Below are 52,405 nucleotides of genomic sequence, written 5' to 3'. Positions count from 1 at the left end.
CACGGCACTGAACAGAGCTTCGAGCTCCTTGGCATCAAAGGTCTGCGGCAGGTTGCCGACGTAGAGGCGGATGCTCATGGGGAAGGGGGAAAAAACTTTCTGCAGGCGAGGAGAAGCCTCTCGATGCGCCTTTGCATCAGAAAGTTAATCATGCCGCCGGTCAGCGCCTCCCTCTTTTTGTTGCTCATGCCCGTGTTGCTGCCACCAGCTTTGTGCCGCAGCCAGCACTTCTGCGCGGGCTTCAGCATGGGCCTCAGGCCCTGCAGCCAGGCGCCCGAAGGCGCGCTCGAGCGTCAGGTGTGCGAGCAGCCGCCCCAGCAGGCGCCCTGGGGGAATCCCCAGCTCCTGCTGCAGGCTGAGGCCATCTAGGGGCGGCGCTGGATGGAACAGGGGGTCGCTTGGCAGGCGCCAGCGCTCCAGCAGGCCTGCTGCCGACTGGGGCAGCAGCAGCAGCAGGGCGGGCAGATTGGCCTCCAATTCGCTGCATAGGGCCAGCTGTCCAGCCTCCGGCAGCCCATCCCAGCCACCCACTGAGCCCAGCTCCTGGCGCCAGTGGCGCAGGGCCCGGCAGCGTTGTTGCAGGCGCCGGCTGCTGTGCAGGCCGGCCATGGCTTCGGGGGGCAGCAGGGCGGTTAGGCGCGCAAGAGGCAGGGCCCAGGAGATTTCTTCGGCTTGCAGGCCCCGATCCTGGGCTTGATCCAAACCCAGTGTGCTTAGGGCAGCTGCACCCGTCGTAGGGGCATCGGTGGGAGTGGCATCGGCGCCCCAACTGCTTAGTAGGCCGCATTCCAGGGCCAGGGCCAGGCCCGTTTCTCCGCAGGCAGCGCTGGCCAATTTCTCCAGCTCCGCCAGCACCCGTTCGCCGGCTACCCCTGCGAGCTGGTTGGCATGGGATTCAATCCAGCGGCGGCTGGTGGGGTCTAGTTCAAAGTTCAGGCAGCAGGCCAGGCGGATGCCCCGCAGCAGGCGCAGGGGGTCGGCGAGCAGATTTGCTTCGCTCACCGCCACCAGCTGGCGGTTGCCCAGGTGGCTGAGACCGCCGGTGGGGTCCACCAGGACTGCCGCGGCGGCGCCGGCGGCGGGCAGGGGCAGGGCGATGGCGTTGATTGTGTAGTCCCGGCGCCCCAGGTCCGCTTCCAGGCTGGAACCTTCCTGGCGGGCCAGGTCGAGGCTCCAGGCCCCCAGCACCAACCGGGCGATGCTGCGCTCCGCATCCAGCACCACGCAGGTGCCGCCATGGTCCCTGGCCAGCTGCCGGGTCAGGGCTAGGGCATCTCCAGGTACCACTACGTCCAGGTCTGGCTGGCGCTCGAGGCACCCCAGCAGGCCATCGCGCACGGCGCCCCCCACCAGGGCCGTGCCAGGCGGCAGGGCTTCTCGGGGAAGGGGCCAGGGCTCGGCCAGCAAGCGCTGCCACAGCTCTTCTGCCACCTCGCCAGCGGGGCGGTGAGCCGTCACAATAGGTTTCTGGCTCAGCCTGGGCAGCATGTGCATCTGCGTGGATTGCCACTGGGTCGACCGCTGTCAGGCCTACCACGCGGTGGAGCGCCAGCACGGTGCACCCCACCTCTGCCTGGAGCCCGATCTCAGCCCGACCGAGCCCCGCATTCACGTGGAGGTTCAGGATCTTCCGGCAGGCGGGGTGGGAGTGGAGTGGGACGTGCGCGCCTGCGGCAGTTTTCAGCGGGATGTGGGCCGCTGGCAGCGTCTCTGTCCAGGCGCAGCCCTGCCGCGATGAGGACAAGCTGATGGCTGCCGTTTTGGCCTTGCACAGCTCCAGTGAGGTGCTCGGCGTAGGAGTCCGCTGGCTCGACGAACCAAGCGCTTTGGCGGGCAGCACTGTGGTGCGCGCCTTTCCCCTTGGCCGCGAGCTCTCCAATCAGCTGTTCAGCTGCATTGAACAGCTATTGCCCGCTGAGCAGTGGCCCCAGCTCAGACGCCTGGCGGTGGCCACTGGTCCAGGCGGGTTCACCGGCACCCGGCTCACGGTGGTGCTGGCCCGCACCCTGGCCCAGCAGTTGCAGTTGCCCCTCGACGGGGTGGGCAGCTTTTTGCTGGTGGCCCGGCGGCTGGGGATTTGCGAGCCAACCTGGTTGGTGCAGGAGCTGCCGCGCCGCGGCGTGGTGGCTGGGCTTTATGCCCCTGCTGGCCCAGATCGCGCCATCATCGAGTTGCAGGCGCCCCGGCTGTTTGCCCCAGATACGCCTTTGCCGCCGGGTCCCCAGCTGTCCGCCGCGCCCCTGCTGCCCAACGACGTTGAGCAATTGCTTGAGCTGAGCGTGCAGGCGGCAGATCAGGGCCTGGCAGCGCCCTGGCAGCCCGTGTTGCCCTCGTACCCCACTTCGCCGGTGGCGGGCCTCTGATGGTGTCCCAGCCCGATCCGCTGCAGCGCCCTCACCTTCGCCGCGTTCAGGGGCGCTCCCGCAAGCGGCGCTCTCGCCGGCCTCGCCCCGGCCACTGGGGGCTTTTGGCACTGCTGCTGGCTGGTGGTTTTCTTTGGCTGTCGCGCGGTTGGTGGTGGCCGGCGCCCCCGCCAGCCCAGATGATCCTGGTGCTGGGCGGCGATCTGGCGCGGGAGCGGGAGGCTGCTGCTTTGGCGGCCCGCCGGGGGTTGCCGGTGGTGGTGAGTGGCGGCAGTAATCCTGAATATGCCCAATGGTTGTTTGAGCAACGCCAGGGCTTGCCGTCCCACCAGGTGCAGCTCGACTACCGAGCTCGCGACACCCTTTCCAATTTCACCTCCCTAGTTGACGATCTGCGCCAGGCCCGCATCCGCCACGCCCTGCTGGTCACCAGCAGTGACCACATGGACCGGGCACTGCTGGTGGGAAGGATTGTGGCCGGCAGCCGCGGCATCCACCTCACTCCGGTGCCAGTTTCGTGTGGTGATAGCTGTCAGCCGGAGGGGCGGCGCAAGGTGTGGGGCGATGGACTCCGGGCTGCCTTGTGGGTGTTGAGTGGCCGAGACCTCAAGGACTGGGCGGCAGCTCGCCTGCCTGGCCGGCTGGGCCCATCTGGCGGCCATTGATCAAACCCTGGTCGAGCAGAGCATTGATCTGGGCCTGACAGGCGGCCGTGGCGATGTCGAGGTCGGCGCGACGCCGCGAGGCCGGCGCTGGAATTGGCGTGCCAATGCGGATGTGAATGGGCAGTAGCCGTGCGCCCGCTTGCCCAGGCCCCAGGGCCCGGTGGCTGTTGATGATCGCCACCGGCAGCAGGGGCACGCCGGCTCGGGCCGCCAGCAGGGCAGCGCCAGCCTGGGGATCATTGACCCGGCCATTGGCCTGGCGGGTGCCGTCGATGAATACGCCCGTGGCCCAACCCTCGAGCAGGCGGTTGGTGGCGGTGCGGATGGCCTCGCGGTCGCTGGCACCACGGGACACCGGGTAGGCGCCGCAGGCCCGGATGATGGCGCCGAGTATCGGCACCCTGAACAGCTCGGCCTTGGCCATGAAGGCCACTGGCCGGCCAAGGGCGTGGCCCAGTAGGGGGGGGTCAAGGTGGGAGCCGTGGTTTGCTACCACCACCAAAGCCCCTTGCCTTGGCACGTTGCCGTTGCCAGCGGTGCGGCCGCGAAACAACAACCGGTAAATCGGAAACACCAGCAGATAGCTGATCAGCCGGTAGGTGAGGCTGGGCCGTGGTGTGCGGATCAGGGCCGGCGGCTGGCTGGATTGGCTCATAGCGCCAGGTCGGCGGCGCTGCTGATCTGGGCGGTTTGGATGCCAGGGCAGCTGCGTTTGATTAGGCCGCTGAGCACGGCTCCAGGTCCAATCTCCACGACGATATCGATGCCCAGAGCCCCAAATTGCGCCATGGTTTCGCGCCAGCGCACGCCGGTGGTCATCTGATGCACCAGGCGGGCCTTGAGCGCGGCTGCGTTGGTTTCTGGGCTGGGATCGGTGTTGCTGAGCACGGGGATCGCCGCATCGGCGAAGGCCACCGATTCCAGCTCGGTGGCAAAGGCGGTGGCGGCTGCCGCCATGAAGGGGGAGTGGAAGGCACCGCTCACGGCCAAGGGAATCGCCCGTTTGCACTTCAAGCTGCTGCTGACGGCTGCCACCGCCTCGGGGCTTCCGGAGAGCACCACCTGGGCGTCGCTGTTGTCGTTGGCAACTACCACTCCTTCGGTGGCTGCCACCAGGTCATCCAGCTCGCTGCGCTCGAAGCCCATCACCGCCGTCATGGCGCCGCCGCCGGCAGCAGCCATCAAGGTGCTGCGGCTTTTCATCAGCTGCAGACCGGTGGCGAAGTCGAACACCCCGGCCACATGCAAGGCGACCAGTTCGCCCAGGCTGTGGCCAGCTACTAGTTGGGGCGCGCGGCCTTGGGCCTGCAGGGCTTCTGCCAGCAGGCTTTCAATCACAAATAGGGCCGGTTGGGTGTTGCGGGTGTCGTTGAGATCGCTTGGATCGCCGCCACCCCCCGTGCCCGAGCAGATCGCCAGCAGGTCACGGCCCAGCAGGGCTGAGGCTTGCTCGAAACGCTCCCGGGCTCCAGGCAGCTGCAGCACCGGCTCTGCCATGCCCACTTTCTGCGAGCCCTGGCCAGGAAACACCCAGGCAATGCACATGCCTTCACCCTCTAACTAAGTCGGCAGGAGATTAGGTCTCAGTCGGTGGGGCCCTGCCAGCGCAGGAGCGCTGCACCCCAGCTAAGGCCGGCGCCGAAGCCGCTGCTGGCCAGCAGATGGCCAGGCTGCACCCGGCCGTCCTTGACGGCTTCATCGAGCATTAATGGAATCGTGGCGGCCGAGGTGTTGCCGTAGAGAGCCAGGTTGCTAAGCACCTGGCTGTGGGCGATGGCGAAGCGGTCGGCAACGGCGTCGAGGATGCGCTGGTTGGCCTGGTGCAGCAGCAGCCAGTCGAGTTGCTCGGGGGCGGTGCCGGTGGCTTCCAGCAACTCGCTGAGGATTGCCGGCACCTCTCGCACCGCAAATTTGTAGACCTCTTGGCCGTTCATCTGGATCGGGGCAAAGCCGCCCCGCTGGGCCGTCAGCTCCCCGAGCAGGGGTGCGTGTTTATCCAGCTGGGCAAGAGTTAGGCAGCCGTTGCGGCTGCCGTCGGAGCGCATGCGGAAACCCAGTAGGCCGCCGTCGTGCGCTCCGCAAGCCTCCACCGCCACGGCGCCGGCACCATCGCCAAACAGCACGCAGGTGCTGCGGTCGTCCCAGTCGACCCAGCGACTGAGCTGGTCGGCGCCGATCACCAGAGCCCGCTTCATGGCGCCACTGCCCAAATATTGGCTGGCGGTGATCAGGGCAAACAGAAAGCCGCTGCAGGCGGCGGTGAGATCGAAGGCCACCGCGCGTTTGGCGCCTAAGGCCCCCTGCACCCGCGGCGCCGTGCCGAATAAATCGTCGGGGCTTGAGGTGGCCAGCAGGATCAGGTCGACATCGTCTGGGCTCCAGCCGGCATGGTCGAGGGCGGCCTGGGCGGCGCGGCTGGCCAGGCAGGTGAGGGATTCGCTGGGGCCGGCGATCCGGCGGGCGCCAATGCCAGTGCGGGTGCGGATCCACTCGTCATTGGTGTCAACCCTCTCGCTGAGTTGCTGATTGGTGATGCTGGCTGCTGGAACTGCGCTGCCACATCCAACCAAGACCATGCCCAGCTGGCCCATTGCTTTTAGCTCTGGTGTGTTGACTCCGCCGAACGACACCGGGAAAGGCCCACAGTTGGCTCAGTCAATCACAGGCGACTGGCGCTTCGGGGCTGCCCGCTTCGCTGAGGGCGTGGAGGTTGGCCATCACCCCGTGGCTGGCGGCGGAGTGGGCCAGGCGCAGGGCGCTGAGCACCGAGAGGGCCTTGCTGCTGCCGTGGCCGATTACGCATACCCCGTTAACCCCAAGCAGCAGGGCGCCGCCATGTTCGGCATGGTCGAGGCGTTTTTTAATGCGGCGCAGGTTGTTGATCAGGAAGGCCGAGCCCACCTTGCCGCGGCGGCCCCTGGGCAGTTCCTCTTTGATCACATCGAGCAGCACGCTGCCCACGGATTCCAGGAACTTCAACAGCACGTTGCCGGTGAAGCCGTCGCACACCACCACGTCGAACTGGCCCGAGAGGATGTCGCGCCCTTCGCAGTTGCCGGCGAAGGTGAAGCGCTCCTCTTCTGCCAGCAGGGGGTAGGTGCGCAGGCAGAGCTCGTTGCCCTTGCACTCCTCTTCGCCGATATTCACCAGGCCGATGCGGGGCTGGGCCACCTGCAACACATCGCGGCTGTAAATGTGGCCAAGCAGTGCCCACTGGTGCAGGTAGGCGGGCTTGCAATCCATGTTGGCGCCCACATCGAGCACCAGTACCTGCTGTTCGGTGTCTTTGGTTGGAAATAGGGCACCGATGGCGGGGCGATCGATGCTCTTGAGTCGGCCCAGCCGGAAGATCGCCGCAGCCATCACGGCTCCGGAGTTGCCTGCGGAGTAAACCGCCGTGGCCTCGCCCTGCTTCACCAGATCCATGGCCTTGTTGATGCTGGCGTCGCGCTTCTTGCGCACCACCGTTGCCTCTTCGTTCATGCCCACCGAGGGACCGCTGGCCACAAGTTCGATCAGGCCGCGGGCTACGGCTTCGTTGAGTTCGTCCTGGAGGCCCATCGCGGTCACCGCGGTCTGTAGCGGGGCTGTTTCGGCCACGAACCGCACCCGCAGGGGCAACAATTCCACGGCCCGCAGGCAGCCCTCCAGAATTGGGCCTGGGGCATGGTCCCCACCCATGCCATCGACCGCTACCCAGAGGCGGTCGGAGTCGTTGATCGGTGTGTCTTCGCCCGGCCCCCCCAGGCCCCGTTGCAGGCGGCGTAGGGGGTCGAACACCAGCGGCTGCAGCACCGTGTTGGCCATGTTGCCGGCCACGCTGGTGGCGGTGCCAGCGACATTGCCAGCCGTGTTAGCGGCGGAGCTGGCTGCAGAGGTGGCGCTATCTACCAGACTGGTTACCGCCGCGTTGCGGAGATACCAGATCACCAGCCGGCGGATGGCCCGGCTGGGCTTGGCGCGCTTGTCAGGTCCCTTCGGAGGCAACGGCGTCAACGATGCGTTGGAACAAATAACCGGTGCCGCGAGCTGTGAGGATCAACTCGGGGTTGGCCGGATCATCCTCCAGTTTGGAGCGCAGACGGGAAATGTGGACATCCACCACCCGGGTATCCACGTGACGCTCCGGGGTGTAGCCCCATACATCCTTGAGAATTTCACCCCGGCTGAAGGGTTCGCCGCTACGGCTTACCAGCAGCTCCAGCAGGCTGAACTCCATGCCTGTGAGGCGGATGCGCTCATCACCTCGATACACCTGACGCTTGTTGGTGTCGATGCGCAGGTCGCCCACCGTGATCACCCCAGAATTGGGAGAACCGGCGATGGACTCCTTCTCCACCCGGCGCAGCACGCAGCGGATGCGGGCTTCCAGCTCCTTGGGGCTGAAGGGCTTCACCACGTAGTCGTCGGCGCCGAGCTCCAGGCCGGTGATGCGATCTGCCACATCGCCTAGGGCGGTGAGCATCACAATTGGCACATCCGAATCCTTGCGCAGCTCCTGGCAGACGCCGTAGCCATCGAGCTTCGGCATCATCACGTCCAGCACCACCAGGTCAGGCTGAGTGGTCTTGAACAATTCCAGGGCCTCGATGCCGTCGCAGGCCGTGACCACCTGATAACCGATCATCGATAGCCGGGTCTCCAGGATCCGCCGGATGCTGGCTTCGTCGTCTACGACAAGGATTATTTCCTTGCCGTGATTGTTCCCGAGGGTGGTGGTTGGGGCGGAGGCCGTCATCACTGCAGCCGGGCTGCTACATCAGATAGCCCCCACTGAAAAGGCGGGAGGGGGCGAAATTTATTCAATGCCACCTTTCTTCATACAGCCCTCTCTCCTCAGCCCTTAGTTCGTGGCCAAGCCCAGCACTTTTTTTGTTTGCACCAGCTGTGGAGCTCAGGCCCGCCAGTTTTTTGGCAAGTGCGCCAGCTGCGGTAGCTGGAACACATTGGTGGAGCAAAAAGCTGCTCCGGCGGCCGACAGCCGGCGCCGGCGCCCGGTGGCCGAGGTTGCTGCCGCTGAAGCCGTTGTCGCTGGCCAGCCGCGACGCTCCGAGCCGATCCAAGCGGTGGGGGAGCGGGCCTTGCAGCGGCTTAGCAGCGGCTACGGAGAATTCGATCGGGTGCTGGGCGGTGGCCTGGTGCCCGGCTCCCTGGTGCTGGTGGGCGGCGACCCGGGAATTGGAAAGAGCACCCTGCTGCTGCAGAGCGCCCGCGCCATGGCGGGTCGGGCGTCGGTGCTCTACGTGAGTGCGGAGGAGTCGGCCCAGCAGGTGAAGCTGCGCTGGCGTCGCCTGGCCGAGGCCAGCTCTGGCGAACCAGAAGCTGGCGAATCCAAAGCAGGGGCTGATTTTCAGCTGCTCGCTGAAACCGATCTGGAGCTGGTGCTGCAGGAGCTGGAGGCGTTGCGGCCAGCGGTGGCGATCATTGATTCGATCCAGGCCCTCCATGACGCCGAACTGGGCAGCGCCCCTGGTTCGGTGTCCCAGGTGCGGGAATGTGCCGCCGCCCTGGCCCGCATTGCCAAGCGCCAGGACACTGCCCTGCTGCTGGTGGGCCATGTGACCAAGGAGGGCGCCCTGGCGGGCCCGAAGGTGCTCGAGCACCTGGTGGATGCGGTGCTGACCTTTGAGGGCGACCGCTTTGCCAGCCACCGGCTGCTGCGGGCGGTGAAAAACCGCTTCGGCGCCACCCATGAGCTGGGCGTTTTCGAGATGCGCGATCGGGGTCTGGCCGAGGTGACCAACCCCAGCGAGCTTTTTCTCGGCGGCGATGAACCCAGCGCCGGCACCGCCACGATCGTGGCCTGCGAGGGCACCAGACCCCTGGTGGTGGAAATGCAGGCTCTGGTGAGCACCACCAGTTACGCCAGCCCGCGCCGCAGCGCCACCGGCATCGCCGTTAATCGCCTGCACCAGATCTTGGCCGTGCTCGAAAAGCACCTGGGCCTGCCCCTGTCACGCTTTGACTGCTACCTGGCGGTGGCCGGCGGCTTGGAGGTGGAGGAGCCCGCGGCGGATCTCGGCGTGGCCGCGGCGGTGGTGGCCAGCTACCGCGACCTCACCCTGCCGCCCGGCACGGTGCTAGTGGGGGAGCTGGGCCTGGGCGGTCAGCTGCGGCCAGTGGGGCAGCTGGAGCTGCGGCTGCAGGAGGCGGCGCGGCTGGGCTTCACCCGGGCGGTGGTGCCGAGGGGCACGGGCCTGGCTAAGGCGGCCGCTGGGTTTGGTCTGCAGCTGCTGGAGGCCGGTGGCGTGGCCGAGGCGCTGGTGGCCGCCTTGGGGGTGAATCCGGCGGACGACCGGAGTTAATCCGGCTTAGAAATAAACGTCGACGCTGCCGCGGCCGCTGGTTTTGAGCCAGTTCTGGGCTTCGATGTAGTTGTTTGGTGCCAGCCGGATCGCCTTGCCCCAGAAGTCGGCTGCCTGATCGAAACAGCGGTCAGCTTCATCGGCATCGCCGCTCTCTTCGGCGATCGAGCCCAAGTGGTGGTGAATCACCGCCATGTTGTTGAGGGCCTGGGGCATCTTGCTGTTGAGATCAAGGGCCTGGCCGTAGAAGTCAAGCGCTTTGGCGTGGTCACCGTTTGAGGCAAACACCAAGGCCATGTTGTAGAGGATGAAAGCCTTGTCGTTGGGGTCGTCCTCGAGGGTTAGCGCCTCCTCGTAGTTCTCAAGGGCTTCTGCGTATTCGCCGTCGGCCTGGGCGCTCATGCCGTCGCGGTAATAGGCGAAGGCCTCCTTGGCGCGACGGTTGGTGGGCAGCACCTTGAGGATCAAGTCGGCCATCACCGTGAAGCTCTTATCGATGAAGTTGTCGTTGCGCTGACTGCGGGGCACGGGCTAATGCGGCGGACTTCTTGGGCCCATCCTGGCGGATGTCCCTAGCCTGGGCCGACTCTTCTCCCTGCTTGGCCTTGCACTCGCTCCAGGAGCCGCCTCTGCTGGAGCCCCTCCTGCTGGAGATCGAGGGGATGAAGTGCGGCGGCTGTGTGCGGGCTGTGGAGCAGCGCCTGCTGGATCAGCCCGGGGTGCGCCAGGCCAGCGTCAACCTCTTAACCCGCACTGCCTGGGTCGATCTCGCCTCTGCTGAAGCGGATCAAGGGAACCTGCTTGAGGCCTTGGCAGAGCTGGGTTTCCAGGCACGACTGCGCTCTAGTGAAGTCGAGTTGTCGAGTCGTCGGGAGCGCTTGCGGGCGCGCAGCTGGTGGCAACAGTGGCGCCAGCTGGTGGTTGCCCTGGTGCTGCTGCTGGTGTCCGTGCTCGGTCATCTGCCCGGGGCGGGGCTTGGTGCCCTCTGGATTCACGCCTTGGTTGCCACTGCAGCCTTGGCCGGGCCCGGGCGGCCGATTTTGGTGCGGGGAATCCAGGGAGCTCTGGCCGGCTTGCCCAGCATGGACACCCTGGTCGGGCTAGGGGTATTCAGTGCCTATGGGGCCAGCTTGGTGGCCTTCCTTTGGCCCCACACCGGCTGGCCTTGCTTTTTCAATGAGCCGGTGATGCTGCTTGGCTTTGTGCTGCTGGGCCGCTTCTTGGAGGAACGGGCCCGCTTTCGCACCGGCCGTGCCCTCGAGCAGCTCGCTGAGCTCCAACCTGACACCGCCCTGCTTCTGCTTGGCGATGGACCGCCGCGTCCGGTGCGGGTTGGCGGCCTGCGCCCCGGTGACCGCGTTCGGTTGCTGCCCGGAGACCGGGTGCCAGTTGATGGCGTGGTGCTGGAGGGCTGCTCGGCGGTGGATGTTTCAGGCCTTACCGGCGAACCGCTGCCCCTGCAGGCCGCTGCCGGCAGCGAGCTCGCCGCCGGCAGCCTCAATCTGGAGGCGCCCCTAGTGCTGGAGGTGAGTCGCCGTGGGGCCGATAGCGCCATTGCCCGGATCATCCATTTGGTCGAGCGGGCCCAGGCCCGCAAGGCGCCCATTCAGGCCCTAGTCGACCGGATCGCCGGGCGTTTCACCCTGGTGGTGCTGGCTCTAGCGGTGGCGACGCTGCTTTTTTGGTGGTTGTTAGGCACCGATATCTGGCCCCAGGTGCTCAACTCCCCCAATGTGGCCGGTCATGCCGGGGGGCACGCCGGCCATGGGGTGCTTGGTACCAGCGCCGAAACCCCCTTTGCCCTGGCCCTGCAATTAGCAATTGCGGTGTTGGTGGTGGCCTGCCCCTGCGCCCTGGGCCTAGCTACCCCCACCGCCATCACGGTGGGCACGGGTAGGGCTGCCCGGGAGGGTTTGCTGTTTCGCGGTGGTGATGCGATTGAAACCGCTGCCCGGCTCCAGGCTGTGCTGTTCGATAAAACCGGCACTCTCACCCTGGGGCGTGCCTTGGTGGCGGCGGTGGAGCCCCTCGCTGATCTTGATGCCGATCGGCTGCTGCAACTGGCTGCCAGTCTTGAAACGGGCAGTCGCCATCCCCTGGGCCAGGCCTTGCTGCAGGAAGCCCAACGCCGTGATCTGGTGCTGTTTGAGCTGGGTGATTCCCACACCACAGCGGGTGAAGGCGTGGCGGGCTTGGTTGCGGGCAGGCGTTTGCGGGTTGGACGGCTGGCCTGGGTGGAGCCGGCGCCCTCAGCCGCATTGCTGGCCCGCCAGGCTCTGCTCGAGTGTCACGGGGCCAGTGTTCTGGCTTTGGCCGACGACCAGCTGGGCCTGCTCGGATTATTAGCAATCAATGATCAGCCCCGCCCGGACGCGGCGGCGGTGCTGGCAGCCCTGCGGGGCATGGATCTGGATCTTGGCCTGCTCAGTGGCGATCGGCGTGAGCCGGTGCAGCAGCTGGGCAGCCGGTTGGGTCTGCTTGAGGCCGAGCTGGCCTGGGAACTGCGGCCCGAGCAGAAGCTGGAGTGCATCCTGCAGCATCCGGCCTACGGAGCCCTGGCGATGGTGGGTGATGGCATCAACGACGCCCCTGCCCTGGCTGCGGCAGACCTTGGCATCGCCGTTGGCACGGGCACCCAGATCGCCCAGGACAGCGCCGATTTGGTGGTGATGGGCGAGCAGCTCGACGGCATTGTGCGGGCCCTGCTGCTGGCCCGCCGCACCATGGCCAAGGTGCGTCAAAACCTGGCTTGGGCCTTTGGTTACAACCTGATCGTGCTGCCGCTGGCGGCCGGCGTGTTGCTGCCTGGCTTTGGGGTATTGCTCACCCCGCCGCTGGCGGCCCTGCTGATGGCCCTTAGCTCGATCACGGTGGTGGCAAATGCCCTGTTGCTGCAGGACGGGAGGGATCATGCCAGCTGATTTCCAGGTGGCAGCGCCGGCCGCAGTTCCCCGGGGCAGGTTCGTGGTGCTTGAGGGCATCGATGGCTGCGGCAAGAGCACCCAGATCGAGGCACTGCGCCGCTGGTTGCCCACCAGTGGCTTGCTGGCAACCGGCGCCGAGCTGCTGGTGACCCGGGAGCCGGGGGGCACTGCCCTAGGGGCTGCGCTGCGCCAGCTGCTGCTGCACCCCCCGGGTGAGGCGGCGCCGGAGCCAATGGCCGAGCTGCTGCTCTACGCCGCCGACCGGGCCCAGCATGTGGAGCAGTGCATTCGGCCGGCTCTGGCGGCCGGCCATTGGGTGCTGAGCGATCGCTACAGCGGCTCTACGGCGGCCTATCAGGGCTATGGCCGCGGCCTCGACCTGGCCCGTATCGCCCAGCTGGAGCAGCTGGCCACAGGAGGCCTGGCCCCCGATCTCACCCTGTGGCTGGAGTTGCCCCTGGCCGAATCCCTGCGTCGCCGCGGTGAGCGCACTGCCGACCGCATCGAGGCCAGCGGTGAGGCTTTTCTGCACCGGGTTATCGATGGTTTTGCGGCCCTGGCCGCAGGGCGGGGCTGGCGGCGGGTTGATGCCACTGGGGCACCGGAGCAGGTGGCGGCAGCCTGCTGCGGTTTGCTGGCCGAGCTTGCGACTGGTTCGCCCCCATGACGGCCCTGTTTGACGACCTGCTTGGTCAGACCAGGGCCGTAGCCCTGCTCGAAGCCTCCTTGGTTAAGGGGCGGCTGGCGCCGGCCTATCTGTTTGCCGGCCCTGATGGCGTCGGGCGGCGGTTGGCGGCGTTGCGCTTTTTGGAGGGTGTGCTGGCAGGGCTTCAGGGCGATGCCGGTATCCGCAGGCGTCTCCAGGAGGGAAACCACCCGGATCTGCTCTGGGTCGAGCCCACCTATCAGGACAAAGGCCAGTTGGTGCCGGCTTCCAAGGCCGAGGAGCTGGGCTTGGCGCGGCGGGCTGCACCCCAGCTGCGGCTTGAGCAGATTCGCGACGTTTCGCGCTTTTTATCCCGTCGGGCCGTGGAAGCCAGGGGTTGTGTGGTGGTGCTGGAGGACGCCGAGGCGATGGCCGAGGGGGCAGCTAATGCCTTGCTCAAAACCCTGGAGGAGCCCGGTGAGGGCCTGCTGATCCTGATCGCGGCGACGCCAGAGCAGCTGCTCACCACGATTCGCTCCCGCTGCCAGCAGATCCCCTTCACCCGGCTCAGCTCCGAGCAGCTGACGGTGGTGCTGGAGCGCTGCGGTGAGCCCGCCCCAACGGCTGATCCACCTGAACTGCTGGAGCTGGCTGCAGGTTCGCCGGGGGCCCTGCTGCGTTGCCGCCAGGCCTGGGCAGCCCTGCCTGAGGGGCTGGCGGCAAGGTTGCTGGACTTGGCAGCAGCTGCGGAGCCCCTCCAGGCCCTGGCCCTGGCGAGGGATCTGGCCGAGGCCCTTGATGCTGAACAACAGCTATGGCTGCTTGGCTGGTGGCAGCTGGCGTTATGGAGGCGGCAGGCCCCGGTGGCCCAGCTCCAGCGCCTAGAGCGCCTGCGCAGCCAGCTGCGCGCCTACGTGCAGCCGCGGCTGGCCTGGGAAGTGGCCCTGCTGGAGTTGGCCGGGATCTGATCAGCTGGCCTGGGCTTGGCGTTCGCTGGGTAGCTCCAGGCAGTAGCCGGCGCCGTACACGGTTTTGATGAAGCGGGGTTTACGGGGATCGGGCTCGAGCTTGGTGCGTAGGTGGCGCACGTGCACCCTGATGGTCTCGATGTCGTCGTCAGGTTCGTAGCCCCAAACCTCCTTGAGGATCAGGGAAGGGGCCACGGTTTGGCCGTGGCGCTGCAGCAGGCAGTGCAGCAGTTCGAATTCCAGGTGGGTGAGGCGCACCGGCTCGTCAAACCAGATGGCTTCAAAGCGCTCAGGTACCAGGGTGATGCAGCCGTAGCTGAGGATTTCGTTGTGCTTGGTGGATAGGGGGGCATGGTCGCTGCGGCGCAGCAGCGCCTTAACCCGCACCATCAACTCCTCGAGATCGAAGGGCTTAGGGAGATAGTCGTCTGCGCCGGAATTGAAACCGCTCACCTTGTCTTTGATGCTGCCGAGGGCCGTGAGCATCAGAATCGGGATCTTGGCAGTCCGCTCATCGCGACGTAGCCGCTGGCAGAGGGTGAGGCCGTCCACCTTGGGCAACATCAGATCCAGCAGGATCAGATCAGGGCTGTATTGAAGAGCCAGGGCCTGGCCCTTGATGCCGTCTTCGGCTCGCTGTACGTCGAAGCCCCCATGCTCCAGGTGGCCTGCCACCAGCTCGCGCATGTCGCTGTCGTCTTCGATCAGCAGGATGCAGGGCTTCATGGAATGAGGTAGAGGAGCAATCGCTACTGCCGCAGCGAACTTCAACGCATTTTCTCCGTTTTTGCCCGGATGGGTGAGCTCCGGCCACTGATTGAAGGCTGGCTGAAACGATTCTTTTGGGCTGATCGAGCCGGATCTCACCCTTTCTTTTGTCTGAGGCCAGTGGGGGCAAGCCCTGCAGCTGTCATCTTTGGCCGGAATCTTCAGGATTTCTTCCTGGTTTTTTGTTGCGGCGCGGGCATTAAAAAACCGCAACCCGGGGGCTGCGGTTTGGTGAATAAGCTCCCCGGGCGGGATTCGAACCTGCGACCAATCGATTAACAGTCGATCGCTCTACCGCTGAGCTACCGAGGATTAAGCCGGATTAAACCGGTCCGAAGACCTTACCCTTCGGCCCTGCCGCCCTGCAAGGGGGCCAGGTGCTGGGCTAGCTGCTGTCCGTTCTGCCAGCTCCCCACGGAGCCGTGCTCCATCAAGGCGGCGCCATCGCAGTGCTGCAGCTCCTCAAGCCGGTGGGTGATCCAAAGGGCAGTGAGTGGGGCTGCGGGCCGGTGGGTGAGCTGCCAGAGCAACTGCAAAACCCCGTTTTGGCTGTCGGGATCTAGCAGGGCGGTTGGTTCATCAAGCAGCACTAGATCGGCGTCACTGGCAAGGGCGCCTGCTATGGCCAAGCGCTGCTTTTGGCCGCCGCTGAGGGTGTGGATCGGCCGCTCCTCAAAACCGCCTAAACCAACTTGCAGAAGGGATTGGGCGACTCTCAAGCGCCGCTCATCGCCGCCTAAATCTGCTGGGAGGCCTAGTTGCAGGTCGCTGGCGCAGCTGGGCAGCAGTAGCTGATGGTCTGGGTTTTGAAAAACGAGCGCAGCCTTGCCGGCAGCGTGAATGCGGCCGCTGCGGGGCTCCAGCAGGCCGGCGATCAACCGCAGCAAAGTGCTTTTGCCGCTGCCATTGGTTCCCACCAGCATCCACAGCCCTGGCCTCGGGATCTGCAGGTTGCAGTGACGCAGGGCCGGGCGGCCGTTGGGCCAGGCGAAGCTCAGGCGCTCAACCGTGAGAGGAGGGGGCATGTCCGGGTGGCTCCAGTGGGACGCCGTAGGCGATCAGCTGTCGAAGCTGAAACCGGGGCGCTTGCCGCCGCTACCCATGGCTGATTTCTCGTAAAGCTGCACCGCTACCACTTCACTGCAAAGCAAGGTGATGCGCTTGTCCTCCTCCTTCTCGCAAGTGAGTTCCAGCAGTCGGGGGCCATCGCCTTCGAGGACCTGCCGCACCTGGTTGTAAAGGGCCTGGGCATCGTTCAACTCCTTGCGCTGAACGGCCACAGGCATGGGGCTGAGCTTTAGGGAGAGCTCTACTACGTACATGGATGGGGGGTTGGCTGACCCCACTGTGGCGAATCCCGTCCCCCATGGTGCAAGACGCGACTTGGGCAAAACGCAACTGGCGGCCCCTAGGTAAATCTGCTCAGCGTTGCGGCGGGTTTGCGCACCTGACGGTTGTGACCCGTAGTATTCCGATGTAACGCTTCATGAAGCCGCTCTCATGACGATCGCCTTAGGCCGCGCGCCGCAGCGGGGATGGTTCGACATCCTCGATGACTGGCTCAAGCGCGACCGCTTCGTTTTTGTGGGGTGGTCTGGTCTGCTCCTGTTCCCCACGGCCTACTTGGCTCTGGGTGGCTGGCTCACCGGCACCACCTTTGTCACTTCCTGGTACACCCACGGAATTGCCAGCTCCTACCTAGAGGGCTGCAACTTCCTCACCGCAGCTGTCAGCACCCCCGCTGATGCCATGGGTCACAGCTTGCTGTTGCTCTGGGGCCCAGAAGCCCAGGGCGACTTCGTGCGCTGGTGCCAGCTCGGTGGCCTCTGGCCCTTCGTGGCTCTGCACGGCGCCTTCGCCCTGATCGGCTTCATGCTGCGTCAGTTCGAGATTGCCCGCCTGGTGGGCATTCGTCCTTACAACGCCATCGCCTTCTCCGGCCCGATCGCGGTGTTCGTCAGTGTTTTCCTGATGTACCCCCTCGGCCAGAGCAGCTGGTTCTTTGCTCCCTCCTTTGGTGTGGCAGCAATCTTCCGCTTCCTGCTCTTCCTGCAGGGCTTCCACAACTGGACGCTCAACCCCTTCCACATGATGGGAGTGGCCGGCATCCTCGGCGGTGCTCTGCTGTGCGCCATCCACGGCGCCACGGTTGAGAACACCCTGTTCGAGGACTCCGATCAGTCGAACACCTTCAAGGCGTTCGAGCCCACCCAGGAAGAAGAGACCTATTCAATGGTCACTGCCAACCGCTTCTGGAGCCAGATCTTCGGGATCGCCTTCTCCAACAAGCGCTGGCTGCACTTCTTCATGCTGTTTGTGCCGGTGATGGGTCTTTGGACCAGCAGCATCGGCATCATCGGCTTGGCCCTCAACCTGCGCGCCTATGACTTCGTGTCCCAGGAGATCCGCGCTGCTGAGGATCCTGAATTTGAAACCTTCTACACCAAGAACATCTTGCTGAATGAAGGTCTGCGTGCCTGGATGGCACCGGCTGACCAGCCGCATGAAAACTTCGTCTTCCCTGAAGAGGTTCTTCCCCGCGGCAACGCTCTCTAGGAGAAAAGTTTAATTCGGTTAATCCAGTTTTTAGCGCCCCGAAAGGGGCGCTTTTTTATGGCTCAATTGTCTTGGCTGCAAATTTCTGCCAGAAGCTGCGTTCAGCAGCTTGCTGCTTTGCATTGGCCTCTCGCAGAATGGGGGCAAGCGCAGCTAAGTTCAGCACCCATCGATTCAGGCTGTTAAGCGGCCAGCGCAGCGGTCGCTCGAAGTCCACGAAAAGCACAACTCTGTATCCATCGGTGTTATTCCAAACTTGGTGGTTGTAGGTGTCATCAAAAACCAGGCACCGTCCCTCTTGCCACATGTGCACCTGATCAGCAATGCGGATGCGGCATCGCTTCCGAGGTTCCGGCACCATTAGGCCAAGGTGCATGCGGAGCACCCCTGCCCACGCACCTCGGTGGGGGGGGATCTTCTTTCGAGGTGAAAGGATTGAGAAGAAAGCAGTGGTGCAACCTGGAATCACTGCCAAAACGCGCATGGTTTCTGGGCAGCGCCTGGCATTTTCCCTGCAGTTCATTCCTACACCTTTTAGGAAGAAGGTTTTCCAGTTGTCATCCTTCTGGATGCCGCCCACTTCCCGCAGGATGTCCTGGAAATTCGGCATCCCCTCCCGATATTCCATCACCGCATCTAGTTCCCTGCGCACGTTGCACCAGTTGGCCTCCACTTCGCTAATCCAGCTGAATTGCTCAGTGGAAAACACAGGTTGATCTCCGTGGATCGCGAAATGGCACACTATTTTCTCCAGTACTCCATGGATCCAGCGGCGTAGGAGTTTCCGGCGGCTGCGAGCCGGTGATGTCCACTGCCGCCTGGCCAGATGCTTAGGTCTGCTGGTTAGGGAGTGGCTGGACCCATCCATGAGTCTTGATTGGAATTTGTGCGCTAAAGATCGTATGAAAAGGGCTCTTAGCTTTGGTCCTTTCCCCTTAAGATGGGTTTGATCTGTCAGCAGTGATGTGGCATTCCGTTTCGGCGGGCGCCGAATGCATCGCCGGCTGGCTCCAATCCCCAGAGGAGGAGGTGCCCGTGAGTTCCAGTTGTTTCACCCAGGGTCTGCTGATCGCGGAGAACGCCGGCTGATTTCGGCGCCTGATTCCTGATCAAACGGTTCCGCGCCATAGCGGACCCGGCGAGAGCCCCCGACGAGCCCCGTGCCCGTCGGGGGCATCGTTTTGGCGGGGAAAGTAGCAGGAGAGCGCGTGTCATTGTGCGCAGTGGCACAGGCCTAGGCGCAGTTGCTGTGATACCGAGTGATTATGAGTTCGGCGCATTGCGCCATCTCGTGTGAGGAACCCATGAAACTCTTTAAGCAACTCTTGGTTGCACCTGCAGCCCTCGGCCTGCTGGCCCCCGTGGCCGCTACCGCAGCTGAGCTCAACTTGGACGGCGTCAACAAGTACGCCTCCGAGGAGCAAGTCACCAGCATCTCCCAGTTCTCTGACGTCAAGCCCACCGACTGGGCTTACCAGGCTCTGTCCAACCTGATCGAGCGCTACGGCTGCGTGGCTGGTTACCCCGACGGCACCTACAAGGGTGCCCGGGCCATGACCCGCTTCGAAGCAGCTGCTCTGCTTAACGCTTGTCTCGACCGCGTCACCGAAGTGACCGACGAGCTCAAGAAGCTGATGGCTGAGTTCGAAAAGGAACTCGCCATCCTCAAGGGTCGCGTTGACGGCCTTGAGGCCAAAGTGGGCGAGCTGGAAGCCAACCAGTTCTCCACCACCACCAAGCTGAAAGGCCTGGCCACCTTCGTAGTGGGCGGTGCCTCTAACACCGGTTTCGGCGACGAGGTCACTTTCAACTATGACGTTCGTCTGACCTTCGACACCAGCTTCACCGGCAAGGACCTGCTGCGCACCACCCTGCGTTCCGGCAACTTTGCTAATTCCGCCTTCGGCAACGGCAACACTACCTTGGAAGTCGCTTTCCAGGAAGAAACAGGTGGTCGCGGCACCACCAGTGGCCAAGACACGGTTGGCATCAACCGCCTCTTCTATCAGTTCCCCGTGGGTGATGGCCTGACCGCCACCTTTGGTGCCAAGGTTCGTCAGGATGACATGCTGGCCATGTGGCCCAGTGTTTATCCTTCCGACACCATTCTTGACCTGTTCACTTTTGCAGGTGCTCGCGGTACCTACAGCCTGAACCTGGGAGCCGGTGTTGGCGTCTCCTATCAGAAAGATGGATTCAGCATCAGCACCAACTTCGTTTCGAACGAAGCCGCTGCTGAAAGTTCCCAGATTGGTGTTGGCGAGGCTTACACCTTCACTACCCAAGTTGGCTACGCCGGCAAGAACTTCGGTGCCGCTCTTGCTTACACCTACTCCGATTTCGCTGATTTTGGTCAGATCGATGGTGTGTATTCAAACAACATGGGCCTAAGCGCCTATTGGCAGCCCTCTGAAGCCAGCTGGGTGCCCTCTATCAGCGCCGGTTTTGGTTACGGCACCTCCAGTGCCTCCCTCTTGGATGACAACTGGAGCTGGATGGTTGGCCTGCAGTGGGCTGATGCCTTCGTTAAGGGCAATTCCCTTGGTATGGCAATCGGTAGTGCTGGTCAGGCTGCCTTGGGTGCCGGTCAAGGGACTGGCGGCCTCTGGTTCGACAATGGTGAAGACACCATCGCCTACGAACTGTTCTACAAGTTCCAAGTCACCGACAACATCAGCGTGACCCCTGCGTTCTTCTACATCGAGAACACCGGCGTTAGCGATACCGTTGGCGGCCTGCTCAAGACCACCTTCAAGTTCTGATTCTCAGAACAAATAGGGCCGGATTCCTCACACACCTCCGGTCCTTTCCTCCTCCACTTCTCAACACACACACACCTCAATCAACCCCGGCTCACCCCGGGGTTTTTTGTTGGGCAGCAACAAGCGATGTTGGCAGGCAGCGCGGCCTGAGTTCCTAAAGTCATCAACAAATTCCTTTGCCTGCGGAGGCTGAGCCCTGGCTGCTGCTGAACCCACTGCCGATCCTTATCGCGTGCTGGGTGTTTCACCCACTGCTAGCGGCGCTGAAATCAAGGCCGCCTACCGGGCCCTGGTGAAGCAACACCACCCGGATGCAGGCGGCGATGACCGCACCATCCTGGCTCTCAATGCAGCCTGGGAGGTTTTACGCGATGCCGATCGCCGCCGCCGCCACGACCTCACAGCGCCCATCCCTTTAGATCCTGCTGGCGCCAGCTTTTCCGTGAAGCGGGCCCGTGCCCAGTCGACACGCAGCGCTGCCACGGATGCTGTGTTGAAGCAGTGGTTGCAGCAGGTGTATGGGCCGATTGATCGGCTTTTGGCTCAGGTGATCAATCCATTTCCAGCCCAGCTCAAGGCCCTTTCCGCCGATCCCTACGACGACACCTTGATGGAGTCATTCTGTGCCTTTCTTGAACAAGGCCAGGCTCGCGTCGACAAGGTCGAGTTGATCTACCGCTCCCAGGTATGTCCACCAGTAGGACAAGCATTTGCCCTTGATCTTTATCACTGCCTCAGCTTGGTGAAAGACGCTTTAACTGAACTGGAGCGCTACACCATGGGCTACGTGGATTCATATCTGCACGACGGTAGGGAGCTGCTGAAGCAGGCTCGACTGCGCCGTCAGGACTTGCAGTCCCAGAGGCGGGAGTTAGGGATTTGAGCCAAAAAATTGCCCCCGTTGGCTTTAATTACTAAAGGCTTCCAGCTGATCCAGCCGCAGCCACACATCTGGCACCGGGCGTCGCCAGCGCAGCTGGGCATAGTCGCCCTTGATAGCCAGGATTTCGCCAGGACCTTCAATCAAGTAGCCCGGCAGTGCATCGCTCGCGTTGGCTTCCAGGCTGCCGCTGTAAGCAGCTTTATTTACCCGCACCAGGCTGCCCTTCTTTAAGGGCGTTTGGGCTGCAGGTGCTGGGGCGGCGTCAGCCATGGTGAATTTGTCTGTTGGCTCAGGCTAAGGCGCACCGGGCAGTCCAGACCAGCTCGTCTCAGTTGCAACCGCCTAGCCTCCCTCAAGCTGTTAAGTCTGAAATGCGGCTGCTGCTGCTGGGTTGTTCGGGGTTTGTTGGCCGCGAGCTGGTGCCTTTTCTGCTCGAGCTAGGTCATGAGCTGACCCTCGTGAGTCGTCAGTCCCAGCCCTTTCCGGCTCTGGTTGGTAAGAGACTGGCCTGCATACGCCTAGATCCGGCCAATGCGGCCAGTTGGGCCGATAACGGCCTTGATAGGGCCCTTTCTGCGGCGGAGGGTGTTGTGAACCTCGCCGGTGAGCCGATCGCTGAACGTCGTTGGACCCCTGGCCACTGCCAGTTGTTGCTGCAAAGCCGCGTTCGCACCACTGAGCTGCTGGTGGCTGCCTTGGCGCGGTTGGAGCAGCCCCCCGCCGTGCTGGTTAATGGTTCAGCTGTGGGCTTCTACGGCTCCAGTACGCAGATGCGCTTCAGCGAGACCAGCCCCGCCGGTAGTGATTTTCTGGCCGAAATCTGCCAGCGCTGGGAAGCGGCGGCTGATCAGGTTCCAGCTGCTTGCCGGTTGGTGAAGCTGCGCATCGGCATCGTGCTCGGCCCCGATGGTGGTGCCCTCGGCAAGATGTTGCCCATCTTCCGTTTGGGTTTCGGTGGGCCAGTCGGATCCGGACGCCAGTGGATGAGCTGGATTCATCGCCACGATCTCTGTCGCTTGATCGCCACGGCCCTTGAAGATGGCGCCTACAGCGGTGTCTACAACGCCGTTAGCCCGGAAGCCACCACCATGGGCCTGTTCGCCAGCGCCCTAGGCAAGGCCCTAGGACGCCCCAGCCTCTTGCCCGTGCCGGGGCCGATCCTGCAGCTGTTGCTTGGCGATGGGGCCCAGGTGGTGCTGGAGGGCCAGCAGGTGGTGCCCGAGCGCTTGCTGGCCCAGGGGTTCACTTTTCAGTATCCCCAGCTCAGCGCTGCCCTCGCCGCTGCCACCAACCCAGCACCCCGCTGAGCAGCGCTGCTCCCATCAGCAAGCCAATTGCCGGGGTAAAAAGCGGCTCCCACAGCCGCTGAAACAACTCCAGGGGGGCTTCGATGTGCTGGCTGTGCAGGGTTACGGCCACGGCAAACCAAATTGCCCCGGCAATCACCACAAACACATCCACCACCAGCAGGGTGTCCATCGATCCCTTGAGTTGCTGCAGGAAGCTGGGGGAGGGGTTAGGTGCGGTCATGGCAGCTCAGAGGCCTGATTAGGGCGCAGCATTGCCATGATCGCCGCTGCCATTGCCTGGCTGCCGCCGGGCGCGCCGATTCGCTCCAGGCCAATGGCCGCCAGGGACTGGCGTAGGGCTGGTCCTTGCTTGGGATCGCTTTGCTGCTTCAGCAGTTCCTGAGCCAGCTGGGCGGTGGCGGCCAGGTTTGCTGCACTGCCGCTGCTGCCGGGGGCGCAGCGCACGCCAGGGCCAAGCAAGCGGCGCTGGGCTTCAGCAAAGCCCGCTGTGAATTGGGGGCCCTGTCCCACCAGCTGCAGCACTGGCTTGCCTAGCCCCACGGCCTGTTCGGCGGCGGTGCCAGCCATGCACAGCACCAGCTGGGAGGAGGCCAAGATCTCCCCAAACTGGCCCCAGCCAAGTTCAACTACTAGGGGGCCGCGAACCAGCCGGTCGCTTGCCTCGAGCCGCCAGCCCAGGGGGCCGGCCAGCCTGGCAACGCGACTGCAGTCGAGCTCAGACACCAGGGCGGCGCGTAGCCGCAGGGGCTGGCTGCGCGCCCATTCCTCGGGCAGCAGGGCTAGCACCCGCAGCATTAGAGCGAAATTGCGCGCCGCTTCCGGCAGGCGGCTGCCTGGCACCAGTGCCAGCTCCAATTGCAACGCCGGCAGTGGCCGTGATTCGCGTGTGTCGGCGCTCACCACGTCGAGGAAGGGATTGCCGAGGAAGACCACGGCACGGTTCAGTTGCTGGCTGAGGTCGTTGGCGGTGAGGGAATCGCGGCTCCAGATGGGTTTGATGCTTGCTTGGCTCAGCAGCCAGCCGCAGGGCCAGGGCAGGCGCAGGCGGCCTTCGTAGTGGCTGGAGTAAGCCACTAGATAAACGGCGCTGGGCAGGCCCGAGAGCCAGCTCCCCAGTACCGCCAGCACATCGCCCACGGCCACCACCAGGCCGTAGTGGCGGCGGCGGCGGCGTAGGAGCAATAGCCGGTCGAGCACATGGCCCATCTGGCCTTCCAGCAGCTCGCTGAGCCGTCCGCGCAGGCTGGTGTAGCCGAGGCCGCCCGTGCTGCAGCTGCGGGTGCGGCCCAGCACCGGCACGCCCCGCTGGCGATAGGGGCTGCCGTGACCCACCAGGGGCAGGGCCTCAACCGGGATTCCCCGCTGCATCAGCTCGGCAGCTACCAGGGCACCACTGAGGTCTTCCCCGTGGCCGTTGCTGAGTAGCAGAACCGGTTTCAACCCGCCAGCCAGGCCTTCAGCTTCTCCATGGCCTTCCAGCCTGGTTTGCGCACTAGGCCATCGGCGATCGAATCCTGCAGTTCGCCAGTCATCTCAGGCGCCATTGCCATTACCCGCTGCACAATTTCGACGTGTTCGCGCACCCCTTTGGCGCCCGTTTCCAGCATGGCCAGGCTCAGGTTGATGCGGGCTTGGGGGTCCTGGGGGTTAAGGCGCACGGCCGTTTTGGCGGAGCGCAGGGCGGCTTGGGGCTGCTCATCGAGCAGCTGCAGCCAGGCCAGGCAGGTCCATCCCGCCGACTGGTTGGGGGACTGCTCGGTGATGGCGATGAAGCTATCGATCAATTCAGCTGGTGCCGCTCCCTCCTGGTAGCGCTGCATTGCCTGCTCGAACAGGGAGGGTGCTTGTGCTGAGGTCATGGGGAGGCGGCTTGCCTGGTCATGTGCTCAGATTGCCACCCGATGGGCATCACACCGCAAACGAGCTGCCGCAGCCGCAGGTCTGGCTGGCATTGGGGTTGGTGAAGTTAAAGCCGCCGCCGATTAGGGCTGAGGAAAAATCCAGCTGCATTCCGTAGATGTAGAGCAGGCTCTTGGGATCGCACACCACCGAGAAACTGGGAGCATCGGCAGGTTCGTAGGTGTAGTGCTCGTCATCGCCCTGGATCGCGCTGGCATCGATGAAGTCCATCGTGTAGCTCATGCCGCTGCAGCCCCCGGAGCGCACGCCCACCCTCAACACCTTGGCCTCGCCCTGCTGGTTCATCAGAGCCCCCAGCTGCTTCATGGCCGGTTCGGTGATCAGGATCCCTTTCCCGTCTTTGGCGGTGAAGGTGGCTTGGGCCTGGGCTGCAACAGCTGTGACAGTTTCCGTACCCATCGAGATTTACGCCGGTACCGACCACTGTATGAAGGCTTCCCGTTCGCTGCCTGGCGGAGTGTCTCCATAGAGTCAGCGCACTAATGAGGGTTGAAAGGGTGCAGGTCGCCATCGTGGGAGCGGGACTGGCCGGTTTATCTGCGGCCGTGGATCTGGTGGATGCCGGCCATCAGGTGGATCTCTACGAGGCCCGGCCGTTTCTGGGCGGCAAGGTGGGCAGCTGGGTGGATGAGGGCGGCAACCACATTGAGATGGGGCTGCATGTGTTCTTTTTCAACTACGCCAACCTCTTCGCCCTGATGCGCAAGGTGGGGGCGATCGACAACCTGCTGCCCAAGGACCACACCCATTTATTTGTGAATACTGGCGGCGATCTGCGGGAGCTTGACTTTCGCTTCGCCCTTGGCGCGCCCTTCAATGGCTTGAAGGCCTTCTTCACCACTCCCCAGCTCGACTGGATCGACAAGCTGCGCAATGCCCTAGCCCTGGGCACCAGCCCGATCGTGCGCGGCTTGGTGGACTACGAGGGGGCAATGAAGACGATCCGAGCCCTGGATCGGATCAGCTTCCAGGAGTGGTTTGTGGGCCATGGTGGCAGTGAGCAGAGCATTAAGCGGATGTGGAATCCGATCGCCTATGCCCTGGGCTTCATTGATTGCGAGGCCATCTCGGCCCGCTGCATGCTCACGATCTTCATGATGTTTGCTTCTAAAACCGAGGCCTCCAAGCTCAACCTGCTCAAAGGCTCGCCCCACCGCTGGCTCACGGGCCCGATCCTCGACTACATCCAGCAGCGCGGCGGCCGGCTGCATCTGCGCCACCGGGTCACGGAGGTGCATTTCGAGGAGGGGGCAGCTGGCGTCGATGGCCAGCCCGCTACCCGGGTGAGCAGCCTCACTCTTGGCACCCCCGAGGGCGATGTCTCTGTAGTCGCAGACACCTATTTGGCCGCCTGCGATGTGCCTGGTATTCAGCGAATGCTGCCCCAAGCCTGGCGCCGCTGGCCCCTATTCGACAACATTTACAAGCTTGATGCGGTGCCGGTGGCCACCGTGCAGCTCCGTTACGACGGCTGGGTGACCGAGCTCGGTGATGGCGCCGCCGCCACCGCCGCCCGCGCCGATCTCAGCAGCCCCGCTGGCCTCGACAACCTGCTTTATACCGCCGACGCTGATTTCAGCTGCTTCGCCGATCTGGCCTTGGCCAGTCCCGAGGATTACCGCAAACAGGGGCAGGGCTCCTTGCTCCAGTGCGTGCTCACCCCAGGTGATCCCTGGATTCCCAAGAAAACCGAAGAGATCGTGGCCCACACCGACGCCCAAGTGCGAAGCCTGTTCCCTTCGGCCGCGGGCCTGAAGCTGGTGTGGAGCAACGTGGTGAAGCTGGCCCAGTCCCTTTACCGCGAGGCTCCCGGCATGGAGCCTTACCGGCCAGAGCAAGCCACGCCGGTAGCCAATTTTTATCTGGCCGGTAGTTACACCAAGCAGGATTACATCGATTCGATGGAAGGCGCCACCATGAGTGGGCGCTTAGCCGCAGCGGCGATCCTGGGAAGCCAGGCTGCGCTGGCCACCAACACCTCTGTTTCGTAGGAGATTCCATGGGCCGTTGGCTTGAGCACAGCGTCACCACAGAGATCCGGGCCTCGGTGGATCAGGTGTGGGAGGTATGGAGTGACTTGGAGGCGATGCCCCAGTGGATGCGCTGGATCGAGTCGGTTGTAACCGAGCCGGGCGACCCCGATCTCACCGATTGGACCCTGGCGGCGCAGGGCTTCCGCTTCCATTGGAAAGCCCGTATCAGCCAGCGGGTGGAGGCCCAGCAACTGCACTGGGAGTCGGTGGGAGGCCTGCCCACTAAGGGTGCGGTGCGCTTCTACTCCCAGGCGCCCGAGCTCACGGCGGTCAAGCTGAGCGTCAGCTATGAATTGCCTGGGGTCTTGGCACCATTGATGGAACCAAGCATCCTGGGTGGAATTGTGACCAAGGAGCTTCAGGCCAACCTTGACCGATTCCGTGATCTCGTTGAAACCCGCAACCCTTAAGTTCCTCGGCTCTGCCATCGCTGCAGCCCTGCTGCTGGTCTCCTGCTCTGGGGAGAAGCCCCCGCAGGCCACCAGCCAGGCAACCCCTCCGCCCAAGTCGCAGCCGGCGCCCCCAGCACCAGCGCCTGTTGGGGCACCAGCTCCCTTGGCAGGACTGACACCCCTGCCCAGCTCCAATCAGGTGGTGGCTTCCGTTGCCTCTGGGCGTGTTGATCCCTTTGCACCTTTGCAGATAAGCGCAACCCGACCGGTACTTCTCACCCTTCCCCCTGGCTTGATCTTCAACGGCGTGATTCGCTCCGGCGGCACCCCGGAGGCTCTGGTGCAGTTCGGTGCGGAGAGCGGCACCTTGCGGGTTGGTCAGAGAGGCGGCAGCACCACGGACTCCAGAACCATGGATTACCAAACCACGCCCCTACTGCCGGCTGGTTGGAGCGTCGCCAGCATCGATGTTCAAAAGGGTCGCCTCACCCTGCGTCAGGGCAAGCAGGCGGTGACGGCCGAGCTCTGAGGCTGCGGCCGCAGGCCTCCACCAGTCCAGTCAGGTCATGGGGATCGGCTTCAGCATCGACGCGGCCGAGTAGCTGCAGGCAGCGCTCGCTGGTTTGGGGTCCAATTGAAACCACCGCCACCCCGTCCAGCTGGCTGCTCCAGGTGGGCCCGAAAGCCCCTTCCAGCAGCTGGCAGGTGTGGCTCACGGTTTTGCCGCTGCTGAAGGTGATGGCGTCGAGGCGCCGGTGCTCTAAGGCGGCCACCGCAGCGCTGGGTAAACCCTCGGGACAGCCGGTTTCGTAGGCGGCAACTTCAACCACCCGGACACCAGCAGCGGCGAAGGCATCCGCTAGCAGTGTGCGGCCGCCGCTCTGCACCCGGGGCAGCAAAAGGCGCAGCCCCCAACCTGAGACGGGAAAGTGCTCGAGCAGGCTGTCAGCCACAAAGCTGGGCGGGATGAAGTCGGCGGGCGATCCAAGCGATTCGAGCTGCGCCGCGGTTTTGCGGCCTACCGCAGCGATCTTGAGGTGGCTGGGCCGCCGTGCCAGGGAGCGGCCGATGCGGCGCAGCCGCTGCTCCACTGCCTCAACTCCGTTGCCACTGGAAAAAACCAGCCAGTGGAAATCATCGAGCTCGGCCAGGGCATCGTCGAGAGGCCCCCATTCATCTGGTGGGGTCACCACCAAGGCCGGCAGATCTACCACTGTGGCACCAGCGGCTTCAAACAGGCGCCGAGCTTCCCCTAGCTGGGTTTCGGCCCTGGTCACGGCGATGCTGCGGCCGCTCAGATAGGAGTCAGAAGCCATGGCCAGGGGGATCACTGGTCATCCAGCTTGACCATGCTGCCCGCCTGTTGCCGCAGTGCTTCCGCTTCGCTTTGCCGGTTTTGCTGCTCCAACAGGGCGATTGCCCGGCGGAAGCCGCTGCGGGCCCCTGGCACGTCACCGCTGAGCAGCAGGGCCACGGCCAAGTTCTGCTGGGCGGCGGCCAGGCTTGGATCGCGCTCCAGGGCTGAGCGGTAGGCCGCGATTGCCGCCGGCAGCTGACCGCGTCGCCGCTCGCTGATCCCCAGGTGCAGCCAGCCGAGTCCCAGTTCGGGCGCCGCTGCGCAGGCCTGGCGGCACAATTCGCAGGCCTCTTCCAGGGCGCCCTGGCTCGTGGTGACGGGCTCTTGCAGCAGGGCCGCCAGATTCAGCCGGGCCGCCAGGGTGAGCCGCGGCGGCAGGGGCAGCTCCAGGGCTTGGCGGTAGAGCTGGCTGGCGTGTTTTGGGTCGCTGCTGCCCAGGGCGATCGCCAGGTGCAGCAGCAGCTCGTAGCGCTCGGGATGGCGGCTGGCTGGGCACCGGGCTAACCCCTGCTGCAGCAAGGCAATGCCGCGTTCGCGGTTGCCCTCGCTCACCTCCAGGCTGCCGAGCTTGGCGCAGGCGTAGGGATCTCCCGGCTGGGAGGCCAGGTCGGCCTCCATGGCCTGGCGCAGCCGTTTCGCCTTGGCGCCGCTGGCCAGCAGATCAGTGCGGTAGCCATCGTGGGCCAAGGCAGGCACAGCGCAATCAGCCAGTTGCCAGTGGGGCTCCTTTCCCAGCAGGGCCAGCACGCTGTCATCCACCATCGAGTGGTAGGGCCGGCTCCAGTGAATGGCTGGATGGCGGCGAAACAGGCGGCTCACATTTGAGTAAGGCGACTGGGCCGCCCCCAGCTCCTGCCGCAGCAGGTTGATCAGCAGTAGATCCGGCTCGGCCATCAGGGCTTGGAGCGGCTGGCGGGCCTCGGGCAGCAGCCACTCGTCGGCATCGAGCACGAGCACCCAGTCCCCGTTCACGTGCCCTAGGGCCTCATTGCGGGCCGGCGCGAAATCCCCTGGCCAAGGCAGCTGGTGTACAACCGCACCGCAGCTCTCGGCGATGGCGATGGTGGCATCGCTGGAACCGGTGTCCAGCAGCACCATCTCATCGACGAAGCCCGCCACCGAGGCCAGGCAGCGCTCCAGCCGCTCGGCTTCGTTGCGCACGATCATCGAGAGACTGAGCATGGGCCGGATGGGGACGGGGCGAGAAACGGACAGCTCGGCTCCGGCTCAGTCGGTGAAGCCAGCGCCCGCTTCAGTGTCTCCCAGCCCCAGTCCACTGCCCAGTCTTTGCAGAGCTTCGGCCTGAGCCAGGGGCATCTGGCCGGGGCTGTAAACGCCAGGGACGCCCGGTGGCAGTAGGGGGCGCAGCTCCTCCCAGAGGTAGGGGCTGCCGTACACCACCAGCCCCGCCAGCCTTCCTGCTCTTGCTAGTTGACGCAGGGCCGCGGGCCAGGGCTCGGCGCTGCCGGCGCTGCCGCGGAAGGGATTGCCTCGCACAAACAACTGCAGCAGCACCTGTCCTGGGCCGAGCCGCTCCAAGGCGAGGGGGGCGTCGGTGTCGGTGCCCCAAGGGCTGGGGCTGCGGGCCTCCAGCAGCACGGTGCGCCAGCCGCGGGATTCGGGCCGAGCCAGCGCTGGAGCGGTGGCGCTTAGCACTGCGGCGGCTGCGGCTAGGGCTGAGTCGAGCCTGATCAGGTTGATGCCGGCCTGGGGGGTGGCGGCGCCGGTGCTGCCGGCTGTCTCCAAGGTGGTCCGCACCAGCTCCAGGGCCAGGGACTGGTTGGGCTGGGCGGCCGCCTCTGGATCGGCAATGGCCAAGGCCGCTTCAGGCCCAGCGCAGCGCTCCAGGGCCTGAAGGCGGCGCTCGGCACTGGCTTCCAGCTGCTCAACACTGAGCCGGCCGCTGGCCACCGCTTCAGCGATGGCGGCGATGGCGGCATCCGCATCGGCGGGCATTAAAACCAGATCTGCCCCGGCTTCCAGGGCCAGCACGGCCGCCTCACCGGCGCCGTAGTGCCCGGTGATCGCGTCCATCACCAGGGCATCGGTCACGATCAATCCAGCGAAGCCCAGCTGCTGGCGCAGCAGCCCGGTAAGCACCGGCTTGGACAGGGTGGCTGGCCGCTCTTGATCAAGCTCCGGCAGCATCAGGTGGGCGGTCATCACTGAGGCCACTCCAGCAGCGATCGCCTGTTGAAACGGCGGAAGCTCGATCGCCGCCAGCCGCTCGCGGCTGTGGGGCAGCAGGGGCAGGGTGATATGGGAGTCGCTGCTGGTGTCGCCGTGGCCAGGGAAGTGCTTGGCGCAGCCGAGCACCCCAGCTGCCTGCACGCCCCGCACAAAGGCTGCTGCCAGCGCCCCCGCTGTGGCTGGATCTTCCCCCCAGGCCCGCACATTGATCACCGGGTTGGCCGGGTTGTTGTTGACATCGCACACCGGCCCCAGCACCCAGTTGAGCCCCAGGGCTTGGGCATCCCGGCCCGTGCATTGCCCGTAGCGTTCGGCTAGCTCAAGCGCCTGTTGGGGCTCGCGTCCGTAGAGGCGTCCCAGGGCTAGGGGTGGCACCAACCAAGTGGCGCCGTCGAAACGCTGACCCACCCCCTCCTCCACATCGGCGCAGAGCAGCAGCGGCCCAGCGGCCCAGCGGCGCAGCTGGGTGCAGCGCAGGGCCACCTCGGCGGCGCTGCCGCCAAGCAGGATCACACCGCCCACGCCAGCTTCCAGCAGGCTGCGGAGCTTGTTGTTAGGCAGCTCCCAGCGGGGGTAGCCGCGTTGGTGGTCGGCGAGTTTGCCGGTGGCCCGCACCACGATCAGTTGGTGGATCAGGCGCAGCAGGGCTGGACCGGCGGTTTGGGTCGCGCTTGGTTCAGAGATCACTGGCTTCAGCGGGTTCGCCCTTCTCCTGCCGCTCGTCTTCTAGGCGATTGAGCAGCCCCAGCACTGTGGTGCCCTTTTCGATGCCTCGATCGAGCACAAACACCACCTCAGGGGTGCGCCGCATTTTCAGCCGCCGGCTCAGCTCACCTTTTACAAAGGGGCTAGCCGAACGAAGCCCTGCCATGGCTTGCTCTTTGTCGGCGTCGCTGCCGAAGACGCTCACAAAAATCTTGCAGTGCTGCAGATCGCCGGCCACTTCAACTGTGGTGACACTCACCATCCCCTGGTTGACCCGCTCGTCCTTGATGCCGCCAATCAGCAGCTCACTAATTTCGCGGCGGATCAGGGAGGCCACCCGCTCCACCCGTCGGCTCTGTGCCATGGCTATGCCAGCGGTGCTGGGTTCACCATCGCATGCAGGATCAGCCCCAGGCTCAGCAGGCCGCTGACGCCGGCGCCAATCAGGGCAACCGCCGTTACCGGATTGCGGCCCCGGGCTGCCAGCGGCTCGAACACCGAATTGGCCACACCCAGGCCAAAAGCCACCAGGTAGCGCGGGTAGCGCGTCACATTCAGGAAGAAGTCCTTCATCGCCCGGGGTGGTCGGTCCTTGCTGCTTGCTGGCTACTCTGCCGCCCAGAGGTCAGGTTTGAAGCATGGAACTGCACCAGTTCAGGCATTCGGCCTTTTGCGAGAAGGTGCGGCTGGTGTTGGCCGCTAAACGGCTCGACTACTCCGTTGTCGAGGTCACGCCCGGCTTGGGCCAGCTGGAACTCTTCCGCCTGTCGGGCCAGCGCCAGGTGCCAGTGCTGCTGGATGGCAGTGAAGTAATTGCCGATTCCACGGCCATTGCCCTTTATCTGGAGCGGCATCACCCCGAGCCGCTGCTGCTGCCCGAGGCCCCGGCCGAGCGAGCCAGGGTGCTGCTGATCGAAGACTGGGCCGATACCGCCCTTGCTGCTGGCTGCCGGCTTGCCCTGGTGCAAGCGGCGGCTGTTGATCCGCTGTTGCGCTCCGCCCTGCTGCCCGACTCCACCCCCGGCCCCCTGCGTCAGCTGGTCAGCAACCTGCCCGCCGCCGTGATGGCTGGCGTCGGCGAGGCGGTGGCAACGGTGGTAGGCAGTGCTGAGCGCCAGCAGCTGCAGACCAACCTTGAGCAGTTGGCTGTGCTGGTTGCCGATCAGCCCTATTTGGTGGGTGATCGCCTCACCCTTGCCGATCTGGCCGTTGCCGCCCAGTTGGGCTTGCTCAAATTCCCGGCTAGTAGTGGTGCGCCCCTGGCGGGCCAAGGGGTTAGCGGCATCGCCGACCACCCGCTGCTGGAGCCCCTGTTCAACTGGCGGGATCGGATTGTGCTGGAAGCGGGTCGGGGCTGATCGGCGTCAGGGTTAGTTGGAAATGGCCGCTGCTGCTGGCCGCCGCGGCTAGCCCCAAAGCTGGTGAGGGATAGCTGGCTTGCCACTGTTCGGTTGTAACCGTGCCGTCGGGATTTTGGCTGTAGTGGCTCAGGGTTTCCACCCGGCTCACCCGGGGGTCGCCGGGGCCGTGCAGTACCTGCAGGGCCAGTTCGTCAGCCCAGAAGTCGGTCGGATTGGGGGACTCGCTGCGGCGTCCCACCACCGTCGATTCCAGTTGCTGATCACCCGCCAGCAAGGCGATCTGGCGGTTTGGGTTGGCCGGATCATTGCGCACTTGCAGCAGGGCAGCGCCCAGCAGGGCCCTGCCGATCGCGGTGGCATTGAAGGCCCGATCGCCCACCACCGCTCCGCCTGGGTCGGGGCTGAAGCGCACCTCGTAGTCCAGGTCCTCGCTGCGCACCTGCCAGCGCCCGGCCATCCAGTCGGGGTAGCTCAGATCCTGGTGGCCGGCTCGAGTTGAGGGTCGCTCTAGGGGAGCGGGCAGGCGCCACTCGGGCCAGTGGGCGGCCCGTTCGGCCAGCACGCCCGGCCCCATCGCCAGCAGCAGCGCCAGGATGGGCGCCAGTAGGGCTCCAGTCATGTCCGATCCCCTGTTGCGGGAGCTTGATCATTACGTGGTGCTGGAGCCAGGTGGCGGCGAGCGGATTCTCACGGCGGCCGAAACCCTGGCCTGGCTTGAGGCCCGGCTTGCCAAGCTGGAGCCGGTGCCGGCAGATCTGGCCGGTCTCCCTAGCCCAGGCTTGCAGGCCCAGCGACTGCTGGAAACCGCCTGCGAACTGGAGTTGGCGCCTGGACTGACGATTCAGTGGTTTGCGGTGCGGATCGAACCGCCCGGCTAAGGGGGGGAACTCAGTTGAGGGATGGCGTGATCTGTCCATCGGCCTGGCGCAGCTCCACCGGGGCCTCAGGCACCGCAGCTGGGTCTTTGAGAATGGCTGGCAGATCGGCCAGCACCTGCTGGGCCACTTGGACGGGGCTATCTCCAGCCTGCTGCACCCGCAGGTCGGCCTGGGCATAGAGCGGTTGCCGTTGGGCCAGCAGCTCGCCTAGGCGGGCGCCGGGGTCACCGGCCTGCAGCAGGGGCCGGGGGGTTGAATCGGCGCGCAGGCGTTGCAGCAGTAATGGCGCTGGCGCATCCAGCCACACCACCACCCCCTGGCGCATATGGCCCCAGTTCTCGGGCCTGGTCACCACTCCACCTCCGGTGGCCACCACCAAGGAATGCCAGCTGGCGATCTGGCCAAGCACCGCCGTTTCCAGTTCTCGGAAGCCGGCCTCGCCGTCAGTGGCGAAGATTTCGGGGATCGTGCGGCCAGCAACCTGCTCTAGGGCATCGTCGGCATCAAGGAAGCGGTAGCCCAGCGCTTCGGCCAAGGGGCGGCCGACGGCGCTTTTACCAGCGCCCATCATGCCGATCAAATAAACATTTAGCCCTTGTAAGCGCTGGGTCAAGCTTGGCGATGGGGGTTTATTCATGGCGGGGTTTTCCTGGTTCGACGCCTTGGCCCTTGCCCGTTTCTAGGATGGTGAGCCACCGACTCGGGCGATGACGGCTACTGCAACAGCGTCAGGTTTCTCGCCGAACTCGGCCAGCTCCAGCCACGGGCGGGGCCGCCCCTGCGTAATTACCAGGCGGGCCACCTTTAGTGCCAGTCATCGCTATTGGTTGCCGGAGCTCAGCGCTGAAGAGAATCAGGCCCGCTTCGGCCCCTGCAGCCTGGCCCCCGGCCACGGCCACAACTACACCTTGGTGGTGGCCATGGCTGGTCCGCTCGATGCGGACGGCATGGTGCTCAATCTCTCTGAGGTGAAGCATGCGATCCGGGCTGAGGTGACGGCCCAGCTCGATTTTCGCTACCTCAACGAGGCTTGGCCTGAGTTCGACCTGGATCGTCCTGAGGGCAAGCTGCCTACTACCGAAGCCCTTTGCCAGGCCATCTGGACCCGCTTGGCTCCCCAGCTGCCCCTGGTGGGGCTGCGTCTGCACGAAACCGACACGCTCTGGGTCGACCTGCTCGCCCCGGGCTCCGCCCCAATCCCCATGGAAGCTTTTCTTTCGATCCGCACCCACTTCGCCGCCGCCCACCGCCTGGCCCGGCCCGAGCTCTCCCAAGGCGAAAACGAAACCATCTACGGCAAGTGCGCCCGCCCCCATGGCCACGGCCACAACTACCTGCTCGACGTAACCGTCCGCGGCCCGATCGATGCCCGCACCGGCATGGTCTGTGATCTGGCGGCTCTGCAGCAGCTCGTCGACGATCTGGTGGTGGAGCCCTTCGACCACACCTTCTTGAACAAGGACGTGGAGCATTTCGCCAGCACGGTGCCCACCGCTGAGAACATCGCCCTTCACATCGCCGACCTGCTCAGCGCCCCAATTGCAGCCACCGGCGCCCGCCTTCACAAGGTGCGCCTGCAGGAAAGCCCCAACAACGCCGCCGAGGTGTTTGCTGAAACTCCCCAGCTGGAAATGGTGCCTGCGGCGCTCGAAGCCCTGGTGGCTGGCTGAGCCCCGTGCTGCGGCTGGTGCTGGCCGTCAGCCTGGATGGCCGCTTGGCGCCCCCGCAAGGTGGGGCTGCCCAGTTGGGTGGAGTTGGGGATCGTCAGGTGTTGGAGGAGGCCCTGGCCTGGGCTGATGGCTGCCTGATCGGTGCCGAAACCCTGCGCTGCCATGGCAGTACCTGCCTAATTCGGGCGCCTCACCTGCTGGCTCAGCGTGCAGCCAGCGGCCGCGCTGAGCAGCCGGTGGCCGTAGTAGTGAGTCGTAGCAACGATATTTCCCCGAATTTGCATTTCTGGCGGCAGCCGTTGCAGCGCTGGTTGCTGACGCCCAAGCGATCGCCGCTAGCCCCGGCTTTCGATCGTCGCCTGGATCTAGAGAGCTGGGGTGGGGCCCTGGCTGCCCTGGCGGATCAGGGGCTGGAGAGGATGGTGGTGCTGGGCGGTGCGGCCCTTGCCGCCAGCCTGCTGGCCGAAGGCTGGATCGATGAGCTGCAGCTGACGCTTTGCCCTCGGCTGCTGGGCGGACCCCATGCCTGGTTGCCCCTGGAGGCCGCAGTTCAGGCTGGGGATTGGTGCCTGCAGGAGCACCGGCGTCTGGAGGGTGAGGAGTTGCTGCTGCGCTACCGCCGCGTCTTGGCGAAGCCCTGAGCCAGCTCCCGCAGGGGAACCTGCTGGAGGGTGTCGGCGGGCAGGCCCAGCATGCGGGCCAGGCAGCGTTTCAGCACTACTTCGCTGTCGGCGCCGAAGTCGCCGCGGATCAGATCGCCCAGCACCGCCAGGCCCCGACCACTCGAGGCGGTTTCCTCAACCAGGCACTGGCTGGTGGGCCGGGCCAGCTGGGCGCAGGGAGCTTCTAATTTGGCGGCCAGGCTGGCATTGCCGGCGGCTGCGGTTTCCACGCAAACGGTTTTCAGCCGTTGCTCCAGTTGGGGGCGTACCAGCTGCAACACCGGCAGCAGCAGGCTCGTCAGCAATACGGGCCCAAAAAGTACGGGGGCGAACAGTTGCACCGGAGTTGCCAGGGCACGGAACGATTGAGGCACCAAGGCGGCGCAGCTGTAGTTAGTTTTGCCCCTTGCGAGCCCCCATTGCAGCCATGGCTGAGTTGCAGGCCCGCTGGCACCAAAGCCTGGCCGAGATTCCCGAAGCCCATTGGGATGCCCTGCTGGCCGCGGCGCACCCCCAGGAGTTGCCTTTTTATCGCTGGCGCTGGCTGCAGCAGCTCGAGGCCAGCGGCAGCATTGCGCCGCGCGAGGGCTGGCAGGGCTGTCATCTGGGCCTGTGGCGCGGCGAGGTGTTGCTGGCGGTGGCTCCCCTCTATTTGAAGGGCCACAGCTACGGCGAATTCGTTTTCGACCAGAGTTTTGCCCAGCTCGCTGGCCAGTTGGGCCTGCGCTACTACCCAAAGCTGGTGGGCATGAGCCCGGTGAGCCCGGTGCAGGGCTACCGCTTCCTGATCGATCCCGCTGAGGACGAGGCGGAGTTGACCGCTTTGATGCTTGAGCTGATCGATGCGTTCTGCCGCCAGCACTCCATCCTCAGCTGCAATTTTCTTTATGTGGATCCAGGTTGGCAGCCGCTGGCTGAGGCGGCTGGCTGTGCTGCCTGGGTTAATCAGCAGAGCCAGTGGATCAACCCCGGCCATGAAGATTTCAATGCCTACCTGGCCAGCTTCAATGCCAACCAGCGTCGCAACATCAAGAGGGAGCGGCAGGCGGTGGCAGCCGCTGGCCTCACGGTTACGCCCCTGTTGGGCGAGGCAATCCCGCCGGCGTTAGTTGGGCGCATGTATGACTTTTATGCCCAGCACTGCAGTCGGTGGGGGGCTTGGGGCAGCAAATATCTGAGTGAATCCTTTTTTGCCGCCCTGGCTGCCGATCCGGAGCTGCGGCGCCACATAGTGCTCTTCAGTGCCCATCGCGGCGATCCCGGCGAGCCGGTGGCCATGTGCCTGTGCGTCCACGCCGGCGACCAGCTCTGGGGGCGCTACTGGGGCAGTGATGAGCAGATTGACTGCCTGCATTTTGAGGTCTGTTACTACGCACCAATTGCCTGGGCAATCGAGCGCGGCATCCGCGCCTTTGATCCCGGCGCTGGCGGTAGCCACAAGCGCCGGCGGGGTTTCGTGGCCCAGCCCCGCGTCAGCTTGCACCGCTGGAGCGATCCACGCTTTGCCTCGATCCTGCAGCGCTGGTTGCCTGGGGCTAATGAGGAGATGGCCGAGCTGATGGCGGCTATGAATGCGGAGCTGCCTTTTACGGCTTCCTACGATCCACCTCATGCCTGAAGTACCTTCCAGCCGCCAACAGCTCGATGACCAGCTCTCCCAGCGGTTCATCGCCTTAGACCCAGCCGGCTACTTCCTAATTCGCATCGATCGCGAGGCGGCGGAGCTGGTGGTTGAGCACTATGGCAATGGCATCGATGAGCGGGGCTTAGCCACCGATCCCGATACCGGAGAGGTATTGAGCTGCCGTGGCGGCGGCGTTCGCGAGCCCTTAGCAATTTTCCGGGGCTGCAGTGCCAAGCAACTGGGTATTGACCTGACCGAAGGTCCAGGCCCTCACCCGCTCACCTGCCTAGACCACGCCCTGTATCTAGGCAGGGAGCTTCAAAGAGCTCAAGCGTGCCTTGAGCAACGAATTGAATACGTCCAAGATTGAATATATAAAGATTGAATAAATTAAGATTGAGCCAATTAAGACTTAAAATATTGATTAAATGGCCCAGCCAAGCTTATCGAGTACTGGATTAAACGGCCACCTTTAAACAGGCTGCAGTTCGCGGCTCGGTTCGGCTGTGGTCTTTGGGGGATCGGGTGGCAAGGTGGCGAGCTGCTCTTCTATCTCGCGCCGCACGATTGCGCGGTATTCGAGGAAGTGTTCGTTGTGAGCCAGGATCGATATGAAGCCAGTGAAACGCTTCGGGTTATGGCGGTACATGCCGTAGAGCGCTTTCCAGAAACGCACCCTGGTGTTGCGCTTGAGGCCTTGGCGCCACAAAATTATTCCCAATGCGCGCAGGTCAACCCAGCTGGTCGGCTTGGGCGGACGACTGCCAGGAACAACCAATGCCTTCCATTGCTGCGGTGGCAGTTTTAGGAAGTAGGAATAAACGCGATCAATGAAAGCGTTAGGCTCATAAAGGGCGCCGAAAGCATCTACATACTCATTGGCGATGTCGCGAATCGGCCGGGTGGGCTCGAAATTAAGCAGGTTGGTTTGGTTAACCCCTTTTGCTGCTGCCTTGCCTTCGATCAAGCGACCTTCTCTCTCGAGGCGATGCCAAAGAGCTGTATTTGGAAGGGCCTGAAGCATTCCCATCATGGCGTGGGGAATGCCAGTGCGGGTCACAAACTCGACGATCCTGCCGCCCGCGCCCTCTTTCTCGCCGTCGAATCCGATGATGAAACCAGCCATCACCCGCAACCCGTAGGAGGTGATTTTGTCGACAGAATCCACTAGGGAGCTGCGGGTATTTTGTAATTTACCGGCAGTTTCCAGGCTTGATTCGTCCGGGGTCTCGATGCCGAGGAAGACGCTCTCAAAGCGGCATTCCACCATCATTTGCATGAGGTCATCGTCCGCCGCCAGATCCACTGAGGCTTCGGTGGCGAAGCTGAAGGGGAAGCCGTGCTCAATCTGCCATTGGCGCAAAAGCGGCAACAGCAATTTGACATTGCGCTTATTGCCGATGAAGTTGTCATCTACCAAGAACACTGAGCGGCGCCAGCCCAAGTCGTAGAGGCACTGCAGCTCGGCAACTAGCTGTTCAGGGTTCTTGGTACGAGGTTTGCGTCCATACAGCACGATGATGTCGCAGAACTCACATTGGAAGGGGCAGCCTCGGGAGAACTGCACCGACATCTCTGAGTAGGCGTCTAGCTCTAGTAGGTCAAAGCGAGGAATCGGCGTTCCGGTTACATCTGGCTTGACGCCGTCAGAGCTGAACCGGCCATGGCTGTCACCTCGCTCAATGGCTTCGATGAACATTGGCAGGGTGATTTCACCCTCGTCGAGGATCTTGAAATCCGCGAGGTCGAGCTCGGGCGCATCTGGGGTGGAACTGGCAAAAGGACCTCCCACGGCGACGGGGATACCTCGCTGCTTGGCCTTGCCGATCTGAGTGGCCATATCGGCCTTCTGCACGATCATTCCGGAGATCACCACCAGTTCGGCCCAGTCCCACTCGGCTTCGCTGACCTCGCGCACGTTGCGGTCAACCAGCTTCATTTCCCATGACTGGGGCAGCAGGGCTGCAACTGTGACCAGTCCCAAGGGCGGCAAAAGCACCTTGCGATCGATCAACTCGAGGATTTTTTCGTAGCTCCAGAAGGTTTTCGGGAACTCTGGGTAAACGAAGAGAGTGCGCATGCAAACAGCCGAACTGGGTTGATGACCGGGGAAAACCAGGGCGCTTTTTCTGCGCTGCTATGCGGTGTTAGTGACCGAAAGCTTAGGAGGTCTGCGGAAGTGCTGAAGGCAGCGTGCTTTCTGCTGTAATGGCCTCACCTTCAATGATGGCCTGCCATGGCTGCCGCGATTTACCTGGGTTTGTTTGGTGGTGGGCTTGCCGTTGCCATTGCCGCATCGATCGTGCTACGCGGCATCAAACTGATCTGAGCTTCAGTCTCAGGCTCCTGCGGCTGATCAGCTCCTGCAGGCCCAAGGCGCAGCCCGCAGCCCCCAGCACTGCAAATGTGCCCTGTAGCCCGAGCGTCAGGCTCATGGCAGCTGCCAATAGGCCGCTGAGTCCGCCCCCACCTAAGAAGGCGATCTGGCCTAACCCGGCCATGCGCCCGCGGATGGCCATTGAAGAACCCACCTGGCTGATCAAATTGACCCCTGCCAGCAGGCTGGCGGTGCCAGCACCGAGGGCGAAGGTGGCCGCCATACCTATTCCCACCGTTTTTGGGCTGCTGTAAGCGGCCATGACCAGTTGGGCTGTTGCGGTGATCAGGGTGCAGCTACCCAGCAGCAGGCCGGGCCGCTGGCTCAACCAGCGACTGTGACGCTGCAGAACCAGGCCGCCGCTGATGCTGCCTGCTGCCAACACACTGGTGAATAGGCCAAGGGCCTGGGGGGAGGGGCCCAGCAAATCCCGGGCCATCAAGGGGGCAAGGCCGGGGTGGAAGAAGCCAAGTAAACAAGCCAGAGCCGTGTAGATCAGCACGTGCCGCAGCACCGGACCACTGCCGCGCCAGGCGGCTCTGAGCCCACTGCTGGCTCCAGCCACGCTGCGCTGCTCCAGCCCCCTATTGGGGTGGAGCAGCCACAGCACTGAGGCGATGGGGATCAAGTAAGTGGCGGCATCGATCGCCAGGGCCGTGCCCGCGCCGGTCCAGGCCAGTAGCCAGCCCCCTAGGGGAGGACCCACCAGCTTGCCCACGTTGAACACCACCGAAAAGCTTGTGAGGTATGGAGCCAGTTGCTGGGGACCCTCCACCAGTAGGGCGCAATATTTGTTGCGGGCAGTGAGTTCGTAGGCACTGGCGATGCCTACTAGAAGGGTGCTCAATAGCAACAGGATTACCTGCAGATCACCCTTGCTCAGGGGTATCGCAATGGCTCCGAGCATGCCTGCTGCGAAAAGTCCCCATTGGGAGCGGATCAGCACGGCTTCGCAGCCCAGTTTGTCGGTCGCAACCCCTGCTGGCCCACTTACCAGCAGGGCAGGTAGGGCGAGCACCGCGAAATGGAGGGCCAGCACCAACGCATTGCCGCTGCCATCCATCAGGATCCAGCCCTTAGCCGTGAGGCCCGCGAAGGATCCAGCTGTGCTCAGTCCTGAGGCAACCAGAAAGGTGGTGCGTTGATGCGTCCGCCAGCTCAAGCGCCTAGGCGGCGGCTGTCAACGGCCTCAGCCACCATTGCCTTGGCGCCCACCACCTCGCCGATCAGGTCATAGGTGTCGGCAGCAATGATCCGCACCGGCACCATGGTGCCGGGTGCTGCGCAAAGTCCGCCCTCGCCTGGATGCACCCGCACTTCGCCATCCACCTCGGGGGCGAAGCGGGCGCAGCGGCCGAGCATCTCACCGCTGCTGGGGTTCTCCTGCTCGATCAGCACATCCACGATCCGGCCCACCCAAGCGGCGTTGCGGGCGGTGGCGATCGGCTGCTGTAGGGCCATCAGGCGATCCTTGCGCTCTGCTGCCACCCCGGCGGGCACCTGATCCGGCAGGTCGGCGGCGGGGGTGCCCTCCTCCGGTGAAAAGGTGAACACGCCCACGTGGTCGAACTGCTGCTCGGTCACGAAATCGAGCAGGTGCTGGAAGTGCTCTTCGGTCTCGCCAGGAAAGCCCACGATGAAGGTGGTGCGCAGCACCGACTCGGGCAGCTGTTCGCGGATCCGCCGCAGCACGCCACCGGTTACCTCCGCTTGCCAGGGGCGGTTCATTGCCCGCAGCACCTCGGGGTGGCTGTGTTGCAGAGGCAGATCCAAATAGGGCAGCACGTTGGGCACCTCGCGGTAGGCCGTGATTACTGCCTCGGTGAGGCCGGTGGGGTAAGCGTAGTGAACGCGGATCCAGGGGATTTCCACCTCCCCCAGGGCCCGCAGCAGCTCCGCCAGCTGGGGCTTACCGGCCAGATCGAGGCCGTAATTGGTGGTGATTTGGCTGATCAACACCAACTCCTTCACCCCCTGAGCCGCTAGCTGCTTCGCTTCAGCCACGATGCTTTCGATCGGCCGGGAGCGCTGATTGCCGCGCAGGTGGGGAATGATGCAGAAAGCACAGCGGTAGTCACAGCCCTCGGCCACCTTCAGGTAAGCCACGGCTTCGCTGGTGGTGCGGTAGCGGGGCAGGTGCTCGTCGCCCACGAAAGTGGGGTTGGCGCTCACCTGATTGACCCGCTCGCCGGCCTCCACCCGCTCCAGCACGCTGACGATGTGTTGGTAGTCGCCGGTGCCCACGATCGCCTTGGCTTCGGGGAGGCTTTCGAGCAGCTCTTCCTGGAAGTGCTGGGCTAGGCAGCCCGCGATTATCAGTTCTTTTCCCTGTTCGGCTAGCTCCACCAGGGTGCGCACCGACTCCTCTCGTGCTTCCTGGATGAAGCTGCAGGTGTTCACAACCACCAAAGTGGCGTCGCTTTCATCTGCACTGACGCCGTAGCCGGCCTCGGCTAGCAGACCCAGCATGTGCTCGGTGTCCACGCGGTTTTTTTCGCAGCCCAAGTGGGCAAATGCCACGGTGGGCTTGGTTGCAGGAGCGTGGGTTTCCTGGGTCACGGTTTTACCAGGGCAGAGATTCACCCTACGTTGCACTCTGACGGCACCCTGAAACCCTGGTTTGCGCCTGCCACAATCAGGCCAGCCTGGGCTACGACCCGTGACCTCAACCCGCCTCAGCCAGCGCCTTAGCTCCAGCCGGCGCCGTAGTGATCCGGCCCGCCGCTGGGCTCGGGTGGCCATGGCTGTATTGGCCACCATCGGCGCCATCGATACCGGCGCCATCACCCTGAAGCGTTGGGGTCTGCTGGGTCCGCTGAGTTGCCCTGGCGGAGCAGAGGGCTGCGACAAGGTGCTGAACAGCGCCTGGGGCAGCGTCTTTGGCCAGCCCCTGTCTTTGTTTGGCTGGCTGGCCTACGGGGCGGTGTTGCTCCTAGCTGTGCTGCCGCTGGTGCTGCGCGGCGATTCGAGAGCGGCCCTTGCCCAGCGCAGTTGGTGGGCCCTATTGCTGCTGAGCACGGGCATGGCTGTTTTCAGCCTGTTGTTGATGGGGTTGATGGTTCTGAAGATTCAGGCCTTCTGTTTCTTCTGCGTGCTCTCAGCGACTCTCAGCCTGAGCTTGTTAGTGATCAGCCTCGTGGGTGGTGAGTGGGAAGACCGCGGCCAGCTGGTGTTCCGGGCCGTGATCGTGGCCTTATTGGTAGGCATGGTGGGCCTGGGTTGGGCGGCTTCTGTGGATCGCCCCGCCGCGGTGCGGGGGGCTGGGGTCCCTCCCTTAGTTGTGGCCACCAGTAGTCCAGAAGCAATTGCCCTGGCCGAGCATCTGAGTAGCACCGGCGCGGTGATGTACACGGCCTATTGGTGCCCGCATTGCCATGAGCAGAAGGAGCTGTTCGGCAAGGAAGCCAGCGCCAAGTTGGGCCTGGTTGAGTGCGCTGCCGATGGCCAAAACAGCCAGAAGCCACTGTGCGACACCAAGGCAATTGAGGGCTTCCCCACCTGGGAGATCAACGGCAAGCTCGATTCTGGGGTTAAGTCCCTAGCTGATCTCGCCCGGCTATCCGGTTACGCCGGCCCAGTGCCCTGAACAGCGGCGGTGCTTGGGGATCGGTGCCGCTGTTGATCGGTGTGGCGCTGCCAAAAGGGCTGGGCATAGGGCGAATCGGTGCGGTGGTGTCCCCCCCGGCTCTCGTTGCGGAACAGGGCCGCTTCGATTAGCAGCTCGGTCAGCACCAGCCGTTGCTGCAGTTCCTGCAGCCGCCGCAGTGCGGGCAACGCCTCTGGCTCGAATTGGATGCTCTGGCCAGGCTCCACGACTTGTAGCTGCCGCCAGGCTTGGCTGGCTTCTAGCTGCCGGCGCTGGCCACGCAGTTTCACTAGGGCAGGACCCAGGGAGTGGCCATTGCGCTCTACACCCGCCACCTGCCAGCAAAGATCCCGCAGGGCGCTGATCTGGGCCTCCAGGCTCTCTTTGGGGGGCAAGGGCAGCTGGGTTGTGGTGGCTAGCTCCCCTGGGTCGGCCGCAGTTGGCCTGGCCGGCGCCAGCTCGATTGTGCGTAGCTGGCGGGCAAACACCAGGCACTCCATCAGGGAGTTGCTGGCTAGCCGGTTGGCCCCGTGCACGCCCGTGCAGGCCACTTCGCCTACGGCGTACAGGCCAGGCACGCTGGTGGCGGCTTGTAGATCGGTCCAAATGCCGCCCATCCAGTAGTGGGCGGCCGGGGCCACGGGGATCGGCTCCCGGGTGGGTTCCAGCCCGAGTTCACGGCAACGCCCCAGGATCGTGGGGAACTGGCGCTCCAGGTGCGGCAGTCCCACGGGCCGCAGGTCCAGCCACAGATGGTCTACGTCTAGGGCCTGCATCCGTCTAGCCAGGGCGCGACTCACCGCATCCCTTGGGGCGAGATCTGCCCCCGGCAGCTGGGCCACCGGGCTGGCTCCCGACTCTTCCATTAGGCGGGCGCCTTCGCCGCGCACCGCCTCCGAGATCAGGAAGTGGGGTGCACCCGGCAGCATGAGGGCTGTGGGATGAAACTGCACAAACTCCAGATCGCGCACTTTTGCGCCGGCTTGCCAGGCCATCACTACCCCGTCGCCGCTCGCCAGGCTGGGGTTGGTGGTGTGGGCGAAAAGGTGGCCTCCACCACCAGTTGCTAGCACCACCGCCCTGGCGGCAAGCCAGTGGAGGCGGTTCTCCTCGAGCACGGCCAGGCCCACACAGCGGCCCTGCTCCAACCAGAGTTGCCAGGCCACAACGCCCTTGCGCTGTTCGAGCCGGGGCCGGAGCAGAACCTCCCGTTCCAGGGCTTCCACCAGGGCGCCGCCGGTGCGGTCCTGGGCATGCAGCACCCTCCGGTGGCTGTGGGCGGCTTCCAGGGTTGTGCTCAGATTTTCGCCGTCGCGGTCGAAGGCCATGCCCAGCTCCAGCAGGCGCCCTACGCAGGCTGGAGCGTCATGCACTAGACGCTCCACGGCCGCCAGATCGCACAGTCCAGCCCCTGCCACCAGGGTGTCGTCGATGTGGCTCTGGAAGCTGTCGTTGGGTCTTGTTACTGCGGCAATACCTCCCTGGGCCCAGCGGCTGGCGGATCGTGGCGTGCTGCTGGGATCAATGTCCTTGCTCAGCAACAGCACCCGCAGATGGCTGGGCAGCTCCAGGCAGGCCATGAGCCCGGCTGCTCCACTGCCAACTACCACCACATCCCAGGACTGCTCTGCCATGGCGGCTGAAGACTTCCGACAAAGGTCGGCACTAAAAAAGCCGCCGGAAGGCCCCGACGGCTTTCAAGAGGATTGAATTTTAAGCCTCAGCGGTACTGGCCATCGTTGATGCGGTCGTCGCCTTCGTTGAGGGCGATGACTGCATCAGTGACGGTGAAGTTGTCCTTGTACTTGTTGAACAGTTCCTTTTGGCGATCGGTCAGATCGAGGTTGAGCACATCGTCAACGCTGGCGTAGGGGCCTCCCAGGACGATTTTGCCGGCCAGGGTCGGATACATGCCGGGGTAATCCTGGAAGCGGCGCACAGAACAGTTGTTTAGATCCACCTTGCCGGCTCGCTCGGCGATTTTGTCGTCGGCTTGGTTGCGACGATCGGCTGCATAAGCCGGGGGTGGAATCAGCAACGTGATCAAGAGGCCGGCCAGCACAACCCCACTAATCAGCCAGGCAACCAGCCGTTTCATCACGACACTCCGTTGAACTACGGGAAGGGAGGCGACATGGGTCACCGGGATTCCAATGTTACAGAGCCATGCCGGAAGCTTTACCTGTAACCCGCGAGGATTTGCAGTTCTTCAGATCAGGCCGCTGAGGCTCGGTGCCCCAAGAGAGGCCAGCAGGAAGAGGGTATCTACCGCCAAGGTTGTGGCCAAGGCAGCGCTTGTTATGCGTCCCACCTCGCCCAAACCCCAGAGCCAGCGGCAGGCTTGAACCAGCAGCGCCGCGCAGAGCACAACCAAAACCAGTCTTTGGGGGGCGAGCACTTGCTGGGCGGCAGCTTGCAGGAGCAGGGGTGCCTCGGTGCTGCCCGCATTGAGGATCAGGGGCCAAGAGGGCATCAGCCCGGTTCCGGCTATGGCCGCATCAGTGGCTGCCGTACCAAGCAGGGACCCTAAGTAGAACCCGCAGGCAACTTTCCAGCGGCTCTGCAGTCCAGTCAGAGCTAGTGGCAGGGCAAAGGCCTCAATGGGAAGGTGCCACACCGGATGGAGCCGGCACCAGCCCCAAAACAGGCTGCCTGCCAACCAGCTGCCGCAGAAACCAACTAGCAACTCCCCGGCTCGACTGGCTCGGGGGTTGGGGTGCCGACTCAAGGCCAGCGCCAGGCCAAGGAGGGGCACAGTGAACAGAGCCGCACTGAAAGGTGCAAGCCGCACCCATGGGGCCTGGAGGAAGACTGGCAGGGTGACCAAAACCCCGCTGATCAGGCTCAGCCCAGGGTTGCGGCACGCCTGCAGCAACGCACGCAGCGAAGGAACGGCCGGAAGGCCTGCCGGGGCTATTGCGCTGGGAGAGGCCCCGACCACCAAAATTGTGAAGAAAGATGCGCAACCTTAAGGGTTCAAGCGGGGAGGCGCGCCATAAGGTCGCTGCAGCTCGTGTTGCCCGCGATGTTGTCCGCTGCCATGCCGAACCTGCCTATTGCGGTGATCGGCTTCTGGGAAGCCTGCTTTCGATCCCTGGTGTTGGGGATTTTGCAGGGGCTAACGGAGTTCTTGCCGATCAGCAGCACCGCCCACCTCAAGGTGGTGCCGGTGTTGCTCGGCTGGGGCGATCCAGGGGTAGCGGTCACGGCGGTGATACAGCTGGGCAGCATCGCGGCGGTGTTGGCTTATTTCCGCTCAGACCTGGCTGAAGTGATCAGGGGCGTGGGCCGGGCCTGCCGTCACGGTCAGTGGGGCGACCCCTCCGCTCGCATGGGTGTCGCCATTGCCTTAGGCACTCTGCCGATTGTTTTTGCCGGTTTGGCTTTGAAACTTTGGGTGCCCGATTACGACAACTCGCCGCTGCGCAGCATGGCCTCGATTGCGGTCGTGTCGATTGTGATGGCCCTGTTGCTGGCTCTGGCTGAGCTGGTGGGTAGTCGTCGCCGCGAGCTGGTTGATGTCCAGCCCCGTGATGGTTTCTGGGTCGGTCTGGCTCAGGCCCTGGCTCTGGTGCCAGGCGTTTCCCGTTCGGGGAGCACCCTCACTGCCGCTTTGTTTGACAGCTGGCAGCGCCCGGCCGCCGCCCGCTTCTCCTTTTTGTTGGGCATTCCGGCAATCACCCTGGCTGGGCTGGTGTCCCTCAAGGAGGCATTCAGTGCTCCAGCTGGTGGTGGCGCCGTGCCTTTGCTTGTGGGAATCGTTGCCGCTGCGGTGGTGTCCTGGTTGGCGATCGCCTGGTTGCTGCGCTTTCTGCAAACGAACAGCACCTGGGTGTTCGTCGCCTATCGCCTGGTCTTCGGGGTAGGCATATTGATTTGGCTTGCCGCCAGGATGGCAGTCTGAATCCTTAGCAGCCCCTGACGCCGTGTGGAATGAGCCCTCTGCGGGGATTGCCCTGGCTGCCCTCGATGGCGGCTCCCCAGGGACGGTGCGCTTACCGGCCCCTGCCGTAGTCGCCTCGGTGGAGCCTGGTTCGATCGCTGAGGAGTTGGGCTTTCAGCCGGGCGACCGCCTGCTCAGCATCAATGGCAAGCGTCCACGGGATCTGATCGATGTTCAGATGTTGGTGGGAGAGGAAGAGCTCACCTTGGAAGTTGAAGATCCTGACGGATCCCTGCATACGGTTGAGTTGGAGAAGGATCTTGACGAGGGCCTGGGCCTGGGATTCACCGAAGCTTTGTTCGATGGCCTCAAGCAGTGCAACAACGCCTGTCCGTTCTGCTTCATCGACCAGCAGCCACCGGGTCGCCGCAGCAGTCTCTACCTCAAAGATGATGATTACCGGCTCAGTTTTCTTTATGGCTCCTACCTAACACTCACCAACCTCACCGCTGCTGATTGGCAGCGGATCGAGGAACAGCGGCTTTCGCCCTTGTTCGTTTCCGTCCATGCCACCGAGCCTGAGCTGCGCAGCCGTTTGCTAGTCAATCCTCGGGCCGCTCTGCTGCTGGATCAGCTTGGCTGGTTCGCCCAGCGGGATTTGCAGATCCACGCCCAGGTGGTGGTGTGCCCTGGTATCAACGATGGCCCGGCCTTACTGCGCACCTTGCAGGATTTGGCCCAATTTGGCGGTGGCGATTGGCCCGCGGTGCTCTCCGTGGCAGTGGTGCCCGTGGGGCTTACCCGTTTTCGTCCCGACGGGGATGACCTCATACCCGTAGATCGCCAGTCAGCCCGCCAGGTAATCGCCTTGGTGGAGCCCTTGCAGCAGGGCTTTCAGCGAGATCTGGGCAGTCGTTTCGTTTGGTTGTCCGATGAGTGGTATCTCATGGCGGGGCTGCCGCTTCCCCCCCGGGCAGATTACGAAGATCTTCCCCAGCAGGAAAACGGCGTGGGCAGCATTCGCGCCTTTATCGAGGCGCTTGAGCTCGCTACTCGGAAGCTGCCCAAGGCCCTGGCCAGGCCGCGGCGGCTGAGCTGGGTGGTGGGCCAGCTGGTGGCCGAAGCCCTCGAGCCCGTGGTGGCCAGGCTAAATGCGGTTGCAGGGCTTGAGTTGATTTTGCATGGCTTGCCAAGCCCTTACTGGGGGCAGGAGCAGGTAGTTACGGGCCTGTTGACCGGTTCTGATCTGCTTACCGGCTTGGCTGGCTTGGATTTGGGCGAGGCCTTGCTGCTGCCAGCGGTGATGCTGCGCCAGGGCGAACCGGTATTCCTCGACGACCTCAGCCTGGCTCAGGTCGAGGCCCAGCTGCCGGTGCCTGTGCAGCTGCTGCAGGGTGCAGACGACCTTGTGGCCTCATGTTTAGCCAAGTTTCCTTTATCTCCTTAAGATGTGAGGGATTAGACTGTTTTTGGCGTGCTCAATCTCACTTCCCGCTTAGCTTTGCTTTGCCTGCTAGGGAGTTCTTTGCTGTCCATTGCAGCCAAAGCTCAGGAGAAGCCGGCGCCTGCAGCTTCCCAGGCGGATTTGACTTTGCCCATGCCTCCACCGCTGGCGCCTGAAGCGCTTCGCGGCGACTCGACTACCAAGCTGCGGGGTTATCGGCCACGCCTAAACCCAACCCTCGTGACTCCAGCAGCCACCAAGCTGGCTCCAGGGCTTGAGAACTTGCCTGCACCAGCTTCCTTGGCCCTGCCGGTAAAGCCCGAGCAGGTGCGCATTACAGAGTTTCGTCCGCTGGGCTTGGTTGAAGTAGAAAACCTTGCCGAGGTTAATAATCCTGATCTAAAGGCAATCGCTAGTCAGGTGGATCAGGCTCAGAGCAATCTTCGAGCCCAGATTGCCCAGTGGTATCCCAATCTCAACCTGGAGGCAAATTCACTGCCATCCTTCACTACTGGACAGGCAAGGTCTGTTGCTAACAATGGCTTAACTACTAACGCCGCCACTGACCGCTGGGACTTTGGTGCTGCGATCACGGCCCAGTGGTCCTTGATTAATCCCCAGCGGGTGCCAACGATCGCAGCGGCACGCGATCAATTTGAGAAGGCCAAGTTCCAATACGTTATTGCTCTACGGGATCTGCGCTTACAGGCAGCATCTTCATATTTTGATCTCCAGCAGTCGGACGACCAAGTCCGTATTGGTCAGGAGTCAGTGCGGGCTTCTATAGTTAGCCTAAGAGATTCCAAGGCTCGATTTCAAGCTGGTGTGGCGACAAAGCTTGAGGTACTTGAAGCTGAAACCCAGCTTTCCCGTGATCAGCAGCTCTTGACCAATTCGCTGGCTGCCCAAGCAATCGCTCGCCGCACGTTGGCAGCGCTTTTGGACCTACCTCAAAACGTAACCCCAACAGCTAAGGATCCGGCAAGAGTGTTTGGGATTTGGCAGCCCTCCCTGCAGGAGAGCATCATTGCTGCTTACACCTTCCGCGAGGAATTAGACCAGGCATTGCTAGATATTTCTATAGCTAATAGTCAGGCAAACGCAGCCTTGGGCGCAGTGCAGCCCTTCTTGAATATTTTTGCTGGATTCTCAGGCAGCATCTTCAATGGTAATGATCCCATAATTGTTGCAGGGCCAGGATCTGAAGGTAGCAATTACGACACCACTCTTGGCGTCAACTTGAGCTGGCGCCTCTTTGATGGCGGAGCTGCTGCAGCACAATCACGCCAAAACAAGCAGCTTGCCCAAGAAAATACTTTTCGCTTCGCCCAGCGCCGAGATGGTATTCGCCAAGAGGTTGAAACAAGTTTCTATGAACTCGAGAAAAATAACCGCAACATTGTGACTACTTCCAGGGAGGTGATTTCTGCTCGTGAATCCCTGCGCCTAGCTCGTCTGCGTTTCCAAGCTGGTGTGACAACCCAGCGAGAGGTGGTGGACAACCAGCGAGATCTCACCCAGGCAGAGGTGCGCTTTTCCAATTCCATCACCGATTACAACAAGCGTCTTGCCGAGCTGCGTCGCCGCACGGGCCTAGATCAAGTGGCTGGTTGCACGCCTCAGTCCTTACCGGCAATCAAGCCTGCCGGCGCTTCAGATGTTCCCGTCGAACCCACGCCCCTGATTCCTGCCTGCCAGGCCGCTGCCCAGGGAGCAGTCTGACGCCGTGGTGGCGTCTTCAGTAGATCCACAGCCTTCACTTGGGCTGCCCAACACCTTCAGATTGGGTTTGTTTCAGGGTTGTTTGGGGTGTTTGGCAGTCATCTTTGCTGGTCTGCTTAACAGGGTCATGCTCAGCGAGCTTGAGTTCCCCGGGTTACTGGTTGGTGGGGCGCTGGCATTTGAACAGTTTGTTGCTCCCTCCAGGGTGTTGTTCGGTCAAATTTCAGATGCCCATCCCTGGGCGGGTCGTCACCGGCTTCCATATATATGGCTGGGTACTGCCCTGTTTTGTGGCTTGGCGGTGCTCTCTGTTCCCCTGATATTTCATGTGGGTCGCTTGCTTGAAGCCGCTTCCCAGCCTGAGCTGGGATTGGGAATCGCGGCGCTTTGCGGCCTGTTTGCTCTATATGGCTTGGCGATTTCCCTCGCTACAACACCCTATCTCGCCCTTGTAATTGATCGCACCAGCGAGGCTGAGCGGCCCCGGGCGGTGGGCCTGATTTGGTGTCTACTCACCGTTGGCATTGTGATCGGGGCAATCTCGATAAATCTGAGCTTGCGCAGTCTTGATGGCATAACCGATCCTGCCCTTTTGGAGCCTGTATTGCTTGGCTTCATGGGCCGGGTAGCCGCAGTGGTGCTTGTGCTCACGGTTGTGGCCACCGTCGGACTTGAACCCAGCAACAAGCAACTTGATTTGGCTGAGGGCGGGCCGCGCCGGGAGGATGCCATCACCCTCGCCCAGGCCTGGGCACTTGTTAGCTCAAGCCGTCAGGTCCTGGTTTTTTTCTCCTTTCTTGTGCTGTTCACCCTGGGGTTGTTTCTACAGGACCCCATCCTCGAGAGCTACGCAGCAGACGTGTTCGGCATGCCGATTGCAGCTACGGCATCCCTGAACGCCATCTGGGGTATGGGAACTTTGACGGGCTTGCTGCTGGCGGGCCTGTGGATCGTGCCCAAGTACGGCAAGTTGGCAACCGCACGCCTGGGTTGCCAGCTGATCTTGGTCAGCCTGGTCTTTTTGGCTCTCGCTGGTTTGGCGCCCCGTGTGCCGGTACTGCAGGTCGTCATGCTCCTGTTTGGCTTGGCGGCGGGCATTGGTACCAACAGCGCCCTAGTGCTGATGCTTGATCTCACCTTGCCAGAGGCTGCGGGCACCTTTGTAGGGGTATGGGGTCTGGCCCAGGCCTTATCAAGGGCCTTAGGGAAAGTGCTCGGTGGTGGACTGCTTGATCTAGCCCGTTCTCTACAGCAGGCCTTCGAGCTTGCCCCGTCTGTTTATCTCCCCTATGCGCTGGTTTTAAGCGTGGAGGTGCTGGTTGCTTTTGGTGCCCTGGTGTTGCTGCGGCGCGTCAACCTGCGCCAATTCAGGGAGGATACGGGTCGCAGCCTCAGCAAGGTGCTGGCCCTAGAGCTCGGATGAACCCAGAACCCCCAGTGCTTTCCCCCCCAGATCTCAATCCAGGCCTGGTTGAGCTGATCGATCTTGTGGCTGAACGGCAGCGTGCCGATTTCGGTCACATGGCTTCCGATCTCAAATCAGACGGCAGCCTGATCACGGCCTGTGACCGCTGGAGTGATGCGACCCTGGTTGAAGGATTGGCTCGCTTGTTTCCCGGTGAAGGGGTGCTGAGCGAGGAAGGCAACAAATCAGTGCCTAAGACATCAGCCTATTGGGTGGTTGATCCCCTGGATGGCACCACGAATTTTGCTGCTGGGATTCCCTACTGGGCCATTTCGATAGCGCGTTTTGAGGCTGGTCGTCCCGTGCTTGCCGTGCTGGACGTACCACCACTGCGGCAGCGGATCGTGGCGATTCGCGGTCAGGGCGCCTGGCGCAATGGTCGTCCCCTGCTGGCTCCTTCCGGGCAGAGCCATCCTGCTGGCTGCGCTTCCTTATGTAGCCGTTCGATAGGAGTGCTGCAAAAGTTGCCCAATCATCGCTTCCCTGGAAAAATCCGTTTACTTGGGGTGGCAAGCCTCAATCTTGTCAGTGTGGCGATGGGGCAAACGATCTCAGCTCTAGAGGCCACGCCCAAGATCTGGGATCTGGCTGCAGCGTGGTTGGTGCTCAGCGAGTTGGACTGCCCGATCCGTTGGCTGGTGCGATCACCGGAGTCGATCGATGCTGGTTCCGATCTGTCAGCAGCTGATTTTCCAGTGCTGGCGGCCGATCGGCCGGAAAACCTGGCCCGCTTCATGCCCTGGGCCGATGCGCTGGTGAGCTAATCCTTGCCAACCGGGCAACAGAGGTGATATGTTTTCGGACTGCGCGCAAGGGGGGAAGCCCCGGAAGCGAGCAGGCAGCAGGCTTACGACGAAGAAGGCGAGAGCCGACGGTGTTGTAAGTTTTCTGAGTCGCTGAGAGGCGACGTTCCGCCGAGAACTCCCGAGAGGGGGAGGAAGCGGAAGCACCTGGACAACTAAAAAGTTTAGGAACTGACGCTTTCA

Annotated in this window: 59 protein-coding genes and 1 tRNA gene (1 of these 60 cut by a window edge); 28 read left to right on the top strand and 32 right to left on the bottom strand. The window is 63.5% G+C overall.

Annotated elements, in window-relative coordinates; genetic code table 11:
- Both KBY75_RS05610 and KBY75_RS05605 read right to left on the bottom strand, forming a co-directional pair.
- Positions 1-78: the start of an RNA-binding protein gene (locus KBY75_RS05610; RefSeq protein WP_254935572.1), read on the bottom strand. It extends 351 nt beyond the left edge of the window; only the first 78 of its 429 coding nucleotides appear in the window; it begins with the start codon at positions 76-78; its stop codon lies off the left edge, out of view.
- A 66-nt stretch (positions 79-144) separates the two neighbouring features.
- Positions 145-1,458, bottom strand: a complete 1,314-nt coding sequence (locus tag KBY75_RS05605) for a CCA tRNA nucleotidyltransferase (protein WP_255023263.1) — start codon at positions 1,456-1,458, stop codon at positions 145-147.
- A gap of 28 nt (positions 1,459-1,486) precedes the next feature.
- On the opposite strand from KBY75_RS05605, the gene KBY75_RS05600 reads away from it, so the two are divergent.
- The 3 genes from KBY75_RS05600 to KBY75_RS05590 are packed head-to-tail and all read left to right on the top strand — an operon-like array spanning position 1,487 to position 3,028.
- Positions 1,487-1,738, top strand: coding sequence for a Ycf34 family protein (locus KBY75_RS05600; protein WP_255023262.1), 252 nt, complete (start codon positions 1,487-1,489; stop codon positions 1,736-1,738).
- A gap of 10 nt (positions 1,739-1,748) precedes the next feature.
- Positions 1,749-2,363 carry a tRNA (adenosine(37)-N6)-threonylcarbamoyltransferase complex dimerization subunit type 1 TsaB gene (tsaB, locus tag KBY75_RS05595; protein ID WP_255023261.1) on the top strand — a complete coding sequence of 205 codons (615 nt, stop codon included), beginning with the start codon at positions 1,749-1,751 and terminating at the stop codon, positions 2,361-2,363.
- Entirely contained in the window at positions 2,363-3,028 is a 666-nt protein-coding gene (locus KBY75_RS05590) for a YdcF family protein (RefSeq protein ID WP_396098005.1), read from the top strand. Before tsaB ends, KBY75_RS05590 begins: the two co-directional genes overlap by 1 nt.
- On the opposite strand, the gene KBY75_RS05585 is transcribed toward KBY75_RS05590, so the two are convergent.
- The 5 genes from KBY75_RS05585 to rpaB form a co-directional block, all read right to left on the bottom strand.
- Entirely contained in the window at positions 2,970-3,683 is a 714-nt protein-coding gene (locus KBY75_RS05585) for a 1-acyl-sn-glycerol-3-phosphate acyltransferase (RefSeq protein ID WP_254935576.1), read from the bottom strand. The genes KBY75_RS05590 and KBY75_RS05585 overlap by 59 nt on opposite strands.
- The gene (gene fabD / locus KBY75_RS05580; RefSeq protein WP_255023260.1) at positions 3,680-4,573 is read right to left on the bottom strand and encodes an ACP S-malonyltransferase; all 894 of its coding nucleotides are present in this window, start codon (positions 4,571-4,573) and stop codon (positions 3,680-3,682) included. The genes KBY75_RS05585 and fabD overlap by 4 nt, the downstream gene beginning before the upstream one ends.
- 38 nt (positions 4,574-4,611) lie before the next feature.
- Positions 4,612-5,604 (bottom strand): beta-ketoacyl-ACP synthase III, encoded by a 993-nt coding sequence (locus KBY75_RS05575; protein WP_255023259.1) that lies wholly within the window; start codon positions 5,602-5,604, stop codon positions 4,612-4,614.
- Between the two features lie 79 nt (positions 5,605-5,683).
- Positions 5,684-7,015, bottom strand: a complete 1,332-nt coding sequence (plsX, locus tag KBY75_RS05570; protein WP_255023258.1) for a phosphate acyltransferase PlsX — start codon at positions 7,013-7,015, stop codon at positions 5,684-5,686.
- Positions 6,996-7,766, bottom strand: a complete 771-nt coding sequence (gene rpaB, locus KBY75_RS05565) for a response regulator transcription factor RpaB (protein ID WP_254935578.1) — start codon at positions 7,764-7,766, stop codon at positions 6,996-6,998. The genes plsX and rpaB overlap by 20 nt, the downstream gene beginning before the upstream one ends.
- 112 nt (positions 7,767-7,878) lie before the next feature.
- On the opposite strand from rpaB, the gene radA reads away from it, so the two are divergent.
- The gene (gene radA, locus KBY75_RS05560; RefSeq protein WP_255023257.1) at positions 7,879-9,333 is read left to right on the top strand and encodes a DNA repair protein RadA; all 1,455 of its coding nucleotides are present in this window, start codon (positions 7,879-7,881) and stop codon (positions 9,331-9,333) included.
- A gap of 6 nt (positions 9,334-9,339) precedes the next feature.
- Here radA and KBY75_RS05555 read toward each other — a convergent pair whose 3' ends face one another.
- Complete coding sequence (locus KBY75_RS05555; RefSeq protein ID WP_106632645.1) at positions 9,340-9,861, bottom strand: photosystem I assembly protein Ycf3; 522 nt, start codon at positions 9,859-9,861, stop codon at positions 9,340-9,342.
- Between the two features lie 71 nt (positions 9,862-9,932).
- Between KBY75_RS05555 and KBY75_RS05550 the strand changes: the two genes are divergently transcribed.
- The 3 genes from KBY75_RS05550 to KBY75_RS05540 are packed head-to-tail and all read left to right on the top strand — an operon-like array spanning position 9,933 to position 13,871.
- The gene (locus tag KBY75_RS05550; RefSeq protein WP_396098002.1) at positions 9,933-12,254 is read left to right on the top strand and encodes a heavy metal translocating P-type ATPase; all 2,322 of its coding nucleotides are present in this window, start codon (positions 9,933-9,935) and stop codon (positions 12,252-12,254) included.
- On the top strand, positions 12,244-12,924 hold the full coding sequence (tmk, locus tag KBY75_RS05545) for a dTMP kinase (RefSeq protein WP_255023256.1): 681 nt from the start codon (positions 12,244-12,246) through the stop codon (positions 12,922-12,924). The genes KBY75_RS05550 and tmk overlap by 11 nt, the downstream gene beginning before the upstream one ends.
- Entirely contained in the window at positions 12,921-13,871 is a 951-nt protein-coding gene (locus KBY75_RS05540) for a DNA polymerase III subunit delta' (RefSeq protein ID WP_254935581.1), read from the top strand. The genes tmk and KBY75_RS05540 overlap by 4 nt, the downstream gene beginning before the upstream one ends.
- Here the strand turns inward: KBY75_RS05540 and KBY75_RS05535 are convergent, their stop codons facing one another.
- The 4 genes from KBY75_RS05535 to KBY75_RS05520 form a co-directional block, all read right to left on the bottom strand.
- Positions 13,872-14,597: a response regulator transcription factor gene (locus KBY75_RS05535; protein WP_254935582.1), complete on the bottom strand. Its 726-nt coding sequence runs from the start codon at positions 14,595-14,597 to the stop codon at positions 13,872-13,874.
- Positions 14,598-14,879: 282 nt separating this feature from the next.
- A tRNA-Asn gene (locus tag KBY75_RS05530) sits at positions 14,880-14,951 on the bottom strand.
- A gap of 29 nt (positions 14,952-14,980) precedes the next feature.
- Positions 14,981-15,664: an ABC transporter ATP-binding protein gene (locus KBY75_RS05525; RefSeq protein WP_255023255.1), complete on the bottom strand. Its 684-nt coding sequence runs from the start codon at positions 15,662-15,664 to the stop codon at positions 14,981-14,983.
- 33 nt (positions 15,665-15,697) lie between these two features.
- A complete protein-coding gene (locus KBY75_RS05520; protein WP_254935584.1) occupies positions 15,698-15,961 on the bottom strand; it encodes a hypothetical protein in 264 nt (87 codons plus the stop codon).
- 178 nt (positions 15,962-16,139) lie between these two features.
- Here KBY75_RS05520 and psbD point away from each other — a divergent pair, with 178 nt between their 5' ends.
- Positions 16,140-17,195, top strand: a complete 1,056-nt coding sequence (psbD, locus tag KBY75_RS05515) for a photosystem II D2 protein (photosystem q(a) protein) (protein ID WP_254960822.1) — start codon at positions 16,140-16,142, stop codon at positions 17,193-17,195.
- 55 nt (positions 17,196-17,250) lie between these two features.
- Here psbD and KBY75_RS05510 read toward each other — a convergent pair whose 3' ends face one another.
- Entirely contained in the window at positions 17,251-17,904 is a 654-nt protein-coding gene (locus tag KBY75_RS05510) for an aspartyl/asparaginyl beta-hydroxylase domain-containing protein (protein ID WP_254937820.1), read from the bottom strand.
- A 254-nt stretch (positions 17,905-18,158) separates the two neighbouring features.
- Between KBY75_RS05510 and KBY75_RS05505 the strand changes: the two genes are divergently transcribed.
- The 3 genes from KBY75_RS05505 (at position 18,159) to KBY75_RS05495 (ending at position 20,840) form a co-directional block, all read left to right on the top strand.
- Entirely contained in the window at positions 18,159-18,284 is a 126-nt protein-coding gene (locus KBY75_RS05505; RefSeq protein WP_254937821.1) for a hypothetical protein, read from the top strand.
- 215 nt (positions 18,285-18,499) lie between these two features.
- Positions 18,500-19,957, top strand: coding sequence for an iron uptake porin (locus tag KBY75_RS05500; protein WP_254937822.1), 1,458 nt, complete (start codon positions 18,500-18,502; stop codon positions 19,955-19,957).
- Between the two features lie 232 nt (positions 19,958-20,189).
- A complete protein-coding gene (locus tag KBY75_RS05495; RefSeq protein ID WP_255023254.1) occupies positions 20,190-20,840 on the top strand; it encodes a J domain-containing protein in 651 nt (216 codons plus the stop codon).
- A gap of 24 nt (positions 20,841-20,864) precedes the next feature.
- On the opposite strand, the gene ndhO is transcribed toward KBY75_RS05495, so the two are convergent.
- Positions 20,865-21,110, bottom strand: a complete 246-nt coding sequence (gene ndhO / locus KBY75_RS05490; protein ID WP_255023253.1) for an NAD(P)H-quinone oxidoreductase subunit O — start codon at positions 21,108-21,110, stop codon at positions 20,865-20,867.
- Between the two features lie 101 nt (positions 21,111-21,211).
- Between ndhO and KBY75_RS05485 the strand changes: the two genes are divergently transcribed.
- A complete protein-coding gene (locus tag KBY75_RS05485; protein WP_255023252.1) occupies positions 21,212-22,147 on the top strand; it encodes a TIGR01777 family oxidoreductase in 936 nt (311 codons plus the stop codon).
- Here the strand turns inward: KBY75_RS05485 and KBY75_RS05480 are convergent.
- The 4 genes from KBY75_RS05480 to KBY75_RS05465 are packed head-to-tail and all read right to left on the bottom strand — an operon-like array spanning position 22,104 to position 24,469.
- Positions 22,104-22,370 carry a hypothetical protein gene (locus KBY75_RS05480; protein ID WP_255023251.1) on the bottom strand — a complete coding sequence of 89 codons (267 nt, stop codon included), beginning with the start codon at positions 22,368-22,370 and terminating at the stop codon, positions 22,104-22,106. The genes KBY75_RS05485 and KBY75_RS05480 overlap by 44 nt on opposite strands.
- A complete protein-coding gene (locus KBY75_RS05475; RefSeq protein ID WP_255023250.1) occupies positions 22,367-23,590 on the bottom strand; it encodes a lipid-A-disaccharide synthase-related protein in 1,224 nt (407 codons plus the stop codon). The genes KBY75_RS05480 and KBY75_RS05475 overlap by 4 nt, the downstream gene beginning before the upstream one ends.
- Entirely contained in the window at positions 23,587-24,009 is a 423-nt protein-coding gene (locus KBY75_RS05470; RefSeq protein WP_255023249.1) for a M48 family metallopeptidase, read from the bottom strand. Before KBY75_RS05470 ends, KBY75_RS05475 begins: the two co-directional genes overlap by 4 nt.
- Before the next feature lie 49 nt (positions 24,010-24,058).
- Complete coding sequence (locus KBY75_RS05465; protein WP_255023248.1) at positions 24,059-24,469, bottom strand: iron-sulfur cluster assembly accessory protein; 411 nt, start codon at positions 24,467-24,469, stop codon at positions 24,059-24,061.
- Positions 24,470-24,567: 98 nt separating this feature from the next.
- Between KBY75_RS05465 and zds the strand changes: the two genes are divergently transcribed.
- From zds to KBY75_RS05450, 3 genes are read left to right on the top strand one after another with little or no spacing between them, the layout of a single operon-like run.
- A complete protein-coding gene (gene zds / locus KBY75_RS05460; protein ID WP_255023297.1) occupies positions 24,568-26,061 on the top strand; it encodes a 9,9'-di-cis-zeta-carotene desaturase in 1,494 nt (497 codons plus the stop codon).
- Positions 26,062-26,069: 8 nt separating this feature from the next.
- Positions 26,070-26,513 (top strand): SRPBCC family protein, encoded by a 444-nt coding sequence (locus KBY75_RS05455; RefSeq protein ID WP_254937830.1) that lies wholly within the window; start codon positions 26,070-26,072, stop codon positions 26,511-26,513.
- The gene (locus tag KBY75_RS05450; protein WP_255023247.1) at positions 26,473-27,024 is read left to right on the top strand and encodes a hypothetical protein; all 552 of its coding nucleotides are present in this window, start codon (positions 26,473-26,475) and stop codon (positions 27,022-27,024) included. The genes KBY75_RS05455 and KBY75_RS05450 overlap by 41 nt, the downstream gene beginning before the upstream one ends.
- Here KBY75_RS05450 and KBY75_RS05445 read toward each other — a convergent pair.
- The 5 genes from KBY75_RS05445 to KBY75_RS05425 are packed head-to-tail and all read right to left on the bottom strand — an operon-like array spanning position 26,981 to position 31,320.
- Complete coding sequence (locus tag KBY75_RS05445; protein ID WP_255023246.1) at positions 26,981-27,811, bottom strand: uroporphyrinogen-III synthase; 831 nt, start codon at positions 27,809-27,811, stop codon at positions 26,981-26,983. The two genes, KBY75_RS05450 and KBY75_RS05445, sit on opposite strands and share 44 nt — an antisense overlap.
- An 11-nt stretch (positions 27,812-27,822) precedes the next feature.
- Complete coding sequence (locus KBY75_RS05440; RefSeq protein WP_255023245.1) at positions 27,823-29,034, bottom strand: glycosyltransferase; 1,212 nt, start codon at positions 29,032-29,034, stop codon at positions 27,823-27,825.
- A 45-nt stretch (positions 29,035-29,079) separates the two neighbouring features.
- Positions 29,080-30,729, bottom strand: a complete 1,650-nt coding sequence (locus KBY75_RS05435; protein WP_396097997.1) for a glycoside hydrolase family 3 N-terminal domain-containing protein — start codon at positions 30,727-30,729, stop codon at positions 29,080-29,082.
- Positions 30,719-31,111: a 30S ribosome-binding factor RbfA gene (gene rbfA, locus KBY75_RS05430; protein ID WP_254937834.1), complete on the bottom strand. Its 393-nt coding sequence runs from the start codon at positions 31,109-31,111 to the stop codon at positions 30,719-30,721. The genes KBY75_RS05435 and rbfA overlap by 11 nt, the downstream gene beginning before the upstream one ends.
- A 2-nt stretch (positions 31,112-31,113) precedes the next feature.
- A complete protein-coding gene (locus KBY75_RS05425) occupies positions 31,114-31,320 on the bottom strand; it encodes a DUF751 family protein (protein ID WP_106633081.1) in 207 nt (68 codons plus the stop codon).
- Positions 31,321-31,385: 65 nt separating this feature from the next.
- Here KBY75_RS05425 and KBY75_RS05420 point away from each other — a divergent pair, with 65 nt between their 5' ends.
- Complete coding sequence (locus tag KBY75_RS05420; protein ID WP_255023244.1) at positions 31,386-32,105, top strand: glutathione S-transferase; 720 nt, start codon at positions 31,386-31,388, stop codon at positions 32,103-32,105.
- Here the strand turns inward: KBY75_RS05420 and KBY75_RS05415 are convergent.
- Entirely contained in the window at positions 32,062-32,727 is a 666-nt protein-coding gene (locus KBY75_RS05415) for a DUF6816 family protein (protein WP_254937836.1), read from the bottom strand. The two genes, KBY75_RS05420 and KBY75_RS05415, sit on opposite strands and share 44 nt — an antisense overlap.
- Here KBY75_RS05415 and KBY75_RS05410 point away from each other — a divergent pair.
- The gene (locus KBY75_RS05410; RefSeq protein ID WP_254937837.1) at positions 32,726-32,986 is read left to right on the top strand and encodes a chlororespiratory reduction protein 7; all 261 of its coding nucleotides are present in this window, start codon (positions 32,726-32,728) and stop codon (positions 32,984-32,986) included. The genes KBY75_RS05415 and KBY75_RS05410 overlap by 2 nt on opposite strands.
- Before the next feature lie 10 nt (positions 32,987-32,996).
- Here the strand turns inward: KBY75_RS05410 and KBY75_RS05405 are convergent, their stop codons facing one another.
- A complete protein-coding gene (locus KBY75_RS05405; protein WP_255023243.1) occupies positions 32,997-33,623 on the bottom strand; it encodes a shikimate kinase in 627 nt (208 codons plus the stop codon).
- A gap of 70 nt (positions 33,624-33,693) precedes the next feature.
- Between KBY75_RS05405 and KBY75_RS05400 the strand changes: the two genes are divergently transcribed.
- Together KBY75_RS05400 and KBY75_RS05395 are read left to right on the top strand one after the other, a co-directional pair.
- Entirely contained in the window at positions 33,694-34,656 is a 963-nt protein-coding gene (locus tag KBY75_RS05400) for a 6-carboxytetrahydropterin synthase (RefSeq protein WP_255023242.1), read from the top strand.
- A gap of 5 nt (positions 34,657-34,661) precedes the next feature.
- The gene (locus KBY75_RS05395) at positions 34,662-35,297 is read left to right on the top strand and encodes a dihydrofolate reductase family protein (protein ID WP_255023241.1); all 636 of its coding nucleotides are present in this window, start codon (positions 34,662-34,664) and stop codon (positions 35,295-35,297) included.
- On the opposite strand, the gene KBY75_RS05390 is transcribed toward KBY75_RS05395, so the two are convergent.
- Positions 35,270-35,692: a hypothetical protein gene (locus KBY75_RS05390; protein ID WP_254937841.1), complete on the bottom strand. Its 423-nt coding sequence runs from the start codon at positions 35,690-35,692 to the stop codon at positions 35,270-35,272. The two genes, KBY75_RS05395 and KBY75_RS05390, sit on opposite strands and share 28 nt — an antisense overlap.
- A 53-nt stretch (positions 35,693-35,745) precedes the next feature.
- Between KBY75_RS05390 and KBY75_RS05385 the strand changes: the two genes are divergently transcribed.
- The gene (locus KBY75_RS05385) at positions 35,746-36,936 is read left to right on the top strand and encodes a GNAT family N-acetyltransferase (protein ID WP_255023240.1); all 1,191 of its coding nucleotides are present in this window, start codon (positions 35,746-35,748) and stop codon (positions 36,934-36,936) included.
- On the top strand, positions 36,929-37,312 hold the full coding sequence (locus tag KBY75_RS05380) for a DUF4346 domain-containing protein (RefSeq protein ID WP_255023239.1): 384 nt from the start codon (positions 36,929-36,931) through the stop codon (positions 37,310-37,312). Before KBY75_RS05385 ends, KBY75_RS05380 begins: the two co-directional genes overlap by 8 nt.
- A 102-nt stretch (positions 37,313-37,414) precedes the next feature.
- Here the strand turns inward: KBY75_RS05380 and KBY75_RS05375 are convergent, their stop codons facing one another.
- Positions 37,415-39,022 carry a B12-binding domain-containing radical SAM protein gene (locus KBY75_RS05375; protein WP_254937844.1) on the bottom strand — a complete coding sequence of 536 codons (1,608 nt, stop codon included), beginning with the start codon at positions 39,020-39,022 and terminating at the stop codon, positions 37,415-37,417.
- Between the two features lie 156 nt (positions 39,023-39,178).
- Here KBY75_RS05375 and KBY75_RS05370 point away from each other — a divergent pair, with 156 nt between their 5' ends.
- On the top strand, positions 39,179-39,271 hold the full coding sequence (locus tag KBY75_RS05370; RefSeq protein WP_106633090.1) for a cytochrome b6-f complex subunit 6: 93 nt from the start codon (positions 39,179-39,181) through the stop codon (positions 39,269-39,271).
- Here the strand turns inward: KBY75_RS05370 and KBY75_RS05365 are convergent.
- Positions 39,258-40,481: an MFS transporter gene (locus KBY75_RS05365; RefSeq protein WP_255023238.1), complete on the bottom strand. Its 1,224-nt coding sequence runs from the start codon at positions 40,479-40,481 to the stop codon at positions 39,258-39,260. The genes KBY75_RS05370 and KBY75_RS05365 overlap by 14 nt on opposite strands.
- Complete coding sequence (gene rimO, locus KBY75_RS05360) at positions 40,478-41,878, bottom strand: 30S ribosomal protein S12 methylthiotransferase RimO (RefSeq protein WP_255023237.1); 1,401 nt, start codon at positions 41,876-41,878, stop codon at positions 40,478-40,480. The genes KBY75_RS05365 and rimO overlap by 4 nt, the downstream gene beginning before the upstream one ends.
- 100 nt (positions 41,879-41,978) lie before the next feature.
- Between rimO and KBY75_RS05355 the strand changes: the two genes are divergently transcribed.
- Positions 41,979-42,905: a vitamin K epoxide reductase family protein gene (locus KBY75_RS05355; RefSeq protein ID WP_254937847.1), complete on the top strand. Its 927-nt coding sequence runs from the start codon at positions 41,979-41,981 to the stop codon at positions 42,903-42,905.
- Here the strand turns inward: KBY75_RS05355 and nadB are convergent.
- The 3 genes from nadB to KBY75_RS05340 form a co-directional block, all read right to left on the bottom strand.
- Positions 42,884-44,539 carry an L-aspartate oxidase gene (gene nadB, locus KBY75_RS05350; RefSeq protein WP_255023236.1) on the bottom strand — a complete coding sequence of 552 codons (1,656 nt, stop codon included), beginning with the start codon at positions 44,537-44,539 and terminating at the stop codon, positions 42,884-42,886. The two genes, KBY75_RS05355 and nadB, sit on opposite strands and share 22 nt — an antisense overlap.
- An 86-nt stretch (positions 44,540-44,625) precedes the next feature.
- Positions 44,626-45,003 (bottom strand): photosystem II complex extrinsic protein PsbU, encoded by a 378-nt coding sequence (psbU, locus tag KBY75_RS05345; RefSeq protein WP_254937849.1) that lies wholly within the window; start codon positions 45,001-45,003, stop codon positions 44,626-44,628.
- A gap of 111 nt (positions 45,004-45,114) precedes the next feature.
- Positions 45,115-45,732 carry a DUF3120 domain-containing protein gene (locus tag KBY75_RS05340; protein WP_255023235.1) on the bottom strand — a complete coding sequence of 206 codons (618 nt, stop codon included), beginning with the start codon at positions 45,730-45,732 and terminating at the stop codon, positions 45,115-45,117.
- Positions 45,733-45,945: 213 nt separating this feature from the next.
- Between KBY75_RS05340 and KBY75_RS05335 the strand changes: the two genes are divergently transcribed.
- The 5 genes from KBY75_RS05335 to KBY75_RS05315 all read left to right on the top strand — a co-directional run bounded on the left by KBY75_RS05335 (position 45,946) and on the right by KBY75_RS05315 (position 52,183).
- A complete protein-coding gene (locus KBY75_RS05335; RefSeq protein ID WP_254937851.1) occupies positions 45,946-46,809 on the top strand; it encodes an undecaprenyl-diphosphate phosphatase in 864 nt (287 codons plus the stop codon).
- 22 nt (positions 46,810-46,831) lie between these two features.
- Positions 46,832-48,235, top strand: coding sequence for a TIGR03279 family radical SAM protein (locus KBY75_RS05330; RefSeq protein ID WP_255023234.1), 1,404 nt, complete (start codon positions 46,832-46,834; stop codon positions 48,233-48,235).
- A gap of 150 nt (positions 48,236-48,385) precedes the next feature.
- A complete protein-coding gene (locus tag KBY75_RS05325; protein ID WP_255023233.1) occupies positions 48,386-49,954 on the top strand; it encodes a TolC family protein in 1,569 nt (522 codons plus the stop codon).
- Between the two features lie 127 nt (positions 49,955-50,081).
- Complete coding sequence (locus KBY75_RS05320; RefSeq protein ID WP_255023232.1) at positions 50,082-51,377, top strand: BCD family MFS transporter; 1,296 nt, start codon at positions 50,082-50,084, stop codon at positions 51,375-51,377.
- Complete coding sequence (locus KBY75_RS05315) at positions 51,374-52,183, top strand: inositol monophosphatase family protein (RefSeq protein WP_255023231.1); 810 nt, start codon at positions 51,374-51,376, stop codon at positions 52,181-52,183. The genes KBY75_RS05320 and KBY75_RS05315 overlap by 4 nt, the downstream gene beginning before the upstream one ends.
- The last annotated feature ends 222 nt before the right edge of the window (positions 52,184-52,405 follow it).

This window comes from Cyanobium sp. T1G-Tous (assembly GCF_024345455.1).
GTDB lineage: Bacteria > Cyanobacteriota > Cyanobacteriia > PCC-6307 > Cyanobiaceae > Cyanobium_A.
The sequence above is the reverse complement of the archived record's forward strand: the minus strand, read 5'-3'. Positions and strand labels throughout refer to the sequence as shown.

What these genes read in the sequence shown, in the direction of transcription:
- KBY75_RS05600 (WP_255023262.1), top strand. Translation starts at nt 1,487, where the DNA reads ATGTGCATCTGCGTGGATTGCCACTGGGTCGACCGCTGTCAGGCCTAC.
- tsaB (WP_255023261.1), top strand. Translation starts at nt 1,749, where the DNA reads ATGGCTGCCGTTTTGGCCTTGCACAGCTCCAGTGAGGTGCTCGGCGTA.
- KBY75_RS05590 (WP_396098005.1), top strand. Translation starts at nt 2,363, where the DNA reads ATGGTGTCCCAGCCCGATCCGCTGCAGCGCCCTCACCTTCGCCGCGTT.
- KBY75_RS05585 (WP_254935576.1), bottom strand. Translation starts at nt 3,683, where the DNA reads ATGAGCCAATCCAGCCAGCCGCCGGCCCTGATCCGCACACCACGGCCC.
- fabD (WP_255023260.1), bottom strand. Translation starts at nt 4,573, where the DNA reads ATGTGCATTGCCTGGGTGTTTCCTGGCCAGGGCTCGCAGAAAGTGGGC.
- KBY75_RS05575 (WP_255023259.1), bottom strand. Translation starts at nt 5,604, where the DNA reads ATGGTCTTGGTTGGATGTGGCAGCGCAGTTCCAGCAGCCAGCATCACC.
- rpaB (WP_254935578.1), bottom strand. Translation starts at nt 7,766, where the DNA reads ATGACGGCCTCCGCCCCAACCACCACCCTCGGGAACAATCACGGCAAG.
- tmk (WP_255023256.1), top strand. Translation starts at nt 12,244, where the DNA reads ATGCCAGCTGATTTCCAGGTGGCAGCGCCGGCCGCAGTTCCCCGGGGC.
- KBY75_RS05540 (WP_254935581.1), top strand. Translation starts at nt 12,921, where the DNA reads ATGACGGCCCTGTTTGACGACCTGCTTGGTCAGACCAGGGCCGTAGCC.
- KBY75_RS05535 (WP_254935582.1), bottom strand. Translation starts at nt 14,597, where the DNA reads ATGAAGCCCTGCATCCTGCTGATCGAAGACGACAGCGACATGCGCGAG.
- KBY75_RS05525 (WP_255023255.1), bottom strand. Translation starts at nt 15,664, where the DNA reads ATGCCCCCTCCTCTCACGGTTGAGCGCCTGAGCTTCGCCTGGCCCAAC.
- KBY75_RS05520 (WP_254935584.1), bottom strand. Translation starts at nt 15,961, where the DNA reads ATGTACGTAGTAGAGCTCTCCCTAAAGCTCAGCCCCATGCCTGTGGCC.
- psbD (WP_254960822.1), top strand. Translation starts at nt 16,140, where the DNA reads ATGACGATCGCCTTAGGCCGCGCGCCGCAGCGGGGATGGTTCGACATC.
- KBY75_RS05505 (WP_254937821.1), top strand. Translation starts at nt 18,159, where the DNA reads ATGTGGCATTCCGTTTCGGCGGGCGCCGAATGCATCGCCGGCTGGCTC.
- KBY75_RS05500 (WP_254937822.1), top strand. Translation starts at nt 18,500, where the DNA reads ATGAAACTCTTTAAGCAACTCTTGGTTGCACCTGCAGCCCTCGGCCTG.
- ndhO (WP_255023253.1), bottom strand. Translation starts at nt 21,110, where the DNA reads ATGGCTGACGCCGCCCCAGCACCTGCAGCCCAAACGCCCTTAAAGAAG.
- KBY75_RS05485 (WP_255023252.1), top strand. Translation starts at nt 21,212, where the DNA reads ATGCGGCTGCTGCTGCTGGGTTGTTCGGGGTTTGTTGGCCGCGAGCTG.
- KBY75_RS05480 (WP_255023251.1), bottom strand. Translation starts at nt 22,370, where the DNA reads ATGACCGCACCTAACCCCTCCCCCAGCTTCCTGCAGCAACTCAAGGGA.
- KBY75_RS05470 (WP_255023249.1), bottom strand. Translation starts at nt 24,009, where the DNA reads ATGACCTCAGCACAAGCACCCTCCCTGTTCGAGCAGGCAATGCAGCGC.
- KBY75_RS05465 (WP_255023248.1), bottom strand. Translation starts at nt 24,469, where the DNA reads ATGGGTACGGAAACTGTCACAGCTGTTGCAGCCCAGGCCCAAGCCACC.
- KBY75_RS05455 (WP_254937830.1), top strand. Translation starts at nt 26,070, where the DNA reads ATGGGCCGTTGGCTTGAGCACAGCGTCACCACAGAGATCCGGGCCTCG.
- KBY75_RS05445 (WP_255023246.1), bottom strand. Translation starts at nt 27,811, where the DNA reads ATGGCTTCTGACTCCTATCTGAGCGGCCGCAGCATCGCCGTGACCAGG.
- KBY75_RS05440 (WP_255023245.1), bottom strand. Translation starts at nt 29,034, where the DNA reads ATGCTCAGTCTCTCGATGATCGTGCGCAACGAAGCCGAGCGGCTGGAG.
- rbfA (WP_254937834.1), bottom strand. Translation starts at nt 31,111, where the DNA reads ATGGCACAGAGCCGACGGGTGGAGCGGGTGGCCTCCCTGATCCGCCGC.
- KBY75_RS05425 (WP_106633081.1), bottom strand. Translation starts at nt 31,320, where the DNA reads ATGAAGGACTTCTTCCTGAATGTGACGCGCTACCCGCGCTACCTGGTG.
- KBY75_RS05420 (WP_255023244.1), top strand. Translation starts at nt 31,386, where the DNA reads ATGGAACTGCACCAGTTCAGGCATTCGGCCTTTTGCGAGAAGGTGCGG.
- KBY75_RS05410 (WP_254937837.1), top strand. Translation starts at nt 32,726, where the DNA reads ATGTCCGATCCCCTGTTGCGGGAGCTTGATCATTACGTGGTGCTGGAG.
- KBY75_RS05415 (WP_254937836.1), bottom strand. Translation starts at nt 32,727, where the DNA reads ATGACTGGAGCCCTACTGGCGCCCATCCTGGCGCTGCTGCTGGCGATG.
- KBY75_RS05405 (WP_255023243.1), bottom strand. Translation starts at nt 33,623, where the DNA reads ATGAATAAACCCCCATCGCCAAGCTTGACCCAGCGCTTACAAGGGCTA.
- KBY75_RS05400 (WP_255023242.1), top strand. Translation starts at nt 33,694, where the DNA reads ATGACGGCTACTGCAACAGCGTCAGGTTTCTCGCCGAACTCGGCCAGC.
- KBY75_RS05385 (WP_255023240.1), top strand. Translation starts at nt 35,746, where the DNA reads ATGGCTGAGTTGCAGGCCCGCTGGCACCAAAGCCTGGCCGAGATTCCC.
- KBY75_RS05380 (WP_255023239.1), top strand. Translation starts at nt 36,929, where the DNA reads ATGCCTGAAGTACCTTCCAGCCGCCAACAGCTCGATGACCAGCTCTCC.
- KBY75_RS05375 (WP_254937844.1), bottom strand. Translation starts at nt 39,022, where the DNA reads ATGCGCACTCTCTTCGTTTACCCAGAGTTCCCGAAAACCTTCTGGAGC.
- KBY75_RS05370 (WP_106633090.1), top strand. Translation starts at nt 39,179, where the DNA reads ATGGCTGCCGCGATTTACCTGGGTTTGTTTGGTGGTGGGCTTGCCGTT.
- nadB (WP_255023236.1), bottom strand. Translation starts at nt 44,539, where the DNA reads ATGGCAGAGCAGTCCTGGGATGTGGTGGTAGTTGGCAGTGGAGCAGCC.
- psbU (WP_254937849.1), bottom strand. Translation starts at nt 45,003, where the DNA reads ATGAAACGGCTGGTTGCCTGGCTGATTAGTGGGGTTGTGCTGGCCGGC.
- KBY75_RS05335 (WP_254937851.1), top strand. Translation starts at nt 45,946, where the DNA reads ATGCCGAACCTGCCTATTGCGGTGATCGGCTTCTGGGAAGCCTGCTTT.
- KBY75_RS05325 (WP_255023233.1), top strand. Translation starts at nt 48,386, where the DNA reads ATGCCTCCACCGCTGGCGCCTGAAGCGCTTCGCGGCGACTCGACTACC.
- KBY75_RS05320 (WP_255023232.1), top strand. Translation starts at nt 50,082, where the DNA reads ATGCTCAGCGAGCTTGAGTTCCCCGGGTTACTGGTTGGTGGGGCGCTG.
- KBY75_RS05315 (WP_255023231.1), top strand. Translation starts at nt 51,374, where the DNA reads ATGAACCCAGAACCCCCAGTGCTTTCCCCCCCAGATCTCAATCCAGGC.